The 56,716-nt window shown below is 70.9% G+C and carries 52 protein-coding genes and 1 pseudogene (2 of these 53 cut by a window edge); 23 read left to right on the top strand and 30 right to left on the bottom strand.

Going from position 1 to position 56,716, the window contains the following annotated elements; translation table 11 throughout:
- From OHA11_RS46225 to OHA11_RS46210, 4 genes are all read left to right on the top strand, one after another.
- Positions 1–1,096, top strand: partial view of a hypothetical protein gene (locus OHA11_RS46225; protein ID WP_266508437.1) — the 3' end only. It extends 4,052 nt beyond the left edge of the window; only the last 1,096 of its 5,148 coding nucleotides appear in the window; the start codon falls outside the window, past its left edge; its stop codon occupies positions 1,094–1,096.
- Between the two features lie 79 nt (positions 1,097–1,175).
- Entirely contained in the window at positions 1,176–2,345 is a 1,170-nt protein-coding gene (locus OHA11_RS46220) for an AAA family ATPase (RefSeq protein ID WP_266508435.1), read from the top strand.
- Between the two features lie 5 nt (positions 2,346–2,350).
- Positions 2,351–5,992, top strand: coding sequence for a DUF5682 family protein (locus tag OHA11_RS46215; protein WP_266508434.1), 3,642 nt, complete (start codon positions 2,351–2,353; stop codon positions 5,990–5,992).
- Entirely contained in the window at positions 5,989–7,773 is a 1,785-nt protein-coding gene (locus tag OHA11_RS46210) for a hypothetical protein (RefSeq protein ID WP_266508433.1), read from the top strand. The genes OHA11_RS46215 and OHA11_RS46210 overlap by 4 nt, the downstream gene beginning before the upstream one ends.
- A gap of 17 nt (positions 7,774–7,790) precedes the next feature.
- Here OHA11_RS46210 and OHA11_RS46205 read toward each other — a convergent pair whose 3' ends face one another.
- From OHA11_RS46205 to OHA11_RS46195, 3 genes are all read right to left on the bottom strand, one after another.
- The gene (locus tag OHA11_RS46205; RefSeq protein ID WP_266508432.1) at positions 7,791–9,005 is read right to left on the bottom strand and encodes a cysteine desulfurase-like protein; all 1,215 of its coding nucleotides are present in this window, start codon (positions 9,003–9,005) and stop codon (positions 7,791–7,793) included.
- 115 nt (positions 9,006–9,120) lie between these two features.
- On the bottom strand, positions 9,121–10,581 hold the full coding sequence (locus OHA11_RS46200) for a S9 family peptidase (protein ID WP_266508430.1): 1,461 nt from the start codon (positions 10,579–10,581) through the stop codon (positions 9,121–9,123).
- Between the two features lie 149 nt (positions 10,582–10,730).
- A complete protein-coding gene (locus OHA11_RS46195; protein WP_266508428.1) occupies positions 10,731–11,615 on the bottom strand; it encodes a hypothetical protein in 885 nt (294 codons plus the stop codon).
- Positions 11,616–11,830: 215 nt separating this feature from the next.
- Between OHA11_RS46195 and OHA11_RS46190 the strand changes: the two genes are divergently transcribed.
- The 6 genes and pseudogenes from OHA11_RS46190 (at position 11,831) to OHA11_RS46165 (ending at position 16,620) form a co-directional block, all read left to right on the top strand.
- Positions 11,831–12,328, top strand: coding sequence for a DUF2975 domain-containing protein (locus OHA11_RS46190; protein WP_266508427.1), 498 nt, complete (start codon positions 11,831–11,833; stop codon positions 12,326–12,328).
- Positions 12,328–12,552, top strand: a complete 225-nt coding sequence (locus tag OHA11_RS46185; protein ID WP_143641626.1) for a helix-turn-helix transcriptional regulator — start codon at positions 12,328–12,330, stop codon at positions 12,550–12,552. Before OHA11_RS46190 ends, OHA11_RS46185 begins: the two co-directional genes overlap by 1 nt.
- Before the next feature lie 40 nt (positions 12,553–12,592).
- Positions 12,593–13,197 (top strand): annotated as a pseudogene (locus tag OHA11_RS46180) (hypothetical protein); the annotation flags it as partial.
- Between the two features lie 156 nt (positions 13,198–13,353).
- Positions 13,354–14,622: a saccharopine dehydrogenase family protein gene (locus tag OHA11_RS46175; RefSeq protein WP_266508663.1), complete on the top strand. Its 1,269-nt coding sequence runs from the start codon at positions 13,354–13,356 to the stop codon at positions 14,620–14,622.
- Positions 14,623–14,708: 86 nt separating this feature from the next.
- Entirely contained in the window at positions 14,709–16,202 is a 1,494-nt protein-coding gene (locus tag OHA11_RS46170; RefSeq protein WP_266508424.1) for an APC family permease, read from the top strand.
- A gap of 1 nt (position 16,203) precedes the next feature.
- Positions 16,204–16,620 (top strand): universal stress protein, encoded by a 417-nt coding sequence (locus OHA11_RS46165; protein ID WP_266508423.1) that lies wholly within the window; start codon positions 16,204–16,206, stop codon positions 16,618–16,620.
- A gap of 131 nt (positions 16,621–16,751) precedes the next feature.
- Here OHA11_RS46165 and OHA11_RS46160 read toward each other — a convergent pair whose 3' ends face one another.
- From OHA11_RS46160 to OHA11_RS46150, 3 genes are all read right to left on the bottom strand, one after another.
- Positions 16,752–17,249: an SRPBCC domain-containing protein gene (locus OHA11_RS46160; protein ID WP_266508422.1), complete on the bottom strand. Its 498-nt coding sequence runs from the start codon at positions 17,247–17,249 to the stop codon at positions 16,752–16,754.
- Position 17,250: 1 nt separating this feature from the next.
- A complete protein-coding gene (locus OHA11_RS46155) occupies positions 17,251–17,643 on the bottom strand; it encodes a helix-turn-helix transcriptional regulator (protein ID WP_266508420.1) in 393 nt (130 codons plus the stop codon).
- 63 nt (positions 17,644–17,706) lie between these two features.
- Entirely contained in the window at positions 17,707–18,294 is a 588-nt protein-coding gene (locus OHA11_RS46150) for a dihydrofolate reductase family protein (protein WP_266508662.1), read from the bottom strand.
- A 142-nt stretch (positions 18,295–18,436) separates the two neighbouring features.
- Between OHA11_RS46150 and OHA11_RS46145 the strand changes: the two genes are divergently transcribed.
- Positions 18,437–18,736, top strand: a complete 300-nt coding sequence (locus OHA11_RS46145; RefSeq protein WP_266508419.1) for a DUF1778 domain-containing protein — start codon at positions 18,437–18,439, stop codon at positions 18,734–18,736.
- The gene (locus OHA11_RS46140; RefSeq protein ID WP_266508417.1) at positions 18,733–19,155 is read left to right on the top strand and encodes a fic family toxin-antitoxin system, toxin component; all 423 of its coding nucleotides are present in this window, start codon (positions 18,733–18,735) and stop codon (positions 19,153–19,155) included. The genes OHA11_RS46145 and OHA11_RS46140 overlap by 4 nt, the downstream gene beginning before the upstream one ends.
- Positions 19,156–19,189: 34 nt before the next feature.
- Here OHA11_RS46140 and OHA11_RS46135 read toward each other — a convergent pair whose 3' ends face one another.
- Together OHA11_RS46135 and OHA11_RS46130 are read right to left on the bottom strand one after the other, a co-directional pair.
- A complete protein-coding gene (locus OHA11_RS46135; protein ID WP_266508415.1) occupies positions 19,190–19,690 on the bottom strand; it encodes a cysteine dioxygenase family protein in 501 nt (166 codons plus the stop codon).
- A complete protein-coding gene (locus OHA11_RS46130; protein WP_266508413.1) occupies positions 19,687–20,622 on the bottom strand; it encodes an amidohydrolase in 936 nt (311 codons plus the stop codon). The genes OHA11_RS46135 and OHA11_RS46130 overlap by 4 nt, the downstream gene beginning before the upstream one ends.
- Positions 20,623–20,891: 269 nt before the next feature.
- Between OHA11_RS46130 and OHA11_RS46125 the strand changes: the two genes are divergently transcribed.
- Positions 20,892–21,896, top strand: coding sequence for a LacI family DNA-binding transcriptional regulator (locus tag OHA11_RS46125; RefSeq protein ID WP_266508411.1), 1,005 nt, complete (start codon positions 20,892–20,894; stop codon positions 21,894–21,896).
- Between the two features lie 96 nt (positions 21,897–21,992).
- Here the strand turns inward: OHA11_RS46125 and OHA11_RS46120 are convergent, their stop codons facing one another.
- Complete coding sequence (locus OHA11_RS46120; RefSeq protein ID WP_266508410.1) at positions 21,993–22,964, bottom strand: NAD(P)-dependent alcohol dehydrogenase; 972 nt, start codon at positions 22,962–22,964, stop codon at positions 21,993–21,995.
- Positions 22,965–23,065: 101 nt separating this feature from the next.
- Here OHA11_RS46120 and OHA11_RS46115 point away from each other — a divergent pair, with 101 nt between their 5' ends.
- On the top strand, positions 23,066–24,313 hold the full coding sequence (locus OHA11_RS46115) for a MalY/PatB family protein (RefSeq protein ID WP_266508408.1): 1,248 nt from the start codon (positions 23,066–23,068) through the stop codon (positions 24,311–24,313).
- A gap of 22 nt (positions 24,314–24,335) precedes the next feature.
- On the opposite strand, the gene OHA11_RS46110 is transcribed toward OHA11_RS46115, so the two are convergent.
- Both OHA11_RS46110 and OHA11_RS46105 read right to left on the bottom strand, forming a co-directional pair.
- A complete protein-coding gene (locus OHA11_RS46110; protein WP_266508406.1) occupies positions 24,336–25,733 on the bottom strand; it encodes a cytochrome P450 in 1,398 nt (465 codons plus the stop codon).
- A 203-nt stretch (positions 25,734–25,936) separates the two neighbouring features.
- Positions 25,937–27,043 (bottom strand): NAD(P)/FAD-dependent oxidoreductase, encoded by a 1,107-nt coding sequence (locus tag OHA11_RS46105; protein ID WP_266508404.1) that lies wholly within the window; start codon positions 27,041–27,043, stop codon positions 25,937–25,939.
- A 319-nt stretch (positions 27,044–27,362) separates the two neighbouring features.
- On the opposite strand from OHA11_RS46105, the gene OHA11_RS46100 reads away from it, so the two are divergent.
- Entirely contained in the window at positions 27,363–28,178 is an 816-nt protein-coding gene (locus OHA11_RS46100) for an SAM-dependent methyltransferase (RefSeq protein ID WP_266508403.1), read from the top strand.
- Between the two features lie 27 nt (positions 28,179–28,205).
- Here the strand turns inward: OHA11_RS46100 and OHA11_RS46095 are convergent, their stop codons facing one another.
- On the bottom strand, positions 28,206–29,111 hold the full coding sequence (locus tag OHA11_RS46095; protein WP_266508402.1) for a helix-turn-helix transcriptional regulator: 906 nt from the start codon (positions 29,109–29,111) through the stop codon (positions 28,206–28,208).
- 179 nt (positions 29,112–29,290) lie between these two features.
- Between OHA11_RS46095 and OHA11_RS46090 the strand changes: the two genes are divergently transcribed.
- Positions 29,291–30,691 carry a M1 family metallopeptidase gene (locus OHA11_RS46090; RefSeq protein ID WP_266508400.1) on the top strand — a complete coding sequence of 467 codons (1,401 nt, stop codon included), beginning with the start codon at positions 29,291–29,293 and terminating at the stop codon, positions 30,689–30,691.
- Between the two features lie 37 nt (positions 30,692–30,728).
- Here the strand turns inward: OHA11_RS46090 and OHA11_RS46085 are convergent, their stop codons facing one another.
- From OHA11_RS46085 to OHA11_RS46070, 4 genes are all read right to left on the bottom strand, one after another.
- Positions 30,729–32,477 carry a serine/threonine-protein kinase gene (locus tag OHA11_RS46085; RefSeq protein ID WP_266508398.1) on the bottom strand — a complete coding sequence of 583 codons (1,749 nt, stop codon included), beginning with the start codon at positions 32,475–32,477 and terminating at the stop codon, positions 30,729–30,731.
- A 198-nt stretch (positions 32,478–32,675) separates the two neighbouring features.
- Positions 32,676–33,491, bottom strand: a complete 816-nt coding sequence (locus OHA11_RS46080; RefSeq protein WP_266508397.1) for an N-formylglutamate amidohydrolase — start codon at positions 33,489–33,491, stop codon at positions 32,676–32,678.
- A gap of 105 nt (positions 33,492–33,596) precedes the next feature.
- Positions 33,597–34,193, bottom strand: a complete 597-nt coding sequence (locus OHA11_RS46075; RefSeq protein WP_266508661.1) for a hypothetical protein — start codon at positions 34,191–34,193, stop codon at positions 33,597–33,599.
- 368 nt (positions 34,194–34,561) lie between these two features.
- Positions 34,562–36,115, bottom strand: coding sequence for a GMC family oxidoreductase (locus OHA11_RS46070; RefSeq protein ID WP_266508395.1), 1,554 nt, complete (start codon positions 36,113–36,115; stop codon positions 34,562–34,564).
- A 207-nt stretch (positions 36,116–36,322) separates the two neighbouring features.
- Here OHA11_RS46070 and OHA11_RS46065 point away from each other — a divergent pair, with 207 nt between their 5' ends.
- From OHA11_RS46065 to OHA11_RS46040, 6 genes are all read left to right on the top strand, one after another.
- On the top strand, positions 36,323–37,549 hold the full coding sequence (locus tag OHA11_RS46065; protein ID WP_266508393.1) for a sedoheptulose 7-phosphate cyclase: 1,227 nt from the start codon (positions 36,323–36,325) through the stop codon (positions 37,547–37,549).
- Positions 37,542–37,991, top strand: a complete 450-nt coding sequence (locus OHA11_RS46060; RefSeq protein WP_266508392.1) for a cupin domain-containing protein — start codon at positions 37,542–37,544, stop codon at positions 37,989–37,991. The genes OHA11_RS46065 and OHA11_RS46060 overlap by 8 nt, the downstream gene beginning before the upstream one ends.
- Complete coding sequence (locus OHA11_RS46055; RefSeq protein WP_266508391.1) at positions 37,988–38,338, top strand: hypothetical protein; 351 nt, start codon at positions 37,988–37,990, stop codon at positions 38,336–38,338. The genes OHA11_RS46060 and OHA11_RS46055 overlap by 4 nt, the downstream gene beginning before the upstream one ends.
- Complete coding sequence (locus OHA11_RS46050; RefSeq protein WP_266508389.1) at positions 38,335–38,718, top strand: hypothetical protein; 384 nt, start codon at positions 38,335–38,337, stop codon at positions 38,716–38,718. Before OHA11_RS46055 ends, OHA11_RS46050 begins: the two co-directional genes overlap by 4 nt.
- 86 nt (positions 38,719–38,804) lie before the next feature.
- Complete coding sequence (locus OHA11_RS46045; RefSeq protein ID WP_266508388.1) at positions 38,805–39,377, top strand: VOC family protein; 573 nt, start codon at positions 38,805–38,807, stop codon at positions 39,375–39,377.
- The gene (locus tag OHA11_RS46040; RefSeq protein ID WP_266508386.1) at positions 39,370–40,029 is read left to right on the top strand and encodes an O-methyltransferase; all 660 of its coding nucleotides are present in this window, start codon (positions 39,370–39,372) and stop codon (positions 40,027–40,029) included. The genes OHA11_RS46045 and OHA11_RS46040 overlap by 8 nt, the downstream gene beginning before the upstream one ends.
- Before the next feature lie 69 nt (positions 40,030–40,098).
- Here the strand turns inward: OHA11_RS46040 and OHA11_RS46035 are convergent, their stop codons facing one another.
- The 14 genes from OHA11_RS46035 to OHA11_RS45970 all read right to left on the bottom strand — a co-directional run bounded on the left by OHA11_RS46035 (position 40,099) and on the right by OHA11_RS45970 (position 54,533).
- Positions 40,099–40,572, bottom strand: coding sequence for a carboxymuconolactone decarboxylase family protein (locus OHA11_RS46035; RefSeq protein ID WP_266508384.1), 474 nt, complete (start codon positions 40,570–40,572; stop codon positions 40,099–40,101).
- 92 nt (positions 40,573–40,664) lie between these two features.
- On the bottom strand, positions 40,665–40,796 hold the full coding sequence (locus OHA11_RS46030) for a hypothetical protein (protein ID WP_266508383.1): 132 nt from the start codon (positions 40,794–40,796) through the stop codon (positions 40,665–40,667).
- A gap of 86 nt (positions 40,797–40,882) precedes the next feature.
- On the bottom strand, positions 40,883–41,887 hold the full coding sequence (locus OHA11_RS46025; RefSeq protein ID WP_266508382.1) for a sugar kinase: 1,005 nt from the start codon (positions 41,885–41,887) through the stop codon (positions 40,883–40,885).
- Positions 41,884–42,867 carry an SMP-30/gluconolactonase/LRE family protein gene (locus OHA11_RS46020; RefSeq protein ID WP_266508381.1) on the bottom strand — a complete coding sequence of 328 codons (984 nt, stop codon included), beginning with the start codon at positions 42,865–42,867 and terminating at the stop codon, positions 41,884–41,886. The genes OHA11_RS46025 and OHA11_RS46020 overlap by 4 nt, the downstream gene beginning before the upstream one ends.
- Before the next feature lie 35 nt (positions 42,868–42,902).
- Positions 42,903–43,535 (bottom strand): bifunctional 4-hydroxy-2-oxoglutarate aldolase/2-dehydro-3-deoxy-phosphogluconate aldolase, encoded by a 633-nt coding sequence (locus OHA11_RS46015; protein WP_266508380.1) that lies wholly within the window; start codon positions 43,533–43,535, stop codon positions 42,903–42,905.
- A gap of 71 nt (positions 43,536–43,606) precedes the next feature.
- On the bottom strand, positions 43,607–44,413 hold the full coding sequence (locus OHA11_RS46010; protein ID WP_266508379.1) for a hypothetical protein: 807 nt from the start codon (positions 44,411–44,413) through the stop codon (positions 43,607–43,609).
- 8 nt (positions 44,414–44,421) lie between these two features.
- Positions 44,422–45,567, bottom strand: a complete 1,146-nt coding sequence (dgoD, locus tag OHA11_RS46005; protein WP_266508378.1) for a galactonate dehydratase — start codon at positions 45,565–45,567, stop codon at positions 44,422–44,424.
- Positions 45,564–46,337 carry a FadR/GntR family transcriptional regulator gene (locus OHA11_RS46000; protein ID WP_266508377.1) on the bottom strand — a complete coding sequence of 258 codons (774 nt, stop codon included), beginning with the start codon at positions 46,335–46,337 and terminating at the stop codon, positions 45,564–45,566. Before OHA11_RS46000 ends, dgoD begins: the two co-directional genes overlap by 4 nt.
- A gap of 34 nt (positions 46,338–46,371) precedes the next feature.
- Complete coding sequence (locus OHA11_RS45995) at positions 46,372–47,145, bottom strand: SDR family NAD(P)-dependent oxidoreductase (RefSeq protein WP_266508375.1); 774 nt, start codon at positions 47,143–47,145, stop codon at positions 46,372–46,374.
- Between the two features lie 72 nt (positions 47,146–47,217).
- Positions 47,218–49,296 (bottom strand): alpha-galactosidase, encoded by a 2,079-nt coding sequence (locus OHA11_RS45990; RefSeq protein WP_266508374.1) that lies wholly within the window; start codon positions 49,294–49,296, stop codon positions 47,218–47,220.
- Positions 49,293–50,141, bottom strand: coding sequence for a carbohydrate ABC transporter permease (locus tag OHA11_RS45985; RefSeq protein WP_266508372.1), 849 nt, complete (start codon positions 50,139–50,141; stop codon positions 49,293–49,295). Before OHA11_RS45985 ends, OHA11_RS45990 begins: the two co-directional genes overlap by 4 nt.
- Positions 50,141–51,076, bottom strand: coding sequence for a sugar ABC transporter permease (locus tag OHA11_RS45980; protein ID WP_323186800.1), 936 nt, complete (start codon positions 51,074–51,076; stop codon positions 50,141–50,143). Before OHA11_RS45980 ends, OHA11_RS45985 begins: the two co-directional genes overlap by 1 nt.
- A gap of 1 nt (position 51,077) precedes the next feature.
- Positions 51,078–52,367, bottom strand: coding sequence for an ABC transporter substrate-binding protein (locus OHA11_RS45975; RefSeq protein ID WP_266508368.1), 1,290 nt, complete (start codon positions 52,365–52,367; stop codon positions 51,078–51,080).
- Between the two features lie 114 nt (positions 52,368–52,481).
- Positions 52,482–54,533: a glycoside hydrolase family 27 protein gene (locus tag OHA11_RS45970; protein WP_266508659.1), complete on the bottom strand. Its 2,052-nt coding sequence runs from the start codon at positions 54,531–54,533 to the stop codon at positions 52,482–52,484.
- A 380-nt stretch (positions 54,534–54,913) separates the two neighbouring features.
- Between OHA11_RS45970 and OHA11_RS45965 the strand changes: the two genes are divergently transcribed.
- On the top strand, positions 54,914–56,716 hold the start of the coding sequence (locus OHA11_RS45965; RefSeq protein WP_266508366.1) for a discoidin domain-containing protein. 2,274 nt of this gene lie beyond the right edge of the window; the window shows 1,803 of its 4,077 coding nt (coding positions 1–1,803); the start codon lies at positions 54,914–54,916; its stop codon lies off the right edge, out of view.

The following is a 56,716-nucleotide window of genomic DNA, read 5'->3' as shown; positions in this document are numbered from 1 at the left end:
CGGCTCCGTCGTCCGCCTGCCCGAGGACCTCGCGGTCGATCTCGCAGGTCTGCCCGCCGACTCGGCCGAGGCCGTGCTCAACCCGGGGCGCACCCCGTGGATCAGCCGCACCACGGTGCAGCGGCCGGACAAGGACGGCAATCTCATCCCGGCGGACCCCGCGGCACTGCCCGGACGGCACGACCTGAGCAGTGCCGTCGCCGCCCTGGCCGCACTCGCCTACGCCCTGCCGTACGGGCACCCGCTGCGCGCGTCCCTGCCCGAGGGTCTCGCCGCTCTGCGGCGCCGCCTCACCGACCCCGGGCTGCTGCTCGACCTGGACGTGGAGTGGACGGACAAGGGCGGCTCGACGGCGGCCGAACTGCGCAAGACGTACGGGCTTCCCGCCACCGGAGGTGCCGACGCACACGGTCTGACGCCGGTCGGGGAGGCTCTCGTGCTGCGCCCCTGGTACGCCGAGCAGGAGGCGGTCCTGATCCGCCCCGCCGCTCTCACCGGTCCGGACGACGCGGTCCTCGGGCTCCTGGCGGGCCGGGTGGGCCCGGAACTCGACGGCGGCCTCCAGGCCCTGCGCACGATCCTCGACGACGAACTCGCCCATGCCCTCACCGTCGGCCTCGATGCCGAGGGACCCGTCGGGCACGCCCAGGATCCCACCGTCGTCGCGCCCGCACTGGTCGCCGAGGTGGCCGCGGCACACGATCTGGGCGAGGACGCCGCGGCGCTCTACCTCCAGTTGCTGGCCCTGCCCGATCCGACGGACCGCAACTGCGCCCGCTGGACCGGCTGGAAGCCCGCCCGGCTGAAGAAGGCCCGCACCGAACTGGCCGCGACGGACCTGGTCGTCGAGGCGAAGCGACCGCGTGCCGGTCGCACCCTCTTCCTGCCCTGCGGTTGGCGCGACCTCAAGTCCCCCGCCCTGCCGGTGGAGACCTGGAAGGAGGGCCTCTACCCGGTACGCGACCGCTCCCGTGCCCTGCCGCTCCTCCCGGTGGCCGACCTGTTCGCCCGCGCCTGGCGCCGTGTCCAGGACGGCGACGCGCCCGCCTACGAACAGCTCACCACCCGAGCCACCCGGAAGGGCCGCCGCCGATGACCGCCGCCGACGGCCCTCGCCCGAGCCCACCGGACGAACCCCCGATGACGACCTCCCGAACCGACCGGACGGACCGCCGATGACCACCACCCTGGCCCCCGACACGGCCCGCCAGATCACCCCGCCGGAGGACCGGCACGCCGCCGAGCTGGCCTTCCTCGCCGCCTACGACGACGGTCCGCGCCCACCGGCGTGGCGGCTCACGCCCCGGGCCGTCGTCACGTTCGTCATGGGCAGCGACGGCCGGGCCCTGCGGCTGCCCGACGACGCCCCGGCGTCCGGGGGTGTGCCGCGGCGCCTCGTCGTCGAGGGCAAGTTCGTCGGCGACCGTGCCCTGGTGGAGCGGTGTGTCGTCACCCTCGCCGGTGAGCGCGGACTGCTGCTCGTCGGCGAGCCCGGCACCGCCAAGTCCATGCTGTCCGAGCTGCTGTCCGCTGCTGTCTGCGGCACCAGCGGCCTGGTGGTCCAGGGCACCGCGGGCACGACGGAGGACCAGCTGAAGTACGGCTGGAACTACGCCCTGTTGCTGGCCCAGGGACCCAGTCGGCAGGCCCTCGTGCCCTCGCCCGTCCTGACCGCCATGACCCGGGGCGCCGTCGCACGGGTGGAGGAGGTCACCCGCTGTCTGCCCGAAGTGCAGGACGCGCTGGTGTCGTTGCTCTCCGAGCGGCGCATCGCCGTACCCGAACTGGCGGGCACCGAGGACTCCTTGGCCCACGCGGCGCCCGGCTTCAGTCTCATCGCGACCGCCAACCTGCGCGACAAGGGGGTCTCCGAGATGTCGGCCGCGCTCAAGCGCCGCTTCAACTTCGAGACCGTCGGCCCCATCGCGGACCTCGACGCCGAGACCGCGCTCATACGCAGTCAGGCACGTGCCTCGGTCGAGCGGGCCGGAGCGCCCTTCCGGGTCGACGATGCCGTGCTGGAGGCTCTCATCACGGCCTTCCGGGACCTGCGGGAGGGCCGGTCCGCGGAGGGCTGGGAGGTCGAGCGGCCCTCCACGGTGATGAGTACCGCGGAGGCCGTGTCCGTCGCGGGCGCGCTGGGGCTCGCCGCCGCCTACTTCCCGGGCGACCGTGACGTCCTCGGTCTGCTGCCGGGTCACCTCCTCGGCGTGGTTCGCAAGGACGACCCCGCCGACGCGGCACGGCTCCGCGGCTACTGGGACGGCCCCGTCAGGCGCCGCGCCGAACAGGGCTCCGCCACCTGGCGCACCCTGTGGGACCTGCGCACCGTCCTGGAGGACTGACCACCGTGTCCTTCTCCCCCGACGAAGCCGTCGCGGCCCTCACCGACCCGGCGGCGCCCTACCTCATCGGCGTACGGCATCACGCGCCCTCGCTGGCCGCGGCCGTGCCGGCGCTGCTGGACGAGGCCAAGCCGGACGTGCTGCTCGTCGAACTCCCCGACGAGATGCAGGAATGGCTGCCCTGGCTCGGCCATGAGGAGACGCGGGCCCCGGTCGCCCTCGCCGCCGCTCCCCGCGACGGGGGCGCCGGTCGGGGTCCGGCCTTCTATCCGTTCGCCGACTTCTCGCCCGAACTCGCCGCCGTGCGCTGGGCCGCGCGGCACGATGTGCCGGTCGTCGCGTGCGACCTGCCGCTCGCCGACCGGGCCTGGAGCACCGGACGGCGGCAGACGTCCGCAGGCCCGGACGACGGTACGAACCGGGCCCCGGCCCCGCAGCCGCCCAACCGTCTCGCCTCCGCCCTGCGGGCCCGGCTCACGGGCCGTACCGGCGACGACCTCTGGGACCGCCTCGTCGAGGCCACCGCCCCCGGCTCGCCGCCCGAAGCGCTGCGGCGCGCCGCCCTCCTGACGGGCTGGGCGCTGCGCGAGGACGCGGCCGGCTCGGGAGGCGTGCCCGAAGTGGACCTGCGACGTGAGGAGTGGATGCGCGCCCGGCTGGCCGCCGCCACCGCGAACGGCGAACGCGCCGCCGTGGTCGTCGGCGCCTTCCACGCCCCGGCGTTGACGTCACCGGCCGGTCGGACGGACGCCCAACTGCCTGTCCTCGACGGCACCGACACCGACGCCCCCGCATGGACGACGTCGCTCATCCCCTACACATACGCGCTACTCGACGAGCGGTCCGGCTACCCGGCGGGCATCCGGGACCCGGAATGGCAGCACCTAGTCCTGCACGCGGCGGGCGACCCGGCCGCGCTGGAGGAGGCCCTGACACGCGCCGCGGTCAAGATCTGCGCCGAACTGCGCGCTCTCGGCCACCCGTCGGGCCCCGCCGACGCCCAGGAGATCACCCGTCTGGCGGGAGACCTCGCCCGGCTGCGCGGGCTGCCCGCGGCCGGCCGGGGCGAGCTGATCGAAGCCGTGCAGACGGTACTCACGCAGGGCGAGCCGTACGGGCGCGGACGAGCCGTCGCACAGGCGATGGAACGGGTGCTCGTGGGAACACGCGGCGGCCGCCCGGCACCCGGAGCGCCCCGCAGCGGACTCGCTCCGGCGGTCGAGGCGGAGCTGGCAGCACTGGGGCTGCCCGGGCCGGACAGCCGCGGCACCGACACGCAGCGGGACCTGCGCCTGGACCCGCTGCGTTCCGACCTGGACCGCCGCCGTGAACTCCTGCTGCACCGCCTGGCCGTGTGCGGCGTGCCGTACGGAGAACCCAAGGAGGTCGTCGGCGCCGGCGGCACCGAGGCGCTGACCTCTCGCTGGGAGGTGCGCTGGACGCCCGCCACGGCGGCCATGCTGAGCGCGGCCGGTGTCCGAGGAGTCACCCCCGCGCAGGCCACCGAGGGGCTGCTGCGTGAGCACCGGCGCGCGGAGCGCGACGAGGGCGGGCCCACGGCCGCGCAGACCCTGCACGGCCTTCGGCAGGCGGCGGAGTGCGGCCTGCCCGCCCTCACGGACGAACGCCTCGCCGACCTCGGCGACGTGCTGCCGCGGTCCGCCACACTCCCGGAACTCCTCGCCGGTCTGGCCTTGTTGGACCGACTGCGCGCGGGTCACATCGCGGGCGTCGGCGCCGACGAGGAACGTACGGCCGCGATGGCCGCCCTGGCCGAGCCGCTGACCGCCGCGGCGGTGCGGCAGGTGGACGGACTCATGGGTTCCGAGGACCGGGACGACGCGCACGCGCTGCTCGAACTCGCCCATCGTGCGGACCACTTGGGCGGCATACGGCTCACCGACGCGCTCGCCCGGCTGGCGGCCGACGGCTCCCCGTTGATGCGCGGCGCCGCCGGAGCCGTACGCGTTCTCCTCGGTCACGAGGAGCCCGGTGTGCTGGGCGATCGCATCGCCTCGTGGGTCGACTCGGCCGGCACGCCCGAGGCCCGGTCGGCCCTGACCGACCGGCTCATCGGAGTACTGACCGCCGCGGGTCCACTCCTGGAGGCGGCGGCTCCGGCGCTGGAGCCGCTGTTCAACCGCGTGGCCGAGATGCCCGACCGGCAGTTCCTCGACCGGCTTCCCGCACTGCGGGGAGGCTTCGACACCCTCAGTCCGGCGGCACGCGACCGACTCCTCGACACCGTCGAGGAGCGCCTCGCCACGTCGCGTCTCACCGACACCGGCGACGTCGACCCCGTCGCACTCGCCACCTGGACCCGCGCGGACCTAGCAGCGCGCGCCGCCCTGCGCACGCTCGGGCTGCTGCCTCCGCCACCAGAGGGCGACCTCGCCCCGATGCCCGAAACCCCTGAAGCGCACGATGCCCGCAACACCCTCAGCGGCCTCGGAGCCGAAGCCACCGACGCCACCCAAACCACCCAAGCCACCCAAGCCACCGACGGAATTGCCGAGCAGGTGCCCGAAGATCACATCCTCGCGCCCGCCGACCGCTGGCGGCTCACGCTCGGCCGCCGTACGGATCAACTGCCGCGCTCGGCCTCGGCGTTGGCGACCGCAATCGACGAGCTGTACGGGAGCGGACGCGGCGAAGGCAGCAGGGGCGACTTGACCGGACCTGGCCGGGGCGGCGGGGGCGGCCGGGAGGCTCCGTACCCCGGAGTGCGCGAGTGGTCCGAGGCACTGGCCGCTCTCTTCGGACCGGGCATCCGCGAAGAGGTGCTGGCGGCGGCAGCCGCGTCGGGCCGCAAGGACGTTCTCGACGAGCTCAGTCCGGACAGCGTGCGGCCCTCCGTCGACCTGCTGCGTACCGTGCTCCAGCATGCGGGAGGACTGCCCGAGGCACGGTTGGCCGTGCTGCGCCCCCTCGTTCGCCGCCTGGTCGACGCGCTGACCCGGCAACTGGCCACGCGCCTGCGCCCCGCGTTGCACGGCACGACCCTGCCGCGCCCCAGCCGACGGCCGGGCGGCGGCCTCGATCTGCCGCGCACGCTGCGCGCCAACCTCGCCACCGCGCGCCGCGCCCCGGACGGCACCGTCCAGATCATCCCGGAGCACCCCGTCTTCCGTTCGCGCGCCAAACGCGCCGCCGACTGGCGGCTGATCCTGGTCACGGACGTGTCGGGGTCCATGGAGGCCTCCACGGTCTGGGCAGCCCTCACGGCTTCCGTCCTGGCCGGAGTGCCGACCCTGTCCACGCATTTCCTGGCCTTCTCCACCAAGGTCATCGATCTCACCGACCATGTCGACGACCCGTTGTCGTTGCTGCTGGAGGTCAGTGTGGGCGGTGGCACCCACATCGCCGCCGGGCTGCGCCACGCCCGCGAGCTCGTCACCGTGCCGTCCCGCACCCTCATCGTGGTCGTGAGCGACTTCGAGGAGGGTTACCCCCTCGGCGGTCTGCTCGCCGAGGTCCGCACCCTGGTCGGGGCGGGCTGCCACGTCCTCGGGTGCGCGAGCCTGGACGACTCCGGCCGCCCCCGGTACTCGACCGGCGTGGCCGGACAGCTCGTCGCCGCGGGCATGCCCGTCGCCGCCCTCAGTCCGCTCGAACTCGCCCGCTGGGTAGGGGAGAAAGTCTCATGAGCCTCGATCTCCCTCCGGTCGCCCCGTCCGTGACCGCCGAACTCGTCGAAGGGCTCACTCCCCGGCTCCGCAAGCGGCTCGACGCCGGCGTCACCAAGCTGGCGGGGCGCCCGTCCGTCCGTGACGGCGACACCGTACGGATCGCCGTCGACGACGACACCCACCTCGAACTGCACGCCCCTGGCGGCACGGTGACCAGCGCGGACGCGATCCGCTGCGGCTGCCTGCTCGCACCGGACTGCCTGCACCGTGCGGCAGCGGCCTCGGCCGCGCCGATCGCCGACCCCAGCTCCGAGGCCGCGTCCGGATCCGAGGCCGACCCCGGCTCCAACCCCGACCTCGCCCCCGGCTCCGGCTCCGGCTCCGGCTCCGAATCGGCACCGGACACCGTCCCCGCCGAGACCGCCGCCCCCGACCAGCGCGCCGCCGCGCAAGCCACGTACGACGCCGCAGCCGCCGTACTCGAAGCAGGCACGGACGGGGCCGGTGCCGTGCTGCAGGCGGAGTTGCTGCGCGCAGCGCACACCGCGCGGATCTGCGGGCTGCCCAGGATCGCCGCCTCAGCGGTCTCCGTGGTGACCCAACTGCGCGCTGCCCGCGGCGCCGATCCGGCGTACCGCCTCACCGATCTCACCGCCGCGCTCCTCGACGTCCTCGGGACCGCCCACCGCCTTCCGGGATCCACCGGCCCCGAACTCGCCGCCCTGCGTGGCACCGCGCGGCAGCCGTACACCCCGGACGGGTCCCTGCGGCTGTACGGGCTCTTCGCCGAGCCCGTTCTGACGGCGACCGGATACGCGGGAGCGGTCACCTGGACAGCCGACGCCGAGGGCCGCCTCCACACGGTCTCGGATGTCGCTCCGGGAGGTTCCGGCCGAGCGGTGGGCGCGGCCGACCGAGCAGTACACATCGGGGACACGGCTCTCACTCACCGTGAACTGTCGCGGGCCGGGCTCGCCGTGTCCGGTGCGACCGTCTCCCCCACCGGCCGACTGGGTGCGGGCGCGGGCGTACGGGCCGTACGCGCGTCCGGCGCCGCTTGGCGCGAGGACCCGCTCGACCGCCTGTGGGCGCCGCCCGCCGCCGAACAGGTGTCGCGCGCCCTGACCGGCGGGGACGGCCTGTTGTTCCTCGACGTGACGCTCACCGGCACGGTCCGCGAGGCCGCCGGCGACTGTCTGCTCGCCGACTGCGACGGCCTGACGCTCCGTCTGACGGCCGCCCACGACCACCCCGCGCTGCCCTACCGCGACAACCTCCGTCTCCTCGCGGCCGCCCCGGGCACCCGGCTCCGTGTCATCGCCCGCCTCGACCCGTCTCCCCTGCCCCGGGCGCTGCTCCTCGCCGCGGACCACCCCAGTGATGCCGGGGTCCATCTCGACCTGGGCCTCGACCGCCTCCAGCACGCGGACCTGCCCGCCCCCGCGTTGCCGGCCGCCGGGTCCCCGCCCGCCGCGGACGAGGCGCCACTGCATCTCCTGCGCCGCCGGGTCCACCAGGCGGCCTCGGCGGGCCGTCGCGTCCTCGCCTTCCCCGGCGACAGCGCCGCCGACAGCCGGCGTCTGGGCCGCTCCGGCCTCGCCTGCGCCGGTGACCTCCTCGACGAACTCCATTCGGCCGCCGCGGACCGGTCCCGTGACGTCTTCGGCCGGCTGGTCCCCGCCGACATCAACCGGTTCGCCCGCGCCTGGCTCGCGGCGGCCCACTACACCGAGGAGGTCGACCGCGCGCTGTGCGCCGCGGCGTGGGGCGGGGATCCGGCGTTGCCGCCTTCCCCCTGAACGAGTCGATGGTTCCCTCAGAGCATCAGGAACTCGGACAGGCCTTCCAGGAGCCGTTCCATGTCCTCCGTGTTGTTGTAGGGGGCCAGGCCGATCCGGAGGCCCCCGGTGTCGCCGAGGCCGAGTCGACGGGAGGCCTCGATCGCGTAGAAGGACCCTGACGGCGCGTGGACGCCACGCTCCGCGAGGAACCGGTAGGCCTCCACCGACACCGCCGACGGGCGACCCCCGAACGTGAGCAGCAGAGTGGGGGTGCGGTCGACCGCCCTGGAGTGGACCTGGACACCTCGGAGCGAGGACAGCCCCTTGTCGAGCTGTGTGCGCAGGGCCTGTTCGTGTGCTTCGAGTGCCGTGAATGCCGTGGCAAGGCGCTGTCGCCGCGTTCCTGTGGCACCCGTGTCGAGGCCGGCGAGAAAATCGACCGCCGCTTCCGTGCCCGCGAGGAACTCGTAGGGCAGTGTGCCCAGTTCGAAGCGCTCCGGGACGGCGTCGGTGGAGGGCAGGAGCTTGTCCGGCTGCAACGTTTCCAGCAACTCCGGCCGGGCGGCGAGGACTCCGTGGTGGGGGCCGAGGAACTTGTACGGGGAACAGACGAAGAAGTCCGCGCCGAGCCGCTCCAGGTCGACCAGCGTGTGGGCGGTGTAGTGGACGCCGTCGACGTAGGTGAGCGCTCCGGCATCGCGCGCCAGACCGGAGATCTCGGCGATCGGGGGCCGTGTTCCGATCAGGTTGGAGGCGGCGGTCACGGCGACCAGCCGGGTGCGCGGGGACAGAACGGCACGGACGTCGTCGGTGGTCAGTTCTCCGGTGGCGGGATCGAAGTCGGCCCAGCGCACGGTGGCACCGGCCTGGGCGGCGGCTTGAACCCATGGGCGGATGTTGGCGTCATGGTCGAGACGGGTGACGACCACCTCGTCCCCGGGCGACCATGTCTTGGCGAGAGCGCGGGAGAAATCGTAGGTGAGCTGGGTGGCGCTGCGGCCGAAGACGATCCCTGTCGGGTGTGCTCCCAACAGGTCGGCGAGGGCCTGACGGGCCTTGATGACGATGCTCGCGGCGTTCCGCTCCCCCGGTGTCCCTTGCCCCCGGTTCGACAGAGGCTGCGCCAACGCGTCGGCGATGGCCCGGATGACGGGCTGCGGGGTCTGGGTGCCACCGGGGCCGTCGAAATGCGCGGTTCCGGCGCTCAGCGCCGGGAACTGGGAGCGGAGGGCGGCGATGTCATACGTCACGAGAGCTCCTGTGGGTGCCGTGCCGGGGCAGTTCCTGGACGAGGGTACGCACCTCGTCCAGGGCTGCCCTCACAGAGATGAGGCCCTCCTGAGCTGATCAGCCGCTGTTCCGAAGTCACCGCGACGGGCGGAGCATCCTCGGCGGTGTGAAGTCGGTGTACGCAGGATCCAACGGCAGGTCCGCACCGGTGCCGAGGTCCAGCACCTTCTGGTACGCCGGGCCCATGGCGCTCACCGAGGCGTTCAGCCGTGTCGGTGTGGTGCTCGGCCACTGCCCGTCGTCGATCCGGTCGAGCAACGTCCGCAACATGACCAGCTCGTCGGCGGAGCTGAACGAACAGTGCCCACCGCGGTCCACCCAGAGCTGCCGCAGTGAGGTGGAGTTGCCGTGGCGACGGATCTGGTCGGCGTACCACCGCTCCTGGTCGGTCACCGCGCCGCCGTCGCCGGTCGAGTGCAGGGTGACGACGGGGGCCGGCGTCGTACCGCGAACGATGCCGTGGCGGTACTGGTACGCCACCGCCTTCGCGTCGGGCCGGATCCGCGGCGCCTTCGCGAGGCGCTTCAGGTCGGCGTCCAGGTCCCCTCCGGGTGCGGCGGCATACGCGTCGCGCACCAGGTCCTGCTGGCTCGACCGGGCAAGCAGCCGGCCGTAGTCGATGCCGGTGTTCCAGGACGGGTTGCCGCCCGCGCGGGCCTCCAACTCTGTCCGGCCGACCGGGCCGATTCCATAGGTGTACGCCCATTTCGTCCACAGCGACTGGGCGGCGACCAGTTCGTCGGTCGTGCTCGGCCGCGGCTCGTGCGCTGCGTACCACCCCGGGATGTTCGCCACGGCGCCGGCGAGGGCCAACCGCGCCCGCCCCTCGGGGGTTTCGAGGGCACGGTCGATCGCGGCGGCCAACGCGTCCCGGCCGGCCGCTGCGTCCTCGCCGGCCCGGACCAACTCGATGTCCTCACCGGGCGCGAGGAGGGTCTTGACCACGAACGTGATGTCGAGACCGGAGTTCCACGTCGCGTGTGTGTCGTACTCCGCGCACATCGTGGCCACCCCGTCGAAGCGCTTCGGGTGCCGCTCGGCGAGCAGCGCCGCGATCAGGCCGCCCTGCGACATGCCGCTGGACACGGTCCGCCGTGGCTCGCCCACGTGCTCCTCGAACCAGTCGAGCAGAGCGACCTGGTCGGTCACCCCGTCCTGGACCCCGTAGCCGATGCCGTCGTTCTTGAACTTCGACGCCGCCACCGCGTAACCGTGCTCGATCAGCCACTGCTCGGTCTCGACCCGGTTCGCCACCTGGACGCCCTCGGGCACCCATTCGGCCAGGAAGTACCCGTGGCTGTAGAGCACCAGCGTCCCGTTCCAGCGGGCCGGCAACTCGACGCGGTACTCCGCCCCGTCTATCTCACCGGTGAACGTCCTCCGCCCTCCGGCAGCGGCCGATGCCTCCGCCGACGCGCCGACGGGCGGCCCTCCGGCCACCGGACCGGCCACCAACCCCGCCAGAGCCGCACCCACCAGTCCCACTCGGGCCGTGCGCCGACGCCACCGGCCCGCCCTGCTCGTCAGTCTGCTCACTCTCGTCTCCCGTCGTCGTTCACAGGCGTACTCAAGGGCAGACTGCGCGACGGACACGTTCTCATCGGCACCGACGACCTGCCTTCGGCACCAGCACCCGCGCGCTCACTCATTCGCTCACCACGGGACGCGCCCGCGTCCGCCGAGAACTACTGAGCGGTAGGGAGGTACCGAGCGAATGCATGGACGACCCGGACAGCCAGTTCTCCACCCAACGGCAGCTGGAGGTCGGCTCCACCGACCCGGACTCGCAGGAGCTGACCGTCCGCGCGTATCTGCTCGATCCTCGCGCGGGGAATGCAATGGGTGTCCACGCCATGGCGGCCACTGGCCCCCTCGGCGTGTACGGGGTCCGCGAGAACGACGAGCTCACGGGACGTGAGCACCACGGCGGCGTACGCGGCTTCGGCCCACCGGGGCACGGGCAGAGCACCGGCAACCGCGGCAACCGGATCGCCATCGTCCAGGCCTGCCACACCTGAGGTGAGCAGTCGTCGCCATTTGTACGGCAACCCGACGTCCGGCCCGGGAGCGGCGGGCAGTTCCAGTTCGGTGCCGGCGACACGGCGACGCAGGGACAGCAGCAAAGGGCGCAGTTCGTGGTCGGCGACGGCGTTGTAATGGATGTTCAGCCGCGCGTCGGTGGCAAGGATCGTCAGCCGGGCGTACAGCAGGATGTGCGCGGTCTCGATCGCGGCCACCTGCTCCGGACGGAGGACCACGCGGACTCCGGGGAGGGCAGGGGCCCCGACCCACATCGCCACACCACCGGGTCCGAACCCAAGCACACTGGCAGGCGTCAGAATCTGCCGGCGGCCGCCTCCGAGGCGGCCGGGCCGGGCCTGGGCAGGAACGACGAACAGGTCCTCGACCCCCCTGATCCCAACGGCCCGCCGAAGTGCCGCGAGTGCATCGCCGGGCACGTCCTCGGCTCGGCGCGGACGATACGGGAACCCGCGGATCCCGGTGAGTACCTGGACGCGCGCGGCATGCTCGTCGACCTCCTCCTCCCACGGCTCGAGCAGATCGGGCATCGGACGTACGGCGGGACGCCGCCGCCGAAAGGAGCGCCGTGTCAAGGCGAGACCCGCCAGGCCCGCCATCCGCCACCCAGGTCCTCTCGACAGGGCGCACCTCCCGGGTGAGTTCCCGTCCGAATCCGATGCGAGAGATCGACTTCGACCTGCAACGTCGTCAGACCCGGACGAGACCGATTGCTTTTCGATCGACATCAATCGATAATCGATGCATGCATCGTCTCTTCATAGCCGCGCTCCGGGCCTGTATCGTCGCAGCGATCCTGGTCGGTCTCTTCGGCCAGATCGTAGTCATTCCGACGACGGCGGCGGACGAGGTCGACCGTTTTCCTCCCTACGCCCCGTTCGCCACGCCCTACGTGACGATGGCGATCGTCGGCGTCGCCTGTGTCCAGGTCGCCCTCGTCGCAGTGTGGATGCTGCTCGCCATGGTCCGACGCGGCGCGATCTTCTCACCGCTGGCTTTCCGGTGGGTCGACATCGTCATCGGATCCTCCGTCGTGGCGACGCTGCTGGCGATGGGGGTCGTCGGACATCTCTTCGTGGCCGACATTCCGTCCCCCGACGACGGCATGGAGGAACTGAGCGCCCTGGGCGCCGCGATCACGAGCGCCGGCGTGGGAGCGGCGTTCGCGATGCTCACCGTCATCATGCGAGGCCTCTTGCGCAAGGCGACGGATCTGCAGACCGAGATCGCCGCGGTCGTCTGATGGCGATCATCGTCGACCTCGACGTCCAGCTCGCCAGACACAACCTGTCGGTCGGCGAGTTCGCCGCCGCCGTCGGCATCACGCCCGCCAATATCGCCGTACTGAAGAACGGCCGCGCGAAGGCGGTGCGGTTCACGACCCTCGACGCGATCTGCCGCACACTCGACTGCCAGCCCGGTGACGTACTGCGCTGGGTTCCCGACGACGACACGAACGACGGCTGAGGAAGTCCCGGACCGGAGCCATCCGCACCGTCCCGAGCGCTTCCTCGCCTCCGGACCTGTCCGTGGCTTCGGCGTCACCCTGGGCGTCGGCGTTCTCGCCTCCATGCTCAGCGCTCCGGTCATCACGCGCGCCCTCGCCGACCACGCCGTGGCCCGTCGATCCGTACGACGCCGTCCCCTTCTCACCGGCATCGCGGACACCGGGAGAGTCCGCGACTGGCTGGTCAGCCGCAATCCCGACCTGATGCGCCGTCGGCGCACCTGGCCGGCCGCGCCCGGCGTCGCCCTCGTCCTGGCCACCTCGGGCATCGCACTCCGGGGGCTGAACTTCGGCGTCGAGTTCACCAGCGGACGGCTCATGGAGTACACCACCTTGCCTCGGCCCTGGCCGCCCAGTTGCTGTATCTCGCGGTGCGCTTCCGCTGGACCTTCGGCACCTCCGCGGTCGCCGCGATGGCCCACGACGCCCAGATCCTCGTCGGTGTCTTCGCCTGGCTCGGCAAGCCGATCGACGGAGTGTTCCTCTCGGCCCTCACCCTGCTGGGCGGAGACTCCCTGACCGGCTTCGCCCTCGCCCTGCTCACCGGCATCGTCGTGGGCACGTACTCCTCGATGTTCACCGCCGCACCCCTGGCCATCGAAGTCCAGGCCCGCAGCGCCCCGCCGCCCAGATCGCTGCCACGCCCCGTTCAACCCCGCGCGGCGCGGCAGCGATCCAGGGACACAGCCGCTGATATCGTCCTGGCCCACCGAACAGGCAGGGGCTCCCCCTGCGACAGCGGGACGAAGGAGTGCTGCGCCATGCGAGTCCTCTTGGTCGGAGCGGGAGGCGTCGGCACCGCCATCACCAGGATCGCGGCCCGTCGTTCGTTCTTCGAGCACATGGTCGTCGCCGACTACGACCTGGCGCGGGCCGAGTCCGCTGTCGCGGCGTTCGGCGAGGACGAGCGCCGGTTCACGGCGGCGCGGCTCGACGCCTCGGACACGGCCGGTGCACGGGCCGCCCTGGCCGAGCACCACTGCGATGTCCTGCTCAACGCGACCGACCCCCGTTTCGTGCTGCCGCTGTTCGACGCGGCACTCACCCATGGCGCCCACTACCTGGACATGGCGATGTCCCTGTCCCGGCCGCACCCGACCCGCCCCTACGAAGAGTGCGGCGTCAAACTGGGCGACGCGCAGTTCGCCCGGTCCGCCGAGTGGGAGGCGGCGGAGCGGCTCGCGCTGGTCGGCATGGGTGTGGAGCCGGGCCTGTCGGACGTCTTCGCCCGGTACGCCGCCGACGTCCTCTTCGACGAGATCGAGGAGATCGGCATCCGCGACGGCGCCAACCTGGTCGTGGACGGATACGACTTCGCCCCGTCCTTCAGCATCTGGACGACGATCGAGGAGTGCCTGAACCCGCCGGTCGTCTACGAGGCGGAACGAGGCTGGTTCACCACGCCTCCCTTCAGCGAACCGGAGGTCTTCGACTTCCCGGAGGACATCGGGCCGGTGGAGTGCGTCAACGTCGAACACGAGGAAGTGCTGCTCGTCCCACGGTGGTTGAAGGCCGGGCGGGTCACCTTCAAGTACGGTCTCGGCGACGAGTTCATCGGCGTCCTCCAGACCCTGCACAAACTGGGCCTGGACCGCACCGACCCGGTCACCGTGAATGGCAGCACCAGCGACGGTCCAAGTGCCAGTACCGGCAAGGTCGCTGTCTCCCCGCGGGACATGGTCGCCGCCTGTCTGCCCGACCCCGCCGGTCTCGGGGACCGTATGCACGGCAAGACGTGCGCGGGCACCTGGGTCAAGGGCACCAAGGACGGCCGACCTCGGGAGGTGTACCTCTACCACGTGGTCGACAACCAGTGGTCCATGCGGGAGTACGGCTCCCAGGCCGTGGTCTGGCAGACCGCGATCAACCCCGTGGCCGCTCTCGAACTCATCGCGTCAGGAGCCTGGCACGGCAGCGGAGTGCTCGGCCCCGAGGCACTGCCTCCCCGGCCGTTCCTCGACCTGCTGACGGAATACGGTTCGCCGTGGGGCATGCGCGAGGACACCGCCGTTGGAAGCCTGCCCAGGTGACATGCGTATCCGAGCGGCCCTTAATAGCGTAAAAAGTTCCATAACGCCCTGTTGTATGGATTCACTCACAACCGGAGCGAGGGAACATGGCCAACGACATTGCGGACGCACGCCCCCCTGACGGGTTGAAGGCCAATGCCATCGGGTTCGTCGACGCACTCGTCATCGGTCTCAACGCCACCTCCCCGGCGTACTCGCTGGCCGCGGTCATCGGTCCGATCGTGGCACTGGTGGGCATCTACGCCCCTGGGGTGATGGTCGCGTCGTTCGTGCCGATGCTGTTTATCGCCTCGGCGTTCTACTACCTCAACAAGGTCGACCAGGACTGCGGTACGACCTTCTCGTGGGTCACCCGGGCCATGGGACCGTGGACCGGCTGGCTCGGCGGCTGGGCCATCGCGATGACCGGAGTCCTGGTGGTCGGGTCGCTGGCGGACGTCGCCGTGAGTTTCGCCCTGCTCGCCTTCGGCCTCGACAGCTGGGTCGACAACGACTTCGTACGCCAGTTGCTCGCGGTACTGCTCATCCTCGTGATGACGGCGCTGTGCGTCATCGGCACAGAGGTGTCGGCCAAGGTGCAGAACGTCCTCATCCTCGCGCAGGTCGCCTGCCTGCTCGCCTTCGTCGTGGTGGCGCTCTACCGGGTGTACGCCGGCACGACCGACTTCGATTCCGTCAAACCGGCCCTCGACTGGCTGAACCCCTTCGGCGCCGGAGGCGCGACGCTGACAAGTGCCCTGCTGCTGGGCGTGTTCATCTACTGGGGCTGGGAGTCGGCGGTCAATCTCACCGAGGAGGTCGAGAACTCCGCCACCGCTCCGGGCAAGGCGGGCGTCTGGTCGACGGTCGTGCTGCTGGTGACCTATGTGTCGGTCGGTTACGCGGTCGTCGCCTACGCCGGAACGGCCTACCTGGCCGAGAACGCCGACGAGGAGGAGTTCATCTTCGCCCTGCTCGCCGGCGAGGTGATGGGCAGTTGGGACTGGGTCGTCCTGCTGGCGGTGTCGACGTCCGCGCTGGCATCGACGCAGACGACGATCATCCCGGCGTCGCGCACGGCGCTGTCCATGGCGCGCCGGCACGCGCTGCCCGCGCAGTTCGCTCGCATCCACCCGCGGTTCCGCACCCCCGACGTGAGTACGTGGTGGGTCGCCGGCATCGCCATCGTCTGGTATCTCGTTGTCAACCAGATCAGCACCAACGCCCTCTTCGACTCGCTCACCGCGCTGTCGTTGCTGATCGCGTTCTACTACGCGCTCACCGGCGTCGCCTGCGCGGTCTACTACCGCCGCCTTCTGACCGAGAGCGTCCGCTTCTTCGTACTCATCGGCCTGGGTCCCCTGGTCGGCGCCGGACTGCTGGCGTGGCTGCTGGTGGAATCGGTCTCGGACATGTCCGACCCCGCGAACTCCTACAGCGGTGTCTCGTGGTTCGGCCTCGGTCCCCCACTCGTCATCGGCATCGGCATCGCCCTCGCGGGTGTGGTGCTCATGGTCGTATGGCGGCTGATGTCGCCGGTGTTCTGGTCGGAACGCCCAGGTGTGGTCGACGCCGACCTCGTCCACGGCAAGGAGTCCTGAGATGTCGGTCGTCCTCGGATACGACGAGTCCCCGGGCGCGGCACGCGCACTGCGGGTCGCGATCGAGGTGTCCGCCGCGTTCGACGAGCCCCTCGTTCTGGTCTACGGCGCGGCGGCCCCGGGGGCCATGGGCGAGGAGTACGGGGCTCACCAGGAAGCCGTCCGCGAGGCCGGACGCGTCGCGCTCGATCACGCTGTCAGGGTGGCCGACGAGGCCGGCGTACGGACCACCGTCGAAATCATCGACCAGAAGCCGGCCCAGGCGCTGATCGATGCCGCGTCGAGTCATGAGGCGAGGTGCATCGTGGTGGGCAGCTGGGGTGAGAGCCCGATGCGCGGGGCGCTGCTGGGCTCGACTCCCCACAAGCTCCTGCACCTGTCGACCGTCCCGGTCCTCTGCGTGCCGACCGAACCGTGAACCACCCGCACGGAGAGCGGCCGCGGGGCACGGGCCGCAGCCGCTGACTGCCGCCGACGCCCGGCGCACCCCCGCGCACCCTCACGAACCGCTGTCCGCGGGGGTGCGCGAAGGCACGGCGGATCTCCCCGTCAGGCAGTGCTGTCGGCCAGCAGGGCGTCGATCTGGCCCATGGCCGCGGACATGCCCTCGTCCGCGCCCATGGACATCAGCTGTTCCATCGCCTCGGGTGTGGGGAAGGTGCTCTCGACCGTCATCAGGGTGGCCGTCTCGCCCTCCGCGGTGAGCCGCACACGGACGTTCATGGTGGGCATGTCCGGGTTGGGGCGCCCGGAGTCGTCGCCGAAGCCGTCCTCGAACTCCAGCCGGTGCGGGCTGTCGACGGACAGGATGCGCCACCAGCCGAAGTGCTTGTCGCCTTCCGGCCCGGTCATGAAGTACGTGACAGCGCCGCCCGGTACCAGGTCATGGTCGACAACGGTCGCGGGGTAGGTCGGCGGGCCCCACCACCGCTCCAGCTGGCGCGGGTCCTGCCAGACCTGCCACACCCGCGCCGGCGGCGCGTCGAACCGCGCGGTGAGCGTCAGCGCGAGGGCTTCAGGGTTCTTCTGAACGTCGATCACAGTCATGTCAGTGCTCCTTGCCTTGTCCGGAGTCAGGATCGGTGTCGGTGTCGGTGTCGGTGTCGGTGTCGGTGTCGGCGAGGATCGTGCCGATCCGGTCGATGCGTCCTCGCCACACCTCCGCCAGCTGGTCCAGCAGCCGATGGGCCTCGTTCAGCGAATCCGCGCTGCCTCGCACTCGCTGCTCCCGTCCTCGGCGCTCCTTGGTGACCAGCCCGGCGTGTTCCAGGACCGCCACATGCTTCTGCACGGCCGCGAAACTCATCGGGAACCGCCGGGCGAGGTCCGAGACCGAGTACTCACCGGCCAGGGTGAGGGACACGATCTCGCGCCGCGTCGCATCAGCCAAAGCATGGAAGAGGCGATCGGCTCGGTCGGCGGATTCATTACGTACAACCATTTGGTTACACGTTAGCCCGTGCCACCGAGCTGAGCAAGGCGTGATCGGTGGCCCGGCCCCCGTCTATGACCAAGCGCGGCGGACTCGATAGAGCAGGTGCAGCACCCGGTCGCCCTGAATCACCGTGTGCGGATCCTCCAGCAGATGGCGGCCGTCGGCCGACCCGAAGTACCGCTTGCCCGAGCCGAAGACCACAGGCACCACATCCATCGCCACCTCGTCCACCAGACCGAGCGCGAACGCCTGCCCGCCGACCTCGCCCGCCGCCACGGCGACGGTGCGCTCCCCCGCGAGTTCCTGGGCCTTCGCGATCGCCTGTGCCACATCGCCGACGAAGTGGTATGACGCCTCGGGGTGCCACCCGTCGGGCTTGGGCCGGTGCGACACCACAACCACGTGTTCGCCGGCCGGCGGCGCCCCCTCCCAGCCGTTGGTGATGTCGAAGAGGTGACGCCCGATCACCATCGACCCGATGCCCGCCCACATCGGCCGGACGTACTCGGCCGAGACCTTGGAGACCTTCATCGTGCCGCCGGCGACGAGCTCGGCCTCGCCGTTGAAGTACCAGTCGAACAGCGGGCCCACCTGATCGTCCGAGTCGGCGATGAAGCCGTCCACGGAAACGACGCTGTGCATCACCACGGTGCCCATCACTTCTCCCATGCGTCCGAGGGCATCAGACAGCCCTTGTACGCATAGACCGATCGCGCCGGCGAAACTCATCGCGAAGTGGGTGCGGTCCGCGAACGGCTCGATCCTGACGACCGGCGGTACTACTGGTACCGTCGGTACCATGTCGAATTCTCCGAAAGCCATGAACCTGCGCTTCCCGGACCCCTCGCAGAAGGCCGCCATCGAGGCCGCCGCCCGAAAGGAGGGGGTCAGCCTGCAGGAATACATCCTGTCCGCGGCCTACGCCCGCGCGACCGCCGTCGAGGAGGCCTTCCTCCATGCCTTCCGGAACTCGATGGCCTTCTCCGGGGCTGCTTTCGCGGCCGAGCCGAGCGCCGTCGACCCGTCCGCGGAGCACCGGAATGCCGAACGGCTCGCCCGCCGTGAGCTGGCGCCGGGCAAGCAGGGCCACGCCGCGTGAGCCACCCTGATCCCCCGCAGTCCGATTCCCCGCAGCCCCAGCCTCTCGACCTCCAGTTCCTGCTGCACGCGGCCGAGCTCCTCGACGGTGACCCCCAGGTCGACGACTACGGCCCGCTCTACGCGGCCGTCGCACGCGTCACCGCACACGCGATGGACCGCGACATCTACGGTTCGCCGTACCTGAAGGCCGCGGCACTGCTGCAAACCTTGGTGCGGCTTCCCTGCCTTGAGCACTCCAACGAGGCCTTCGCCTGGCACTCGTGCGAGGCCTATCTCGCCCTCAACGGGCATCGTCTGACCTACCAGCCCAAGGACGCCGTGGCCCTGGTCCGGGACGCCGGCGGTGCCGGCACAGGCACCGGCACCCTGGGCGTGGCTCAGATCGCCGGCCAACTGCGCACCTGGGCCGGCGGCTGAGCGCATCCCGCCGATGCCCTGACATGCCACCGCTTCAGGCGGCCGGAGTGTCCAGCGGGCGCAGCTCATCCGCGTACGAGACCGAGATCCGGCGCATCAGGCCGTCCGCGGTGATGTCGTACTGGCCCAGGCGCCACAGTGGCGGCGAGTAGGCGTGGATCGAGACGGCGTCGTCGGTGGCGCCGGTGAGCCGGTGGATGTGCTCGGGGCCGAAGCAGAACGACTCGCCGGTTCCGACGGTGACGGACACGTGGCTGCCGCCGATGCGTGGGTTGGACTCGTGGAGTGCGCCTTGGACGACGCCGACGGCGCCCGCGGAGATGTCGTGGTCGTGCCAGCCGGTGTCGTTCCGCCGGGTCCAGCACAGCAGCCAGACGTCGACGTATTCGTCCCGGTACAGGGACGCGTAGTGCCGCTGCTCGTCGGAGAAGGCGACCTGGGCGCGCCAGAGGTCGGGGCGGGTGGCGAGGTCGTCGACCAGCGCTTGGAGTTCGCGCTTGTCGAGGGTGCGGTCGGGCAGGGACTCGTACGTCATGAGTGGCTCCCTTCGGGGTGGGTCCGCCACGGGGGCACGGCTGGGTCTCGGCCGTACAGGAGGCGGGCGGGGTTGGCGGTGCGCAGCGCGTGGACGGCGGCCGCCGCGCCGAGGTCGGGGATGACGGGAGGCGCGTACGGGCGGTCGCTGCCGCCGACGACCACGTCGATGCCGACGGCGCGAACGACCGCGTCCACGGCGCGAGTTCCGTAGGAGGAGGTCTCGTAGAACGCGTCGAAGTCGACCTGGCCCCGCCCTCCGCCGCGCATCGCGAGCCGTTCGCCATGGAGTGGGGCTAGCCCCGCGAGGGCGGCGAAGCAGACGCGCAGGTGGGGGTGGCGGGCGCGGCCGAAGGTGCGGAAGGCGAACCAGGACGCGTGCATCTGGTGCACGTACGGGACCAGGGCGGGCCACCAAGGCGGGGCGTCGGGGGTGGCCTGGGCCGCGCCCGGGTGGATGAAGAGGGGTTTGCCGTGATGGGTGAGGACGTCGAGGAGGGGTCCGCACCGGGCCCAGCCGGCCGCGTCGAGGAGCGCGGTGGCGGGTAGTTGGAGGCCCACGCAGCCGCGACCGAGTTCGTGTTCGACGGCCTCGGGGTCCGGTGCCGACAGGCAGGGAGAGGCCCAGACGCCGAAGGGGGCCGGGAGCGCGAGGGCTCCGTCGTGGAACGCGGCCAGCAGCGGGGCGGCCTCGGCGGGCGGCAGGTACTCGATGCCGAGGGGGCTGGAGAGCGAGACGAGGGCGAGGCGGAGACCGTCGGTTGCGGCAAGACGCGTGCGGGCCGGGATGTCGTGGTCGGCCGGGTCGATCTCGTACGGCGGTTCGCCGTCGACATGCAGAAGCCGGCCGTCGAGGTACGGCGGTGTCGTGCGGGAGCGCAGCAACTCGATGAAGTCGGGTGGCCAGATGTGCTGGTGGACGTCGGTGGGCACGCGGCGGTCCTCGGGGCCGGCAAGGGGAACGAGAAGCGGTCAACCTTTGTTAAGCGTTTCACTGATACGGTTAACTTAAGCGATTAACAAGCGGCTGTGTCAAGCATGCGTCGACGGGCATGCGAGGCCCGCGCACGGAATGACGCCCGAGTACGGACGAGGCAGGGCCGGAGTACGGACGGGGCCGCGCCCGGAGTGTGGACGGGATCGCGGCGGCGTCGGCGGGCCGCGTGCCCACAATGCGGACGCGTCCCGGTAGGCTTCCCGGCATGGCCAGGCCCCATAAGCGCACCACCCTTCGGGAGGTGGCCGAGGCCACGGGCCTCTCCACCGCCGCCGTCTCCTACGCCCTGCGCGGCAAACACGTCTCGAAGGAGACCGAGGAGCGGGTGCGCCAGGCCGCGGCCGAACTCGGCTACGAGGCCGATCCCATCGCCCGCGCACTGGTCAGCGGCCGTACCAGCATGGTCGGCGTTCTCGCGGGCGACCTCCAGGACCTCTGGCAGCAGCAGCTGATGGCGGCCATCGGCCGGGAGCTGCTGGCCGGCGACCGCTACGCGCTGATCCTCGACGCGGGCGGCGACCCCGACCGTGAACTGGCCCTCGCCAAGCAACTGCGCGACCAGCGGGTCGACGCGCTGCTGGTGTCTCCGGTGAACCCTTCCGCGAAGGGCTGGGCCGCGATCGCCGACTCGCTGCCGGTGGTGGCCGTCGGCGACTCGTTGAGCCGGGCTCGCACGGCCGGCCAGGTCATCTTCGACAACCGGGCCGGCATCGACGCCGTACTGGAGTATCTGCACGGACTCGGCCACCGCCGGGTGACCGTGCTGACTCCGACCCGCCCGAGCACGCCGGACCGTCCCGCCGACGTGTATGTCCGCGAGGCGGCCGACCGCCTCGGTCTCCTGGCCGAACTGGTGCCCTGCCCCCAGGAGTTGGGCGAGGCGACGGCGGTGGCCCGCCGCGTCCTGGACGGGGCCCGCCCGGCGACGGCCGTGTTCTGTTTCTCGGACTCGCTGGCGTACGGGGTGTACGCGGCGGCGGCGGATGCCTCGCTGGAGGTGGGCCGGGACGTCTCCGTGGTCGGTTTCGACAATCATCCGGTGTCACGGGTGCTCACACCACCGCTGACCACGGTGGACTGGGGGCTGACCCAGATCGCGGCGGAGGCGGCACGGCTGACCGTCGCGGCGATCGAGGGGAAGCGCGTGCGCAAGAAGCGGGTGCTGTGCGCGCCGCAGATGAGCGAACGCGGGTCTGCCGTGCGGGTGTGAGCCCGCTCGGCGGCACACCCGTGGAAGTCCGGTGCAGCCCCGCGATGTCCGGTGCGGTCCGGTGATGTCCGGCCGCCAACGGGCGTTCGGCTGTGGTCAGTTCGGTGGTACGACGGTGATGACGACGTTGCCGGTCTTCTGCCCGGTCTCGACATACCGGTAGGCGTCGACGATCCGCTCCAACGGGTACCGTCGGTCGATGACCGGACTGAATTCGCCCGACTCCATCAGGCCCCGGAAGTACCGCACCATCTCCTGGTCCTGCTTCGGAAAGGGGAACCGCACCTTCCTGCCGCGGAACAGGGGCGTGACGAGCGGGAGGAGCAGGTTCTGGCACCAGGGGCCCAGTTCCGAGGACAGATACACCCCGCCGGGTTTCAACAACCGCCTGCAGCGGCCGAACGTGCTCTTGCCGACCGTGTCGAACACCGCGTCGTAGCGCTGCTCGTCCCTGGTGAAGTCCTGAGCCTTGTAGTCGACGACCCGGTCCGCGCCCAGCCCCTTCACCAGGTCCAAGTTCTCCGTGCCGCACACCGCGGTCACCGTGGCCCCGTGATGCTTCAGGAGTTGCACGGCCGCCGAGCCGATGGCGCCGGTCGCGCCGTGAACGAGGACGTCCTGCCCGGCCTGGACATCCGCCTTCCTGACGAACGCGAGCGCGTAGTGCGAGCCCTCGGTACCGGGAGCGGCCTGATCGAACGTCACGCCGTTCGGCATGGTCGCGATGGCGCCGTCGTGCGGAACCGACAGGTACTCGGCATGGGTTCCGAACGCGCCCTCGTTGTAGCCGAACACCCGGTCGCCGACGCTGAAGGACGTGACGCCGCTTCCGACCGCGTCCACCACTCCCGCGTACTCGGTCCCGAGCACCGCACGCCGCGGCCGGGCGAGGCCGGTGAGTGCGCGCATGAAGAAGGGCTTGGCCGCCCGGTAGGCGCAGTCCGTCCGGTTGACCGTCGTCGCGTGCACCCGAACGAGTACGTCGTGGTCCCCGATCGAGGGTTTTTCCACCTCGTCGATCCGGATCACGGTGGGTGGCCCGTACCGGCTGTGCACCGCTGCTTTCATGGGCGAACCTTAACGCTCAGGCAGTCCCGTCATGTCGTTTGAGCCCGGCATGCTGCCGCCATCCTCTACAGGCCCGTATCACCCGGACTTTGGAGCACCGCGTGACCGAGACCACGAAGAAGGCGGCAGCCGAGACGGCCGACGCCGACCGGACCGATCCGCTCGTGCAGGTGCCGCTGCACCAGTTGCGAAGCCGTACGAGCATGAAGTGGCGCACCCATCCGGAGGACGTGCTGCCCCTGTGGGTGGCGGAGATGGACGTTCCGCTGGCTCCCTGCGTCACCGACGCGCTGCACAGGGCCATCGGGATCGGCGACACCGGATACGCCTACGGAACCGCCTACGCCGAGGCCCTGGCCGGATTCGCCGCCGACCGCTGGCAGTGGGGCGGCCTGCGCGTCGAGAACACGGCCGTGGTGCCCGACGTCATGCTGGGCATCGTCGAGGTTCTCCGCCTCATCACCGACCCCGGCGACGCCGTCGTCGTGTGCTCACCCGTCTACCCGCCGTTCTACGCCTTCGTCGGCCACGACGCCCGCGAGGTGATCGAGGCTCCCCTCGGGCCCGACCTCCGTACCGACCTCGGTGCTCTGGAAGACGCCTTCGTACGGGCCCGGCGGCACGGGCGACGCGCGGCGTTTCTGATGTGCAACCCACACAACCCGACCGGTGCCGTGCACACCCGCCAGGAACTCGAAGCGATCGCGGCGCTCGCCCGCCGACACGGCGTCCGCGTGGTCTCCGACGAGATCCACGCCCCGCTCGTACTGCCCGGCGCCACGTTCACACCCTTCCTCAGCGTGCCCGGCTCCGAGAACGGCTTCGCCCTGACGTCCGCCTCCAAGGCATGGAACCTGGCCGGGCTCAAGGCCGCCCTGGCCATCGCGGGCGAGGAGGCCGCCGCCGATCTTCGCCGGATGCCCGAGGAAGTCGGTCACGGCCCCAGCCACCTGGGGGTCCTCGCCCACACGGCGGCGTTCCAGGAGGGCGGCGACTGGCTCGACGAGCTCCTGGGCGGGCTCGACGCGAACCGGACCCTGCTGGGACAGCTCATCGAGGAGCACCTCCCCGGCATCCGGTACGTCCAGCCCGAGGGCACCTATCTGGCCTGGCTGGACTGCACCCGGCTGGACCTGCACGACGGTCACCAGGACAACGGCCCCGGCGTCGTGGCCGACCTCGCCGGACCGGCGAAGCTGTTCCTCGACGAAGCCCGCGTCGCCCTCAGTTCCGGTCACGTCTTCGGCACCGGCGGCGCGGGCTGCGTACGCCTCAACTTCGCCACGTCGCCGGCCATTCTGCGCCTCGCGCTGGAGAGGATGGGGCGCGCGGTTCGCGACCTGAGTTGAGGCCGTCGCTCGCGGCCCGGTGTCAGCGGCCGATCAGGCTTGTCAGATAGCTCCACAGCGAAGAGCGCTGCCGGGCGGACGGGTCCGGCAGCTCCGGAGCGGCGGGCTCTGACGCCAGGGCCGCCCGCTTCGGCGGCTGCTCGGGCACCGTGGCGAGTTCGTACCGTACCGGCAGTGAGCGCAGGCCCCGCATGAAGGGCGAGGAACGCCACGGGAGTTGGTCGATGGGCAGGGCGAGTTCCAGATGGGCGAACCGCTCGAACAGGCGGCTCACGCCGACCGCCGCGACCGTCGAGGCGAGTTCGCGCGCCGGGCACTGGCGGCGGCCCGCGCCCCAGGACAGGTGCGCCCGGGTGCTGACCGTGGTGCTCCGCGCCACGCTGTCGGCGAAGAGCGGGTCGGCGTGGGCCGCTGCGGAGGAGACCCAGACCGGATCGCCCGCCCGGATCGTGTAGTTCCCCAGCGGGGTGTCCTTGGCCGCGAAGCGCGGCACGAAGTTCACCAGCGGGGGCTTGCGCATGACCACCCGGTTCATGGTCTCCCTGACCATCCCGGCGGACAGACTGGCACGTGCGCCGCCGTCACCCGAGAGGACCTCGACCACCGTGTTGGAGACCAGAATGCCGACATGGTCGGACGTCATGCCCAGCAGCATGAACAGCTCACGGGCCAGTTCGTCGAGCGAGAGGTCCGGGTGCGCGGCCAGCAGGTACGAGGGAAAGTCGTCCCCCGGCGTCCGCAGCTTCAGCGCCGCCAGCTCCGCCAGCGTCGCCAACAAACGCTCCAGGGCGGGCTCCGCGTCAGGACCCGCGTCCAGGACCCGCCACATGTCCATCAGCGCGTCGTCGCCCTGGGAACCGGGGAAGCCGAGCAGATGGCTGGCCACCATCAGCGGCAGCGGCCGGGAGAACTGGGCGGACACATCCGCCAGGCCCGTTCCGCCGGCCTCCCCCACCAAAGTGATCAGTTCGTCGGCGTAGGCGGTGACGGCCGTCTTGAGTTTCTTCGCCTGGGGATGGCGCGGGTCCTGGAACGGCTTGAGGGCCGCGTCCCACGCCATCCGCAACGCCGGGTATCCGGGACCGCCCTGGATCAGTACGTGGTTGACCTCGAGAGACGGTCCGAGCGGCCAGTCGGCCGGCACGCGGCCCTCCGAGCGGGCCCGCCAGTTCTCCAGACCCTTCGGCCAACCGTCGTCGTCCTGGAGCACGTCAAGTGCCTCCCGGTAGCCGAGGACCAGCCAGGCAGGTACGCCCAGCAGGTCGACCGGCGCGACCGGGCCGTGACGTTGCCTTAACCGCTCGTACACGAGCGAGGGGCGTGTCTCGTAGTCCCGGGTCAGCAGCGGTTCAGGAGTCATCGCCTCCAACCGGGTGTCGTCCAGATCCACGGATCCGCCATCGCCCAACCGGGATTCCATCGTCTCGCCGCCCTCCGACACTCCCCGTACCGGATCACCATCAGCCGGTAGTTGGAAACGGTGGGGACCTTACCTCACCTCAGGGCACACCTGTGAGCGAACGACGGGTGGCACCAATGCGTCGTCGTTCGCGTGTCGGGGCCGGGCGCCGTTCGTGTGCCGGGGCCGGGCGCCGTTCGTGTGCCGGGGCCGGGCGTCGCGTGTCAGGCCGCTGTGTACCCGAGTTGCCGCCTCATGTAAGGGGTCATAAGGGTCTTGGCCTTGGCCAACATGGTGGTACGGCCGCCGAGTACCGCGGTCTCGCCGCCGGGCACGGGCAGCATGGTCACGCCGCCCGCCTCGCCGAACGGCACGATGAGCGGGGTGCGATGGATCGCCCGGTATGAGCGGGACTGTGTGCGGTGCCTGCCGGAACTGCGCAGGTAGACACGGATGTTGTGGGCGGCGAGGTCCGCCTGTGCGAGCGCGGCGGGGGTGATCTTGAGATCGCAGGCGTCGTTCACGTCGCCGACGGCGAACACGTCCGGCCGCCCCTCGGCCCGGAGCATCCGGTCGACCTTCACATGCCCGTCCGCGTTCAGCCAGTCGCCGTGCCCGGCCAGGCGCAGCCAGAGCGTGTTGGGGGTGGTGCCCGTCGCCCAGAAAGCGAGGTCGGCCTCGATGACGCTCCCGCGGGCGTCGCGATAGGTACCGAAGTCGTGGCCCAGGGACATGTAGGAGTCGAGCAGCACCTCCACGTCGTGGGACTCCAGCCAGACATGGGCCTTGCGCCCGGCCCGCTCGCTGCCCGTGCAGTGGAGCAGCGCAGGACCGGAGTGGGCGAGCGTGACCCGGGCGTCCGGGCGGGCCAGGCGGATCTCGGCGCTGAGTTCGACGCCGGAGGGCCCGCCGCCGACGACGAGGACATGATCGGCGGCGGCGACGTTCTGCTGGTGTCCGGCGAACGACTTGGCCGCCTCCTCGGTGGTGGTGCCGACGAAACGGGCCGGTTCCGGATAGTCGGCTCCGGTCGCGATCACCACCACGTCGTACGGAAGACGCTCCCCCGTGGCCAGCACCACCTGCCGTTCGGCGGTGTCGACGCGGACCGCCTTGCCCACGGCCACACGGCCGTTGCGCAGCAGCCGGTCGTACGGGATGAACGGAGCGACCGTCCATTCCGGACGCACACCGGCGCGCAGGGAGGCTATGCGGTGGAAGAAGACGTCCTTACGATCCACGAGCGTGACCCGTGCCGTGCCGTCCAGTCGCTTCGCCAGCCGGACGCCCGCATAGCCGCCGCCGATCACCACTACGTCGCCGTCGTGCACGCCAGTCTCCTGTGACTCTGGGGGGCGAGTGCCGCGGCAGGTGGGGCACCGTCGACGACTCGACTGCCGGGGAGCGTAACGCTTGAACCCTAAATGATTGATGAACTTCTGTGCACGTTCTGTGAAGTGACGGCCCGAATACCGAAATTCGGCTCCTCCGAGCAACACAAACAAGTCATTGGCCAGCGAAGCACGGACAGGTTGGGCCTGCGGATGGACAAGATCCGAGACTCGGGGAATAGCGTGGGCGTCCACGGCTGATACTCGCCGGTTTCGCGGTTCTCACACACGTACACGCACGTACACAACAGGAGTGTCCATGACCGATGAACGAGAGAACGCCGGCCAGGAGGCACTCTCCAGGATCGATACCACCGTGCCGCAGTCGGCCCGGATCTGGAACTACTGGCTGGGCGGGAAGGACAACTACGAAGTCGACCGCATAGCCGGTGACGCGTTCCGCGAGGTCTTCCCGGGGATCGAGACCGGGGCCCGTGCCGCCCGGTACTTCCTGGCCCGTGCCGTGCGTCATCTGGCGGCCGAAGAGGGGATCCGGCAGTTCCTGGACATAGGCACGGGGCTGCCCAATGTGGACAACACCCACGAGATCGCCCAACGGGTGGCCCCTGACTGCCGGATCGTCTACGTCGACAACGACCCCTTGGTACTGGCACACGCCCGTGCGCTGCTCGTCAGCACCTCCGACGGTGTCACCAACTACGTCGACGCCGATCTGCGCGATCCGAGCACGATCCTGCGCGAGGCCGCGAAGACGCTCGACTTCGGCCGGCCTGTCGCTCTGATGCTGATGGGCATTCTCGGCCACATCGAGGACCATGACGAGGCACGCTCGATCGTGCGGCAGTTGGTGGATGGCCTGCCTTCCGGCAGCTACCTCGTGCAGTACGACAGCAGCAACACCAGTGACGCCTACCTCAACGCCATACAGCAGTACAACGAGGGGGGCTCGATCCCGTACATCCTCCGCAGTCCCGAGCAGATCGCGCGCTACTTCGACGGCCTGGAACTGCTTGAGCCGGGCGTGACTTCGTGCTCGCGCTGGCGTCCTGACACCGAGGCCTGGGGGCTCCCGGCGGAGGTGCATCAGTACGGAGGCGTCGCCCTCAAACGCTGACGGGGCGGGCCGGGCCCCGGCGCAGCGTCAGGTTTCCTGGAGGATGCGATGGAGGATGGCGCACGTCGCGTCGGGCGATTCGGCCTTCACGACCAGGCGGTTCATGACGTCCCAGTAGTACTCGGTCTCGGCCGGCTTGTCGGGATAGACGGCGCCCGCGAGCTGTTCGAGGTAGACCATGTCGGGCAGTTGACCGCCGGGCAGGCGCACGATGGTGACCGGCCCGCCGGCCGCAGGGTGACCACCGGCGAGGAACGGCACGATCTGGACGGTGACCCGCGGGAGTTGGCAGACCTCGATGAGATGCCGGAGCTGGGCGCGCATCGCGCTGGTGCCGCCCACCGGGCGACGGAGCGCCGCCTCGTCGATCACGGCCCAGAGCTGAGTGGCCCGCTGCCTGTGCAGGATCTCCTGGCGTTTCATCCGCAAGGTGACCCGCCGGTCGAGTTCCTCCGCGGAGATGTGCGGGCGGGTGAGCCGGATGGCGGCGCGGGCGTAGTCGGGGATCTGCAGAAGGTCCGGTACCACCTGGGCCTCGAAGCAGCGGACGAGACTCGCCGCCTGTTCGGCCCCGAGGTAGGCCTGCATCCAGGCGGGCACCACGTCGTTGAACGGCTGCCACCAGCCAGGGGTGTTGGCCTGTTCGGCCAAGGCCAGCAACGTGGCGCGTTCGGCCTCGTCCGTGACTCCGTAGAGAGTGAGGAGATCGGACACGTCACGCATCTTGAACCCGTGCCGGCCCCACTCCATTCTGCTGATCTTGGACTGGGAGGCGCGGATGGCCTCGCCCGCGTCCTCACGGGTGATCTGCCGCTCCTCCCGCAGTCGGCGCAGCCGCGCGCCCAGCACCAGACGTGGCACCGTCGGCCCCGCGGTCCGGGAATCTAAGACAGGGTTGGCGTCAGGTGTACGAACGGCCTCTTCGGCGCCCATGGATGTTCTCCCTGGCGTTGAACGCAACTCTCCACGCATGCAAGCGCTTCGACTCGTCATCCTAGATGACTCGGTCCAGGCGCCGACGGGCCCTGCGGCGGTTCCCCGGAGATCGACTGGATATGCACCGCCTCCGCTGAGCAGGCGAATGTCGGACCGGTGTGGCAGGATCGGCTGCCATGTCGTCGTTACCTGTCTGGTCGTCAAGAACCGGTCGTCGTCTGCTCGTTGGCCTGATCGCGCTGCTCGTGGCGACGGGCTCCACCGCGGCCGATGCCGTCACGGCACCCAAGGCCGAGGCCGAGACAGGGACCTCCAAAGCCGCGACGCCCGATCGCCGTCGCTACGACGTGACCCTGCGCGGCGACGCCGACGGCTCCCACTGGACGGGCCGACAGCGGGTGTCGTTCCGCAACGCCTCCGATCGGCCCCTGCACGAGGTGTACGTACGGCTGTGGGGCAACGGAGACGACAAGTGCGGCACGCCCGGCAAGCCGTCCCCTGTCAAGGTGTCCAAGGTGCGTGGCGGCACCGCCGCCGGGCTCACCGTGAACTGCACGGCGCTGCGCATCGCCCTGCCGAAGCCGCTCGCGCGCGGTGAGCGGGCGGCCGTCGCCTTCGACGTGTCGATCACCGTGCCCACGCGCAACAGCCGCTTCGGTCGTGAGGGCGCGTTCCGCTTCCTGGGCAACGCGCTGCCGGTGCTCGCCGTGCACGACGCGAAGGGCTGGCACCTCGATCCGTACGTGTCGACCGGGGAGAGCTTCTACGCACTGGCGGGCGACTTCCGGGTGCGCCTCGACCACCCCTCGGCCCTCAAGGTCCCGGCGACCGGCCGCACCTGGACCAGCCCCGGCAAGCCCGGGCGCACGGTCACACACAGCGTCGCGCACCGGGTACGGGACTTCGCGTGGGCGGCTGGCCCGTTCCGGACGGCGACCGAGACCTCGCCCGGGGGTGTACGCGTGAAGTCGTACTGGGCACCGAACACGCCCGCCGCGGGTGTGCGCCTCAACCGCAAGGACGGCGTCGCCGCCGTCGACCGGTTCGGCAAGGAGTTCGGCCGCTATCCGTACGGCGAGATCGACCTGGTGATGACCAAGGAGTTCGGCGGCGGCATGGAGTACCCCGGCCTGGTCCTCCTCGGGACCAGCGAGGAGGGCAGCGCCGTCGTCCACGAGGTGGCCCACCAGTGGTGGTACGGCATCGTGGGCAACGACGAATACGGCTCGCCCTGGCTGGACGAGAGCTTCGCCCAGTACGCCAACGCGCGCTTCTACGGCTGGGACACCAGCGACTGCTGGTCGGACGACTGGCCGAGCGGGAGCACCGCGCTCACCAACTCGATGGCCTACTGGTCCCAGCACCGCGACGAGTACCACCTCGTCTACACGGCGGGCCCCTGCGCCCTGGCCCGCCTCGAACAGTCCCTCGGGGCCGACACCATGGCACGCCTCCTCAAGCGGTACGCCCTCGACCACTGGTACGGCCTCTCCACCACCGCCGACTTCAAGAAGGCCGCACAGTCCGTGACGGACAAGGATCTGGGTCCCTTCTGGAAGAGGCATCGCATCCGCTGAGGTCGGGCGGCGCATGCGGCCGGATGATGGCCCGGGATCATCCGTCGGCGGCCATCACTTTGGTCACCTTGCCGTGGATGTCGGCCTCCAGATAGCCGCCCTCGTTGTACTCGTTGCTGAGGTACACGGCCATATTGGCGGGGGTGTCGAACACATTGTTCGACCCTTCGACCAGCAAGTAGCGGCTCGTGGGGCTGTCGACGTTCAGTTTCTTCCTGGCCTCGGCGAGCAGCGTGGGGACCGTGTCCCAGTCGAATTCGTCCGGGCTGAACACCTGGGCTCCCCCGGACAGCGAGCCCTTGATGATTCCCTTCTCCAAACCCCGGTCGACACGGTAGGTGTACATGTCGTACTGGGTCCGGCTTCCCTTGACCATCACGTAAGCGGAGATGTGCTCGGGGTACACCTTGAAATCGCCGAACAGGTCGCTGCCCGTCTCCTTCTTGAACGCCTTGATCGCGGTGCGGATGCCGTCGGGCGTCAGCAGATCAGCGCCTTCTCCCTTGTCCGTCTTCTGGGGCGTGGGCGTCGAAGCATCCGCGGACGGCCTGGACGTCGGCGTACTGACGGTCGACGGCGTCGCCCTCGCCCCGCTCCCGGTGGCCCCGGAGGACGAGGATTCGGACTTCTCGCCGTCCGGCACCAGTGTCCATACCAGAACACCGACGAGCGCTGTGGCGGCGGCGGACAGGACGACCTTGGTCCACCGCCTTCGCCGGAACGGGTGGGCGGGGGTCGGCGCACCGGCGGGCGCCCCCGGGTACGGCACGGAAGCGGAGGGCAGCGAGGGAACGGCGTCCTGCGGTGTCGCGTACCCGGACGGTGGACCGAATTCGTCCGGGCCGGTCGGGGCTGCCGGGGCAGCCGACGGAGGCGTCAGCCGGTAGGAGGTGGTGTCCCTTCCGGCCTCGGCCACGACCGCTCCACCGTCGACCACGGCCGCCTCGGTGTCCGCCACGGCCGCCAGCATCCGGTCCAGGGTCTCGGCACCCGGACGCGCTGCAGGATCGCGTACCAGTACGCGCATCAGGACATCTGCCAGGCGCCCGGCGTTCACCGGTGGCGGGACCTCCTCGTAGAGGACGGCCGCGAGTGTGGCCAGTGTCGTGCCCCGGCGTAGCGGATGCCTGCCCTCGACGGCTGCGTACAGCATCATCGCCAGCGACCACAGGTCCGAGGCCGCGCCGCCGTCGTTGCCCGATACTCGCTCCGGCGCCATGTAGTCGGCCGTGCCGATGATGGACCCGGTGGCGGTGAGAGCCGTCGATTCGCGGATCGCCGCGATCCCGAAGTCCGTCAGTACGGGGCGGCCGTCGGGGCGAAGGAGCACGTTGGCGGGCTTGACGTCCCGGTGCTGGATGCCCGCGTCGTGCGCGGCTCGCAGCGCGGCCAGGACCTCGCGTCCGAGCCGGGCCGTCTCGGCACTGTCCATCCGTCCCCGGCTCAGGCGGTCGGCCAGCGATCCGCCGCTGACCAGTTCCATGACGATCCATGGATAGGTGCCCTCGCCACCGTCGACGATGTGATGGATCGTCACGACATTGGGGTGGTCGATCCTGGCCAGCGCCCTGGCCTCGCGCAGCACCCGCTCCCGCAGCATCCGCGCGCCGTCAGGGTCGTACTCGGCCAGCCCCGCATCCGGCGGCCGCACCTCTTTGACGGCCACACTCCGGTGCAGGACAAGGTCCGTGGCCCGCCAGACCGTCCCCATACCGCCGCCACCGAGGCGCGACTCCAGCCGGAACCGCCCGTCGATGACCCGTCTGTCCATGTCCCCCTCGCTCATGCGCGGGAGCTTAGAGGACACATCCGACAGCGGCTTCTCCGGGCGGGGTCTCCCGGCCTGGCGGTCACCACGCTTCGACCAAGACCGTGGCCCCGCCGACCGCCATGCCGAACATCGGCAGGACCATCGGCACTCCCGTTGCCGGGACCACCCGTTTCCCGTTCACCGCGAAGACTCTTGGCCCGTTCCCGGTGGGCGCTAGCCGCGTCCCGTGTCTACCCCGCTCGCCATGTCGACCAGGTCGGCGAGCGCGTGCGCGACCGTATCGAGGCCGGGGCCGGCCGGGCCGCCCGGCTCGGACATGTAGACGTCCCGTCGGATCTCGATCATCAGGGCGCTGACCCGTTCGTCGTTCCCGTAGTACTTCAGTGGGACGTACGTACCGCTGAAGGGGCTGTTGACTCCCGTGCCGCCGAAGCCCGCGAACGCCTTCTCGGCGTGGGCCAGGAGGCCGGCCGGGGTGTGGAAGGCGTCCCGGCCCAGGCAGATGGGCGGCCGGGGTCCGTCTCCGTGCAGCTCGTAGGGCAGGCGCTCGGTCGGGTAGGAGTGGACGTCGATGATCACGGCCCGTCCGACGGTGTCCAGCCGCTGGGTCACGGCGTCGGTGACGGCGGCGGCGTACGGGTGGAAGTACCGGTCGATGAGCGGCTGCCCGTCGTGGTCGGCCGGGCGGAGGTCCGCCCTGTGCGTGGTCCGCGTGTAGACCGCGCCCATGCCCACCGCCAGCATCTCCTCCCGGTCGTCCGGGAATCGTTCGGGGTCGACGACCAGCCGCGACAACAGGTTGACGAACTGCCAGGGCTCGGTGGCGCAGCGCTCGGCGGCCGTCGCCGCGATCCGGGCGGTGTGCGCGTCGGTGATGTGGTCCAACTCCCGTTCCAGCGCCGCGTCTTCGAGCACGATGCCGCCGCGCACGTCCGCCGGGATGACCCGCGAGGAATGCGGGACGTGCAGGATCACCGGGGAGTCGGGCGCGCCGGCCACGAGACGGTGGGAAGCCGACACGTCGTTCATTCAGGAGTCCTTGGTGTGTGCGGGTGCGGGGTGCGGGTCGCGCCTCGGAGGCAGGGGTGCCCTTCCTCCACAGCATGAGACGGAGACCCGCACGATGCTGCCGAACTACAGGCCGTCGCGCACCATGGCGGCGACGATCTGGACGTGGCGATCGGCCGCCGTGTTCGAGAACTCGTTGTCGTAGTTCAGGCCGTAGGGCCAGAAGTGCCCGCCGCCGGTGGACAGCGTGGCGCCCGAGCCGTCGTACTGCTTGACGAGCGCCGTGGCCTGCGCGCCGCGCCAGGTACCGCTGCCGCCGAGGGAGGACCAGCCCGAACTCGTACCCACGCCGATGGTGTGGGCGATCTCGTGCAGCGCGGTCCTCTCGGTCATGTAGCCCCGGTTGCCGAAGCGAATGGTTCCGTTGATGTTGCCATCAGCGGTGGGTACGCCCGGGTCGTAGCGGACGGTGATGGTCTTGCCCAGGTCGCTCAGGTTGTTGTACCGGGCCACCGCGGCGTTCATGGCTGCCGTGATGAGGGTGTAGGCCGTCTGCTGGTCCTGGGTGGGGTTGCTCGCCCGTTCGAGGGTCCAGGTGATGGTGGCCGCCGCCACCTGTTCCCGGGGTACGGGGGCAGCCTGCGGTGCGGCCTGCGCGACGCCGGGCCCGGCCAGTAAGGCTCCTGCCAGCGCGGCTATGGCCACCTTCCTTCGCCACGGCATGGCCGTTCGCTCAGTGGGCTCCGGGGTCTGTCGTGGGCTCATGGGAACTCCTCCTGCGTATGGGGGTTGGGGATGCCGTGTCCGACATTTCAAGCATTGTTCGAGATGCCGATCAGGCAACCGATCCCCGCAAGTAACCAGTCGGGGCCTGTGCCGTCAAGTGACCCAGCCCATCCGCCACTTCACCGGTTTGCTTGCTACGCTCCCGTCGCTACCTGTACGCGGAAGCCCGAGCTGACAACGTGGCCGCGTACACCATCGTCTGGGAGATCCGGCTGCCGCGTGTCGTGCTCGGCGCCGTCGCCGGTCCGGTCCCGTCGCGTCGGAGGTGGGCGGACGCGGGAACGTCAGATCGCGGGGTCCTCGGTTCAGGCCGCGGGGTCCTCGGTGAAGTGGTCGGCGATGCGTTCGGCGATCATGATCACGGTGAGGTTGGTGGCCACCGAGGGAACGTCGGGCAGGATCGAGGCGTCGACCACTCTGAGGCCGGACACTCCTCGCACCCGTCCGCGGAAGTCGACGACGGCGTGAGCGTCGGGGTCGGGCCCCATGGGCGCGGTGGCGCACAGGTGCGGGTACGGCTTGACGTGGGCGCGCAGGTATGCGGCCACATCGGCGTCCGATGTGCGGGCGGGGCCGGGGGCGATCTCGTCGAGGCCCAGTGACCGCAGCGGGGCGGCGTCGGCGAGCTCCCGGGCGAGAGCGGTCGCTTCGATCATCTTGCGCAGGTCCTTGGGGTGGTCAAGCAGACCGAGGTCGAGCCGGGGCGCAACGGCCGGGTCGGTGCTCACCAGTTGGAGCGTGCCGTGGGCGTCGGGTTCCGGGCGGGTGACGGAGAGCAGGATTCCGAGTCCGCTGCCGTGCGGGTACGCGTCGGATCGTACGAGGTGGCTGGGAGCGATCTGGAGGTCGAGTTCCCCGGCCGCGGCGAGGGAACTCCGGGTCGTCAGCAGGACGGACACCGGGGGCGTGGTCGCACCGAGTCGCTCGGCAGGCGCGCTGAACAGCAGGTAGGCGCAGGGGTGTTCGCGGAGGCCGCGGCCGACCGGCAGGTCGGCGACGACCTCGACGCCCAGTCGCTTGAGCTCGTCGGCGGGTCCGATGCCGGAGCGCAGCAGGACGGCCGCACTGCCTGCCGCGCCCGCGGACAGGACGGTTTGCCTGGCCCGCAGGAGGTCGCCGTCGGCGGTGCGGACGCCGATCGCGTTTCCGCCTCGGTCGAAGGCGACGGTGTCGATCGTGGTCGCGCCCATGATGTGCAGGTTGGGCCGGTCGCGTGCCGCCCGGTGCAGGTACACCAGGCCTGTGCTCTGGCGGATGCCGTCGGCGAGGCTGAGCGGAAAGGGGCCGATGCCGCCGTCGTGCGGGGCGTTGAGGTCGTCGACGGAATCGAAGCCGAGAGCGGCGCAGGCGTGGCTGAAGGCCTGATGGGCCGGTGAGAGGTCCTTCGGGGAGACGCGGCTGATGCGTACGGGTCCGTGCTGCCCGTGCAGGGCCGGGTCGTTGGCAGTGCCGCTGTCCCGGTCCGCCTCCAGTTTCCGGTAGTAGGGCAGGACGTCGTCGTAGCCCCAGGCGGTGAGTCCGTTCCGCGCCCAGCGACGGAAGTCGGTGGGGTGGGCGCGCATGGCCACTCCGGCGTTGATGGCCGACCCGCCGCCGAGGACCTTCGCCCGCACGACCGACGCCGCATGACCGGTGCGTTGGGGGTCTGGCGCGGGCGCCTCCCACAGAAGCGAGGGGTCACCTTCGTAGACCGCGCCGCTGAGGATGTGGCGGGGCAGTTCGTGGGGCGCGTAGGCAGGGCCTGCCTCGGTCAGGAGCACGCTGCGGCCGGGGTGTTCGCTCAGCCGGGCGGCCAGGACGGCTCCGGCGGAGCCACCGCCGACGATCACGACGTCGTACTCAAACGGGCTGGTACCCAAGGAAGTTACTGCCGTCGCCATGCTCTCCTCGATCTTGCCATGGGCTCCCCGGGAGGGTGCCTAGCACGTATCCCATTCGTCGGGTGACGGATTGTTGCACAGAGATCACCACATGTAATCTTCGTCGCGTCGGGGGCCGCAACGGGGTTCAAGAGCTTCGGCCGGCCCCGATGTCCCCACATCAGAAGTGAAGAGGGTCTTGTCGTCATGCCCAAAACACATCAGAGCCCGCAGGATCTGGGGCTGCGGCCCGCGAGTGCCGTCCCCCGGGCGCTCGCGCCGTCGCGGACGGCTTGGGCGGTGCGCGCCGAGCAGGCCGTCGAGTACGACGTCGTCCTCACCCGCGGCCTGCTGGATCCCGCCGACGACTCCCTTGCCCGCGCGGGCGTCGACCCGGCTGCCGCACCACCGGCGCGGCGCTGCGTCATCACCGAGCGAACCGTCCAACAGCTGTACGGGGAGCGCCTGTCGGCGTACTTCCGGGCCCAGGGGATCGACGTGCGCTGGCTGGTCCTGGACCTGGGTGAGGAGAACAAGAGCATCGAGTCGGTCCTGCGGGTCGTGGACACCTTCGACTCCCACGGGATCCTGCGGCGAAGGGAGCCGGTCATCGCCGTGGGCGGCGGTGTCCTGACCGACGTCGTGGGATTCGCCTGCAGCTCCTACCGGCGCGGACTGCCCCATGTCAGGGTGCCGACCACACTGATCGGCCTGGTCGACGCGGGCATCGGCGCCAAGACCGGTGTCAACCACGGCGGGAGCAAGAACCGGCTGGGCAGCTACTTCCCCGCCCGGTGCACCCTGCTCGATCCCACCTTCCTGGCGACCTTGCCGAACCGTCACCTCTCCAACGGGCTGGCGGAGATCCTCAAGATCGCACTGGTCCTGGACCGGCGGCTGTTCGACCTGTTGGAGAGGCACGGCTCGGTGCTGCGCGCCGAACGCTTCCAGGGGCTCTCCGACCCCGGCGCGCAGGCCGCGGACGAGACGCTGCGCCGCGCGATCGGCGGCATGCTCGCCGAACTCGAACCCAACCTGTGGGAGGACCGGCTCGAACGGGCCGTCGACTACGGCCACTCCTTCAGCCCGGCCCTGGAGATGCACGCGCTGCCCGGCCTGCTGCACGGCGAGGCCGTGGCCATCGACATGGCACTGACCACGGTCATCTCCTGCGGCCGGGGACTGCTCACGACCGGCCAACGCGACCGCGTACTGGCCGTGACGACGGCTCTCGGGCTTCCCCTCACCCACCCGGTGTGCCGGCCGGACCTGCTGGAGCAGGCCCTCGCCGACACCGTCCGGCACCGCGACGGCCGCCAACGGCTGCCGCTGCCCGCCGGCATCGGATCGGCCCTGTTCGTGAACGACCTGACCGGGGACGAAGTCCGGTCCGCCGCCGCTTTCCTACACGAAAGAGGAACCAAGAATGCCTGACGAACTACTCGTCGCCGACGTGCGCGGCGCGTCCGCCGTGCACGCCATGCACGGTGGCGCGGACATCGCCCGCTGGAAATGCCTGGCCCGCCGGATGGGGCTGGCCGGGACCTGGGAAGCCATCGAGTGGGCGTCCCTGCCGCCCGGCGCGGTCTGCGGGGAGCACCGTCACACCCGTACCGAGGAGCTCTACTTCGTCCTCCAGGGCGAGGGCGAGATCCTCCTCAACGACGTGCCGCACCGCATCCGTCCCGGACACCTGGTCGTCAACGGGCTCGGCACGCGTCACCAGTTCCGCAACCTCGGTGACCAGGACCTCAACTGGCTCGTCATCGAGGTCTTCGGGCCCGCCACCACCCGGGCGCTGATCGGCTCAGGCGCCGACCTCGTCGGCGCCGCTTCCGTCTCCGAGCCCACGCCCGCCCTTGAGAGGACATCATGAGCACCGCCACCATCATCGATCTCGCCGCCTGTGGAGAGGTCGACCTGTCCACCCTGCTGACGGGGCCGCTGCGCCAGGCCCGCGTCGTCACCCTCGACGCCACGCAGGCCGAAACCCTGTCGGCCGTCGACCGCGAGCACACGCTCTTCGTGCTGGAGGGCACCGGTTCCGCGCAGGCCGGCACCACGACGGTCGACCTCACGGCAGGCACTGCCGTCACCCTGCCGCTCGGCGGAACGATGACCATCAGCGCCGCCCGCGAACCGCTGCGCTACTTCCACGCGAGCCTGATGACCCCCTCTGCCGGGTCGCTCTCGCCGACTGTCGAGGAAGCGGACGCACAGTGATCGTCACCACCGTGGAGGAGTCCACCCGAACGTTCAAGAACGGTGCCGCGCACACCGCGAGCCGTTCGCTGGCCCGGCGCGGCTTCTTCTTCTCCGAGACCGAGGCCGTCGACCATCTCCACCTGGCGCCGGGTGCCGAGATCGGGGTGCGCGGGCGCGAGGGGACCGAAGAGATCTGGTTCGTCGCCGACGGCGACGGCCACCTCCTGCACGCCGACGGATCGACCAGTGTGCTGCGCCGCGGCGCCCTCGCCGTCTGCGCGTTGAACAGCGGGGCGCGCCTGCGCGCGGGTGACCGCGGCACGCAGCTCGTCCTGGTCGCTGTGGCACCCCGGCACCTCACCGCCGTCATGCCGCCCCGACTGCCCGTAGCCTCGTGACGTCCACGGCTGGGACGACCACCTCGTCCCCCGGCCCACGACATCCACGTGGACCACGCACTCCAGGCATCCCTGGCGCCACCAACATGGACCACGTCGCCTATACGGTGCCCGACCTCGACCAGGCCGTGGCCTTCTTCACCGAGGTCGTCGGCGCCGAGCTGATCTACCGCGAAGGCCCCGTCCAGGACCCGCACGGCGACATGATGCGCCGCCAGCTCGGCGTTCACCCCACAGCCGTCGCGCGCATCGCCATGCTCCGCCTCGGCCCGGTGACCAACCTCGAGTTGTTCGCGTACGACGCTCCGGACCAAAGCCGTGTCCTGCCGGCCAACAGCGACTGGGGGGGCCACCACCTGGCCATCCACGTCACCGACATCGACGCGGCCGTGCACTACCTGCGCGAGCAGCCGGGGGTCGAGTTGCTCGGCACCGCCCAGACCATCCCGAGCGGACCGATCGCGGGCAATCGGTGGATCTATTTCCGTACCCCCTGGGGCATGCAGATGGAACTCGTCCAGGCGTCCCCGGGCCGCCCCTACGAGAGCACGACCCAAGCACGCCGATACGGCCCGGCACCCGCGTGGGACACGGACCACTCCTGCCCTCCCGGCACCCCGCCCCCGGACCATCAACCCGCAAGGAACCCCTGTGCGTGATCAGATCGACATGACCCCTGCCCTGCTGGACTACGTCCGTGACGTCTCCCTGCGCGAGGACACGGTGCTGCGCGAGCTGCGCGACGACACCGCCGCGCTGCCCGACGCGATCATGCAGATCCTTCCCGAGGAAGCCCAGTTCCTGGCGCTGCTGATCCGGCTGACCGGCACGCGCGATGTCCTGGAGATCGGCACCTTCACCGGGTACAGCACGCTGGCGATGGCCCGCGCGCTGCCGCCCGGTGGGCAGGTCGTCACCTGTGATGTCAGCGAGGAATGGACCTCGATGGCCCGTCGTACCTGGCAGCGGGCAGGCATCGACGACCGTGTCGACCTCCGTCTCGGCGACGCGACGGCGACCCTGGAAACGCTGCGGACCGAGCGTGGGCCCGCTTCGTTCGATCTCGTCTTCATCGACGCGGACAAGGCCCACTACCCGCACTACTACGAGGAGTCCCTCGCCCTCACCCGTCCTGGTGGCCTCATCGTCCTGGACAACACCCTGTGGTCGGGCCGAGTTGTCGACCCCACCGCGCAGGACGCCGACACCCAAGGCGTACGCGAGGTCAACGGCACCCTCCTGAAGGACGAGCGAGTCGACGTGTCCATGCTCCCCATGGCCGACGGCGTCACCCTCGCCCGCAAGCGGTAGCCCCTGAGACGGCGGCCGGCCCGGGCGGACGACGAGAGACCGGCGTTGGCCCGGGCCGGTTGCCCCTCGTTATCCGAACTGGCCGGGCTGGTAGTCGCCGGCGGGCTGCTGGACCATGACGTTCAGACGGTTGAAGGCGTTGATGAAGGCGATGATCGACACCAGCGAGGCGAGCTGCTCCTCGTCGTAGTGCTTGGCGGCGTTCGCCCAGGCCTCGTCCGTGACCCCACCGGCCGCGTCGGCGATACGAGTGCCCTGCTCCGTCAGTTCCAGGGCCGCGCGCTCGGCGTCGGTGAACACCGTGGCCTCGCGCCAGGCCGCGACCAGGTTGAGGCGAACCGAGGTCTCCCCCGCCTCCGCGGCGTCCTTGGTGTGCATGTCGGTGCAGAAACCGCAGCCGTTGATCTGGCTGGCGCGGAGCCTCACCAGCTCCTGGGTCGCGGCCGGCAGCGTCGATTCCCCCATCACCTTGCCCGCTGACACGAGGTGCTTCAGGGACTTCATCGCGAGCGGGACGGCGAAAAGGTTCAAACGGGCTTCCATGGTGCACTCCTTGCCGTGGTTGGCGGATACACCTCTATGACGGGACAGCCCGGCGAGATGTGACATCGCCGAATGTGACGCGCGCCTCCCTTTCAGCGAGGCGGCCTCACCTCGCGGCGCCGGACGGCCGCGGTTCCTCCGAGGTCGTCGAGCAGGTCGGCGAGCAACGTGCGGGCAGCGTCGAGGGCTGTGGTGCCGAAGCGCTGCCGAAGGCGTTCCGGCACGCCGGCCGTGTCCCTCGGTGACCTGACCGCGGGGCAGGAGTTGCGCGCCCACATCGCGGCGTTCCTCGAATTCCAGGACGGAAAGATCACCGCTCAGCGGAACTACGACTGCTACGAGCCTCGACAGCCCACTCATGGGTCGGGAGGTCGAGGAGCCGTTTTATTCGGGCACGGTCCGGCAAAGGGCCGTGATCCCCCATCACTTTGAGGGCCGACGCGGCGGTGATGTGTCCGAGCCGCAGTGCGCGTTCCACGTCCCCGTCGCGCAGCAGGCCGGTCAGGAATCCGGCGGCGAAGGCGTCACCCGCGCCGACGGGCTCCACCACGTCCGTGCGCGGCGCGGGCACGGTCCACACTCCCTCGTCGCCGAAGGCAGTGGCCGCATGGCCACCGTCCTTGACGACGAGGAGCCGCGGGTGCGGCAACAGCCTCCGTACGTCGGCCGGTTCGAGGTCGGCGTCCCAGAGTTCCTGCGCCTCGTCGAGGCCGACGAAGGTGATGTCGGCGCGGTCGGCCAGGTCGCGCAGCACGGGGGCCGCCGTTCCGGGCGGCCACAGCGCGGGGCGGTGGTTGACGTCGAAACTGATGGCGTACGGGCGCTCGCCGGGCGGGGTGGCAAGCGCCTGCACGACCAGGGTCCGGCAGGACGGGGACAAGGCCGGGGTCACGCCGGTGAGATGGACGACGGAGGCCGACCTCAGTTTGTCGTCGTCCAGTACGTCGGGGCCCAGGGCCGAGGCCGCCGAGTTGCCGCGGTAGTAGTGGACGCGGGTGCGGGTACCGGTCGGCTCCTTCACCAGCAGGCCCGTGGGCCGTTCCGGGTCGCGGCGCACGCCGCTGACGTCGACGCCCGCCGCGCCGACCGCGGCGCACACGCGCCGTCCGAGCGCGTCGTCGCCCACCGCCGACAGCCAGGAGACGGGGATGCCCAGATCCGCCAGGTACATCGCCACGTTCGACTCGGCCCCGGCCACCGACACGTGCAGGTCCTCGGCGGTCTCCAGTGATGCGGAGGGGGCGGGAGCGAGGGCGGCCATGGTCTCCCCGATGCAGACCACCGCTCCTTCGGCGGGCCGCCAGGCGTTCTTCATGAAGCCTCCCCCGGGAACGAGGCAAGCGAAGGGGATGACGGGTGGTGGCGATAGGCCGCTGCCGGCCGGCCCGGTACGTCGACCCGGGCGGTGAACACCGCGCCGTCGTACGGGCCGGGTTCGGCGAGTCCCACGCGGGCGGTCGTGATGTGGAGGAGGTTCTCTTGGAGGCACACGCCGGCTGGTTGACGTGCGGGCAGACTCAGTGTGCGGTCCAGGCGGCCGTCCGGCAGATACCGGCGTACGGTTCCCGTGCCCCACACCGCGACCCATACGGCGCCTTCGGCGTCCACCGCCATGCCGTCGGGGCTGCCGTCGTCGACGGTGACGTACACCTCCGGGGTCCCGAGGTCGGCGGTGGCCGGGTCGACGGGGTAGCGCCGGATGACGCCCCGGGCGCTGTCGGCCAGGTACATGGTGGCGCCGTCGGCGGTGAACGCCGGCCCGTTGGGCACCGTGATGCCGTCGAGGACGCGGGCCACCGTGCCGTCGTGGTCCACCCGGTAGAGGGAGCCGGCTCCCTCGTCGGCGTCGTAGGCCATGCTGCCCGCCCAGAAGCGGCCGAACGGGTCGGCGGTCCCGTCGTTCATCCGCGTGGGGCGTGCGGCGTCCGCCTCTGGCTGTGCCAGCCACCGCGTCGTACCGTCGGGAGAGAGCAGGCAGATCCCGGTGCCCGCGGCGGCGATCCAGCTGTCGGGAGTCCCGGCCACCGGGGCCACCGCGCCCAGGGGAACGGGTAGTTGGGCGAGTTGCCGCAGGGGGTCGGTGGGGTGGCCGACGGCGGTGAGCAGACGGCCGGCGAGGATGTCCACGAGGACAATGCCGCGGTCCGTCCAGCGGATGCCCTCGCCGAGTTCCAAGCGGTCCGGGCGCAGGGCCTCGACCTCAACTCCGGCCCCGGCCTCGACCCCGGCCTCGACCCCGGCCTCGACCCCGGCCTCGACCCCGGCCTCGGCCTCGGCCTCGGGTGAATCTGCCATGTCCCCTACGCCTTCGGTGTGCGCTGCGGCTTCGGTCACGACGCGTCTTTCTGTACGACCTTCAGGAAGGCGCGGGCGCGTTCACGCAGGGCGGGCAGGCTGCCGCCGTCGGCGGCGTCACCGACCAGCGGCGAGCCGACGCCGACCGCGGTCGCTCCCGCGTCCAGATACGCCCGGGCGGCCGCCTCGTCGACACCGCCCACCGGTACGAACAGCTCGTGCGGGAACGGGCCGCGCAGGGCCTTGAGGTAGGCGGGGCCACCGGCCTCGGCGGCCGGGAAGATCTTCAGCGCGGCGGCGCCGAGGGGCCGTGCGGCCAGGATCTCGGTGGGGGTCAGCACTCCGGCGAGGACCGGCAGGCCGAGTTCGCGTGCCGCGCCGACGCCGTCGCCGAGTGCGGGGGTGACGGCGAAGTTCGCACCGGCCCGGCGGGCGGCGCGGGCGTCGTCGGCGGTCAGGACCGTACCGGCGCCGAGGGGCCGGTCGGGGCCGAGCGCCTCGCGTGCCCGCTCGATGACGGACAGGGCGTCCGCTCCGCTCAGGGACACCTCGATCAGCTCGACACCCTCGTCGGCCAGGGCCAGTACGGTGTGTACCGCGGCTTGGGGGTCGGTACCGCGGATGATCGCGACCAGGCGGTGGGCGGCCAGGGCGGCTCGCAGATCCATGGACGAACTCCACTCCTCTTCACGCAGGTTCGCATACGTCGGTTCAGACGGGTCGGTTCACACAGGTCGGTTCAGCTACAGCTGCAGTTCGCGGTCAGGGTCAGCCGCCACCGCACCTCACCCGAGGCGGGTACCACGGCGGCGTCGCCGAGGCCCGCCTCGGCGAGGTCGAAGACGCGGCCGAGCATCGGTTCGACGCCCGTGCTGCGGTAGGGGTGCTCGTCGGGGTAGCCGCCCAGGTTGCGCCACAGGGCGATGGACAAGGGCTGTCCGTCGGCTTCGAGAGCCAGGGACAGACGGTCCGCCTGGTCGTGGACGCAGCAGTGGGAGGCGTCCACGACGGCTCCGACGGCGGTGCCGTCGTCGGGACCGAGGTGGTCCAGGCGCAGTCCGCAGGGTGCGGGCCAGTTCCCTTCCACCCATGGGGCGCCCGTAGGCCACGCCCGGTCCAGCAGTGGTGCCGCCTCGGGGAAGAGACGGGTGTCGGCTCCGTCGCGGATGTGCGGCCTCGCGTGGTCGGAGAGGTCGAGCAGGGCGTGGGCGGCCCACACGAAACGGAAGCCCTCGTCGGCCTTCAGTTCGTAGTCGGCCTCGGCTCCGTCGGGGGTGCCGCGGATCGTGCGGGTGAGGGTGAAGCGGTCGCAGTGGACGGCGTCGCTCTCCCCGTCTCGCGTCCAGGGCCGCGACCAGGCGTCACCGTGGTCAGGAGTCCCGCGGACCGTGGGGATGCACTCCTCCAGTCCGCCCGCGTCGACGAAGACGTCGCCGGGTGACACGTTGTCCCGCTCGGGTGCCTCGCGCCGCCACAGCCATTCGCGTCCGGCGGTGCGCAGGGAGGTCCAACGGCCGCCGTGGGCAAGGTCGGTGACGATGTCCATGGGCGAGCTCACCATTCCGCGAAGGAGCCGTCGGAGTGCCGCCACACGGGGTTGCGCCAGGCGTGGCCGGTGCGGTCGGCGGCCCGTACGGCGTCCTCGTCGACGGTGATGCCGAGGCCGGGGACATCGCGGCGGGAGGCGTGGCCGTCGACGAACCGGAACGGCTCGGGGTCGACGAGGTAGGAGAGCAGGTCCGCTTCCTTGTTGTAGTGGATGCCGCGGCTCTGCTCCTGGATCAGGAAGTTCGGGGTGGCGAAGGCGATCTGGAGACTGGCCGCGAGGGCGATGGGGCCGAGGGGGCAGTGCGGGGCGAGTTGAGCGCCGTAGGTCTCGGCGAGCGAGGCGATGCGGTGCACCTCCGAGATGCCGCCGGCGTGGGACAGGTCGGGCTGGGCGACCGCGACGCCCGCGGCCAGTACGGGCAGGAACTCGGCGCGTCCGTAGAGACGTTCACCGGTGGCGAGCGGTACGGGACTCGCGGCGACCAGCCCTGCCAGCAGATGGCCGTGCTCGGGTACGACCGGTTCTTCGACGAACAGCGGGTGCAGCGGGGCGAGTTCGGCGAGGACGCGGCGGGCGCCGGCGGCGGTGAAGCGGCCGTGGAAGTCGACGGCGACGTCGCGGTCCGGGCCGAGTGCCTCGCGGGCGGCGGCCACGCGGGCGACGATCGCGGCGGTCTCGGCGGCGGTGGGGACCGGCGAGGTGGCTCCGGCGGCGTTCATCTTCACCGCGGTGAAACCCGCCTCGACCTGGGCGGCTATCTGATCGCTCAGCTCGGCGGGTTCGTCGCCGCCCACCCAGGCGTAGACCCGGACGCGGTCGCGTACCGGGCCGCCGAGGAGGGCGTGCACGGGAGCGCCGTACGTCTTCCCTGCGATGTCCCACAGGGCCTGGTCCAGGCCGGCGACGGCGCTGGAGAGGACCGGGCCGCCCCGGTAGAAGCCGCCCTTGGCCAGCACCTGCCAGTGGTCCTGGATGCGCAACGGGTCCTGGCCGACGAGGTGTTCGGCCAGGACGTCGACGGCGGACCGGACGACCTCGGCGCGCCCTTCGACGACCGGTTCGCCCCAGCCGACCACGCCCTCGTCGGTCTCGACGCGGCAGAACAGCCAGCGGGGCGGGACCAGGAAGGTCTCGATGCGGGTGATCTTCACTGGGAGCGGGAGCCTTCCACGGAATCGGAGCCGGAATCGACATCGGCATCGGAGTCGGCATCGGAGTCGCCGACGCGGTCCAGATCGCGGCCTGCCTGGTCGAGCAGGGCACGCATCGCGGCCTCGGCGGCCCCAGGGTCCCGGTCGCGTACGGCGTCCAGGACGGCCCGGTGGGCCGGGACCGGGTCCTCGCTGTGCGGGGAGCTGTGCACGATGCGGTCGCGGTGGGCGAGGCCGGACTCGATCACCATCTCCATGCGTTCGAGGAGTTCGTTGTGGGTGGCGGCGAGCAGGGCACGGTGGAAGGCGAGGTCGGACTCGACGGCGTGGGCGGCGTCGCCGTCCCGCTCCCCCATCGCCTCGATGGCGGCGTCCAGAGCGGCCAGGTCCTCGTCGGTGCGGCGCTCGGCGGCCAGGCGCACGGCGGCGGGTTCGATGATGGCGCGTACTTCGGCGAGGTTGTGCAGCAGCGCCCGGTCGGACTCGGTGGTGCGGCCGCCCTCGAACTGCCAGCGCAGCACGTCGGCGTCGAGCAGGTTCCACTCGGCGCGGGTACGCACGAAGGTGCCGCGGCGCTGGCGGGCGTCGACCATCCCCTTGGCGGCGAGCACCTTGAGCGACTCGCGCAGCGCGGTCAGGCTCACGTCCAGCTCGCTCTGCAGCGCGACCAGGTCCAGCGTGGCCCCCTCGGGGATCTCACCGCCCAGGATGCGACGGGCGAGGAGTTCCACGGTCTGGCCGTGCACGCCGCGACGGGCATAGGGCGTCATGTCGTACAGCCTTTCTGCTGGTGAGGGGGCGTGGTCATGCGGAGGCCTTGACGACGCTCCAGCCGCCGTCCACGACGAGACTCGTCCCGGTGATGTAGGAGGCTTCGTCGGCGCTGAGGAACGCGATGGCCGCTGCCACCTCCTCGGGGGAGCCGAAGCGGCGCACCGCCGTCTCGGCGATGCTGCGTTCCCGGTCCTCGGGCGGGACCCTGTCCCAGGCGGCGGTCAGGATCGGGCCCGGCACGACGGCGTTGACGCGCACTTCGGGCCCGTACTCGACGGCGAGTTGGCCGCACAGCGACAGCAGGGCGCCCTTGGACGCGGCGTAGGCGGGATGGCCGGGGATGCCCTTGTGGGCGTGGACCGACGAGGTCAGCACCACGGCTCCCCGGCGCTCCCGCAGGTCCGGCAGCACGGTCCGGAAGCCGAGGAAGCCGCCGGTGAGGTTGACGGCGAGCTGCCGCTGCCACGAGGCGAGGGACATCGTGTGGGCCGGCGCCACCTCGACGGTGTAGGCGTTGCTGACGAGGACGTCCACGGGCCCGAAGTCGTGGGCGGCGGCCACGATCCGCGTCCAGTCGTCCTCCTCGGCCACGTCGGCTCTCACGAACCGGGCGAGGCCACCGGCCTTGGTGATCCGCGCGGCGACGGCCTCGCCCTGGTCCTCGGCGAGGTCGGCGATCACGACGGCGGCTCCCTCCTCGGCGAGGCGTGCGGCCGTGGCGGCTCCGATGCCGGAGGCCGCTCCGGTGACCACGGCCGTGCGGCCGGTGAAGCGGGCGCCGTGCCGTCGTGCGGACTGCTCCATCGTGGGGTTCGACTCCTTCGCGGGCGTGGGACGGTTGATCGGCCGCCTTTAAGAACATATGCCGGACCGGGCTCACTGCCGTATCAGCACCACCAGTTCGGCGTCATGGCAGGCGCTCCAGGCGAAGGGCAGTCCGTAGTGGAGCAGGTGAGCTCCGCTGTATTCGCTGCCCGATTCGGCGTCGCGGTAGCGCGCCTGCGGCGAGAGCCCTCGTAGTCGCAGCCGGGCGGGGCCGCCGGGCACCAGCGGAGCCCCGTCCAGGCGCCCCGTGCTGAGGGCCGCGACGACCGTGCGCCCCGTCTCCGGGTCGTCGTACTGCACACCGAAGGTGGGGGCCTCGGGGGTGCCGAGGATGCGGACGTCCCCCCGGTGGACGGTCTCCCGGACCTCCTTGTAGCGGGCGATCCACCGGGTGGCCTCGGTGCGCTGGTCGGACGTCCAGGCGCGCAGGTCCGCGCCGATGCCGAGGACGCCGCACATGGCGTTCACGAACCGGAAGGCGAGACTACGGTGCCGTGGGTCGAAGACTCCGGGGGCGTCGGTGACCCAGGAGCTCATGACGTGCGGGGCGTGGGCGTGCAGGAAGCCGTGCTGGATGGACAACCTGTCCAGGGGGGCGGTGTTGTCGCTGGGCCAGACGACGTCGGTGCGTGCGAGGGTCGCGTGCTCGATACGACCGCCGCCGCCCGCGCAGCCCTCGATGGTGACGTCGGGGTGGGTGGCACGCAGGTGGTCCAGGACGCGCAGGTATCCGGCGACGTGCTGGGCGTCCAAGTCGAGGTGGTCCGCGCGTTCGGTGCCGGGGCGGCCTCGTTCGGTGGGAGGCCGGTTCATGTCCCACTTCAGGTAGCCGACGGCGTGCTCGGTGAGCAGCCGGTCGAGCATGCCGATCACGAAGTCCTGGACGTCCGTGCGGCCCAGGTCGAGCAACAGCTGGTTGCGGACCAGGCGGGCGGGGCGGCCCTCGATCCGGTAGACCCACTCAGGGTGTTCGGCGTACAGGCGGCTGGCCGGGCTGACGGCCTCGGGCTCGACCCACAGGCCGAAGTCCAGCCCGAGCGCCCGGATGCCCTCGACGAACGGGCCGAAGCCCTGCGGGAACGCCGCCGGGTCCGGGTACCAGTCGCCCAGTCCCCCGGTGTCGTCGCCGCGGCCGGTGAACCATCCGTCGTCGACGACGAAGAGTTCGGCACCGATGTCGGCGGCCAGCTTGGCCAGCTCCAGTTGGCCGGCCGCGTCGACGTCGAAGCCGGTGGCCTCCCAGGAGTTGTAGAGCACCTTGCGGGGGCGGTGCAGCCGCTCGCCGGCGAGGTGGCGTTCGTAGCGGTGCCAGACGCGGGAGAGGCCGTCGAGACCGTCGGGGCTGAAGGCGCAGGCGAGGCGGGGGGTGGTGAGGGTGTCGCCGGGGGCCAGGTGGACGACGCCCTCGTGCGGGACCCGCCCGGCACGGACGCGCACAGTGCCGCCCGCCTCCGCCTCCGCGGTGATGTGCCAGTTGCCGGGCCATTCGAGGGCGATGCCATAAGCCGCCTCCGCCTCCCCGTCCTGTACGGCGAGCCAGGGAGCGTACGCGTGTCCGGGCGCGCCCTGGAGACTGCCCATGGTGAACGTGCCCCTGGCCAGGTCGAGTTGGGTGCGCTGGAACTCCTGGGACCACTGGCCGGTGAGGTACGTCAGCCGGGCGACACCGGTGACGGGGATGTTCACGGCGGCCGAGTCGAGCCGCTCCAGGCGGAGTTCTTCCGTGGAGGTCAGTTCGGTCCAGCGGAGGATCACATCCGTGCCCGGAACCGTCTCGTAGCAGAGGACCGTACGCAGTCCCAGGACGTCGTCGGTGAAGGTGAGCCGCAGGCTCCCCTCGCCCTCCTCCGCGCCGTCGAAGTCCCACCAGACGCCCCGGTCCTGACCCGGGCGTGCCGCCATCAGCTCGGATCCCGTGAACGGCCGTAGCCCGTAGGGCAGATACTCGGCGGGCGCCACGTCCGCGGGCGTGACGAAGTGGGTCCGCCGCCACCAGTCGAGGGCGGATGGGCCGTCTTCGACGCCGAGCGGTCCCCAGGCGTCCAGTTCGGCCCAGGGGCCGTCCGGGGACAGGCGGACGGTGTAGCTGGTGCGCTCGGTGCGCAGCGTCCAGCGCGGGTACGACGTCACTTCACCGCTCCCAGGTTGAGGCCCGCCACGAAGTGCCGCTGGAACCGCAGGAATACGGCCACGGTGGGCGCGGCGGCGATGACTGAGCCCGCGGCGATCACGTTCCACATCGATACGTACTGTCCTTGAAGTCCGATGAGGGCCGCGGTGATCGGCATCTTGGTGTCGCTGCGCAGCACGGTGATCGCCCAGAGCAGGTCGTTGAAGATCCAGGTGAAGGACAGGGCGCTGAGGGCCGCGAGGGCGGGGCGGGTCAGCGGCAGGATGATCCGCCAGAAGATCTGCCACGGTCCGGCGCCGTCGACGACCGCCGCCTGCTGGATCTCCGCGGGTATCCCTCGCATGAAGCCGTGCAGGACGAAGACGTAGAAGCCGACGCCGAAGCCGATCTGCACCCCGATCAGCGCGGGCAGGGTGTCGAAGACCCCGATCAGCTCGCTGAGCTTGGAGACGGGGATGAGCAGGATCTGCGGGGGTAGCAGGTTGCCGCCGAGCATCAGCAGCAACAGGGAGCGGCGAAAGGGCAGTTCGTAGCGGCTGAGCGCGAACGCGGCCATGGCGGCCAGCGCGAGCGTCACCAGGACGCACGGCACGGTGACCAGCAGGCTGTTGATCAGGGCGCGCTGCTGGCCGCCGTCGTTCCAGGCCTGGCCGAAGTTGCCGAGGGTGAAGGACTGCGGCCAGCTGCCCAGGCCGTGCGCGGCGATGTCGTCGAAGGTACGCAGGCTGGTCACCAGGACCAGGGCGATGGGCAGCAGCCACAGGAGGGCCAACGCCCCTGCGCCCAGGTGGAATCCGGCGGTCGCGGCCCGCTTGCGGCGCAGTGCCGTGGACGTGGCGGACATCAGTCGGCCTCCCGGAACGCGCGGACGAGATAGGAGCAGATGACGCCGAAGGCCAGGACGAAGATGACGACGGCCAGTGCGGAGCCGTAGCCAAGTCGCAGGGATTGGAAGGCAGTTGAGTACATGTAGGTGCTCAGCAGCTCGGACGAGTGGTAGGGGCCGCCGCGGGTCAGCGACCACACGACGTCGAAGGAGCGCAGCGAGTCGATGACGATGACGGACAGAACGACCGCGTTGACGCTGCGGAGTTGAGGCAGGGTGACGTGCCTCAGGCGTTGCCAGGCGCTCGCGCCGTCGACCTTGGCGGCCTCGTACAGGGCCGGGTCGATGCCCTTGAGGCCGGCCAGGTAGAGGACCATGACGTAGCCGATCTGGCGCCACAGCGCGGGCACGATGACCGCGTACAGGGCGGTGTCCTGGTCGGCGAGCCAGGCGTGGCGCAGGCTGCCGAGGCCGACGGATTCCAGGAGTTGGTTGAGGACGCCGTCGGGCTGGTAGATCGCCTGCCAGACGAGGGCGGTGGCGACCAGGGAGAAGACGACGGGCAGGAACAGGGCCGCGCGGTAGAAGCCGACGCCGCGCCGCTCCTGCTGGAGCAGCAGCGCGGCGGCGAGGCCGAGCAGGGCGGACAGGCCGCCGAAGAGCACGAGCCAGAGCACGGTGTGTCCGGCCGCGCCGCGGAAGACCTCGTCGTGGGCCATCTCCCGGAAGTTGTCCAGGCCGATGAACTGCGGCGCGGAGACACCGTCCCAGCGGGTGAGGGCGAGGTAGAAGCCCTGCGCGGCGGGCCAGAACACCCATACCGCTTCGGCAAGGAGCGGGACGAGGACGAACGCGAGCACCAACGGGGGTGTACGGCGCGGGCCCCCGGTCCGCCGGCCGCGAGGCTTCGGCGGGGCCGGGGACTTCCGGTCGGGCGCGGTCAGGACTGCCACGTCAGGCGTTCCAGATCTTCTCGGCGTCGCGCTGCCAGTCGGTCAGGATGCTGCCGACGGACTTCGGTTTGGCGAGGAACCTGGTGAGTGCGGTGTCGGCGGTGGGCTGGAGGGCGTCGCTGGAGTCCCGGTTGAAGAACTGGGTGATCTCGGCCGCTTCCTCGACGTGGGCGCGGCCCTTCTTCACCAGGGCGGTGCCGGCGTCCTTCGCCTTCGGATTGCACGGCAGGACGGTGCCCGACGAGCCCTTGATGTAGATCTCCTGGGACTCGGCGGTGGCGAGGTAGCTCATCAGGTCGACGACCTGGTCGCGGCGGCCGGTGCGGGCGCTGGCGAAGTAGCCGTCGACCGGGGCCTCTTCGGCGAGCGGGATCTTCGGGTCGATGACGGGGAAGCGGAAGAAGTCGATGTCGTCGAGCGCGTCCTTGGGGGCGGCATCGGCGAAGAAGGTACCGATGAGCATCATGCCGCTGCGGCCGTTGAGCAGGGCGGTCGTGGCGTCCTGGAAGGGGACGGCGGCGCCGTTCGGGTCGAAGTACGGCAGCACTTCCTGCCAGCGGTCGAAGACCTTGCGCACCTCGGGGTCGTCGAACCGGTGCTTTCCGGCCAGGAGTTCGCGGTGGTACACGGCGCCGTTGATACGGATGTCGAGGTAGTCGAACCAGGCCGAGACGATCCAGGGGGTGTTGCCTCCCGCGCCCACCCCGATCGGGGCGACGCCCTTGCTCTTGAGTTTGTCGCACAGGTCGAGGAAGTCGTCCCAGCTCTTGGGTTCGCTCACGCCCCACTTCGCGAAGTTGGACTTCCGGTAGAACATGCCCCACCAGTAGTAGGTGGCGGGGACGAAGACCTTCTTGCCGGAGGCCGCGGTGCACAGCGAGTGCAGCGCCTTGGGGTAGTCCTTGAGGTCGGGCGAGGAGTTCCAGACGTCACCGAGGTCGAGCAGCAGGTTCTTCTTGGCGTAGGTGTTCGCCACCGAGCCGGGGTACCAGGTGTACACGTCCGGCGGGTTGGCGGAGGTGAGGTAGGTCGGCAGCTGGGTGCGGAAGGTCTCCGCGGCGACCGTGTTGAGGCTGGCTCGCCCGGACCCCTTCTTGGCGTACGCGGCGACGAGCTTCTCCATCGCGGCCTTGGCCTGCGGTGCGGAGACGTTGGACTGAAGGGTCACCGCGCCCTTCGAGGAGCTCTTGCCGGAGGAGGTGGAGGTGACACAGCCGCCGAGCAGCGCCGTCGTCCCGGCGGCCCCGAGCCCGGCGAGGAACCGGCGTCGGCCGGTCAGATGATTCGTCATGGATGGCTCCCTGTCGATCCGCACGCGCGGGGCGGGCCGTCCCGACGGCCGGGCCCCGCTCGCGCCGATCCAGATTCGCGTGGCACTCACGCCACGTCAAGAATAATTACTAATTTATTTGAACTGGGTCAGGTGAACGCGGCCGTCGACTCCGCGGAACACCGCGTCGACCGTCCCGCCCGGCCCGGCCACCGCTCCGAGCGCGCCGTCGAAGGCGGCGCTGGGGAACTCCTGTCGCTTCGTCCAGCCCTGCCAGGTGCCGTTCTCGTACCGCTGTTGCCAGAGCGTGTAGTCGGAGGCCCGCGCGTACAGGACCACGGCGTCTCCCACGGTGACGAGTGTCGGGCTGCCGCTGACGGTCCCGCCGAGCGACGTCCACTGCGACCACTCCCCCGACACCGCCCGGGACCGTGTCCATACGTCGTCCGCCGCACTGCGTACGGCCACGTGAACCCGCCCCTGGGCGTCGACGGTGGCGGACGGGCGCCCGTACACCTGCCGCCCACTGGGAGCGCCGAGCGAGGACCAGCCGGTCGACGGGCCGCGCTGCACGACCTGCCCGTCGGAGCCGGTGGCGAACAGCGTCCAGTGTCCGGGGTCGGTGAACGCCACCGACGGCGCGTCGGCCACCCGGCCGCCCAGGCTCTGCCACGCGCCCCAGCTGCCGTCGGCGAAGACCCGCCGGTACACCCGGGAGTCGGCGCCGCGCACGAAGACGTCGATACGGCCGCTGGCCGAGGCGTACGCTGCGGGCTGGCCGAGGATCCGGCCCTTCGTGGGACCGCCGAGATCCCGTGACCGCTTCCTGCCGTCGGCGGCGGCCGTGTGCTGGACGAGGGAGCCCTGCGGTCCGCGCAGGAACGTCGTGAGGGTGTCGCCGTCGCGTACCACCGCCGGGCTCGCCGTGGCCCGTTGGCCCAGGCTGGTGCCGGGCAGGGCGTCGGAGCCGGTCAGCTTCAGGAAGGCGGTGCCGTGCGCGGGGACCTGGACCGTGTACGAGTCGGTGTGGACACCCCGGTCCGCCCTGGCCCGCAGGTCACGCACCTGCACCCCGCCGCCGAGCCCGACGTCGGAGAACCGGACCGTGCGCTCGACGGCGTTGTCGGAGCGGTTGAGCAGCACGACCGCGCGGCGGCCGTCACCCGCGAGGACCTTGCTGTAGACGTCGCCGACGGAGTCACTGGCCACCCGTACGCCCTGGATGGCGAGGGGATCCTGGTCGACGGCGATGATCTCCGGGTTGCGCAGTGTCTCGATCATCGAGTCCGTCAGGGTGCGCGGGTCGGATCCCAGGACGAGGGGCGAGCCCATCTCCGCCCACATCACGAACTGCGTGGTGGACTCCTCCTGCGACAGCTCCAGGGAGCCGTCGCCCATGCGCCGCATGGGGATGAGGTAGTCCGGGTCGTTGTAGTGGCCGGGCCCCTGCGCCTCGGGGTGCCAGGCGTTCGCGTCCATGTTGCGCAGCACGTTGGGCCACTGTCCGGGGCTCGGGGTGCCCCAGGCGATGTCCGTGCCGGTGCGCCAGGAGTCGGCGATCGTCGGGGCGTAGACATACGTGTTGTGCGCGTCCTGCTCGGGGGTGTGCGGCAGCCCCCAGTCGTCGGTCAGGGGGTTGCAGAGGTTCAGCAGCATCTTGCGGCCGGACTTGGCGACCGCGTCGCTGAACTCCTTGAACGCCGGGCCCGGATCGAGTTTGGCGCCGATCCCGCACAGGAAGTCGACCTTGATCGCGTCGACCTTCCAGTCGGCGAACCGCCGGGCGTCCTCCTCGTAGTAGCCCCTGCTGCCGAGACCGCAGGTCTTGCCGCCGTCGTAGGCGCCGGCGTCGGTGTAGATGCCTGCCTTCAAGCCGCGTTTGTGCAGGTAGGAGACCAGGGCCGGGATACCGGAGGGGAAGCGGTCCGGATGGGCGGTCAACCGCCCTTGCGCGTCACGCGGGTTGTCGGCCTGCCAGCCGCCGTCGAGCCACACGATGTCGTAACCGCTGTCGCGCAGACCGCTGCTGACCAGCTTGTCCGCGACGCCGCGCACCTGCTGTTCGGTGGGTGCGCCCAGCCCGTAGTACGTGTTCCAGCCCATGTAGGGCGTCGGCGCGAGACCACTGTCGTAGTAGTCGGGCGCGCCCTGGTCGACGGCGCCCCGATCGTCGGCGGTTCCCGCCATGGCCGTCGGGGCCGCGGTCACCGCCAGGACCGTGGCGATCGCGACCGCGGTGGCACGGCGCGTCAGTCTTGTCGCCGCGGGTGTGCGGACCTGCGGGTGTGAAGTCACTTGCCTCTCCCGAGGGTTGGGAAGCACGAGGACGTGACGCGGGCCGCGCTGCGACAGGGGGGCCGTCGACGTCACGGCGAAGACTGTGGCGCGTGGCCGAAACGCTGTCAATATTAATTCCTAATTTACGAGAAAGTACGGCGGACTCTGCCCCAGGGGTTGACAGAGGCCCGCTCTCGTCACAGCCTTTGGCAACGTTGTCAGGCCGTTGGCATCACGTGGACCGTGTCGAATCCGGCCGCGCCGCTGTCTTTTGATGGGACATCACGCTCATGACAGATAAGCCGAGCTCGCCACGCGTGTCGCGACGCTCCCTCGTCACCACGGGCTCCACCCTGCTGGCGGGGTTCGGACTTGGTTCCCTGCTGCCCGTGTCGACCGCCGCCGCTGCCGGCGCCGTCGCCCCGGCCGCGCCCTCCTCACCTCGTGAGCTGGCGCTCCACCGCCCCGTCGCGGTCTCTTCGACGGCGTACGCGCCCACCCCGGGTTCGTTCGTGGTCGACCGGCTCGCCTCGCCTGGAGTGCGGGGCAGTGGCTGGCGAGCCGCCGCGGGCGACCCGCAGTGGATCTCGATCGACCTGCAGGCCGTTTGCGACGTCACACGGATCCGCCTCACCTTCGAAGGCGACGCGAGCGACCCGGTGTTCACTCCCCCGGCCACGGGCAATCCGGCCAACGGCACCACGGGCAAGGAGATCCAGTCGAGCTACGCGGTCGAGTACGTGGTCGAGACGTCGACCGATCACACGTCCTGGACCAGCGTGCACCGCACGACGGCGGGCACCGGCGGCGTGGTGGACATCCAGCTTCCACGCCCGGTCACCGCGCGCTGGGTACGGATGACCTCGCGCAGGCGCTCCAACCCCAATCCACTGGGTCTGAACGGCTTCGAGGTCTACGGCAGCCCCAAGGGACACCGGCCGTCGGCCACCGGCTGGACGGACTGGGGCACGCAGTCCGGACCCGCGCCCAAGCTCGCGGTGGCCGACGACGGCACCGTGCCGGTGGAGTCCGGCTGGCGGCTCACGCTGGACGACTGGGCCGGCGCCGACGGCGAGGACCTGTCGAAGACGACGGTCGACACGAGCGGTTGGCTGCCGGCCACCGTTCCCGGCACGGTCCTGGCGTCGCTCGTGGACCAGGGCAAGCTGCCCGATCCCGTCGTCGGACTCAACAACCTCCATGTCCCCGAGGCCCTGTCGCGGCACGCCTGGTGGTACAAGCGGGACTTCGAGCTGCCGCGCGGTCTGCGCGCCGGAGCCGGGCGCCGGATCTGGCTGGAGTTCGACGGCGTCAACCACCAGGCCGACATCTGGCTCAACGGCGGGCAGGTGGGCGGTCTGACGTATCCCTTCGCCCGCTCGGCCCACGACGTGACCAAGCTGCTCTCCGCAGACGGCGGCGCGAACGCGCTCGCGGTGAAGATCACGCCGATGCCGGTTCCCGGCAGCCCCGGCGACAAGGGCCCCGCGGGCGAGGCCTGGGTGGACGCGGGCGCCAACCAGATGAACCTCAACTCGCCCACCTACCTGGCTTCTTCGGGCTGGGACTGGATGCCCGCGGTACGCGACCGGGCCGCCGGTATCTGGAACCATGTGCGGCTGAGATCGACCGGCCAGGTCGTGATCGGCGATCCGCGCGTCGACACCCTCCTGCCGAACCTGCCCGACGTGTCGGTCGCCGAGCTGACCATCGTCGTACCGGTCCGCAACGCCGACACCACCGACCACAGGGCGACGGTCACCGCGGCCTTCGACGACGTACGGGTCAGCAAGGTCGTCACCGTGCCGGCGGGCCGAAGCGTCGACGTCACGTTCACCCCCGACGCCTTCGGCCGCCTGCGGGTGCGCGACCCGAAGCTGTGGTGGCCCAACGGGCTCGGTGACCCCGCCCTGCACGATCTCACCCTGGTCGCGTCGGCCGACGGCGCCGAGAGCGACCGCCGCACCACCCGGTTCGGCATCCGCCAGTTCGGCTACGAGTACAAGGTGCCGCTGCCGTTCACCGCGTCCGGCGACGCGTACACCCAGTCCGTGTCGTTCGACCGGCAGCGAGCCCGGTACGTACGTATCAAG

This window comes from Streptomyces sp. NBC_00878, assembly GCF_026341515.1.
Classification (GTDB): domain Bacteria; phylum Actinomycetota; class Actinomycetes; order Streptomycetales; family Streptomycetaceae; genus Streptomyces.
Note: the sequence above shows the minus strand (reverse complement) of the source record. Positions and strands in the feature narration are given on the sequence as shown.

Excerpts from the sequence above, each read along its gene's own strand:
- OHA11_RS46220 (WP_266508435.1), top strand. The coding sequence starts at position 1,176 with ATGACCACCACCCTGGCCCCCGACACGGCCCGCCAGATCACCCCGCCG.
- OHA11_RS46210 (WP_266508433.1), top strand. The coding sequence starts at position 5,989 with ATGAGCCTCGATCTCCCTCCGGTCGCCCCGTCCGTGACCGCCGAACTC.
- OHA11_RS46195 (WP_266508428.1), bottom strand. The coding sequence starts at position 11,615 with ATGCCCGATCTGCTCGAGCCGTGGGAGGAGGAGGTCGACGAGCATGCC.
- OHA11_RS46190 (WP_266508427.1), top strand. The coding sequence starts at position 11,831 with ATGCATCGTCTCTTCATAGCCGCGCTCCGGGCCTGTATCGTCGCAGCG.
- OHA11_RS46185 (WP_143641626.1), top strand. The coding sequence starts at position 12,328 with ATGGCGATCATCGTCGACCTCGACGTCCAGCTCGCCAGACACAACCTG.
- OHA11_RS46175 (WP_266508663.1), top strand. The coding sequence starts at position 13,354 with ATGCGAGTCCTCTTGGTCGGAGCGGGAGGCGTCGGCACCGCCATCACC.
- OHA11_RS46170 (WP_266508424.1), top strand. The coding sequence starts at position 14,709 with ATGGCCAACGACATTGCGGACGCACGCCCCCCTGACGGGTTGAAGGCC.
- OHA11_RS46165 (WP_266508423.1), top strand. The coding sequence starts at position 16,204 with ATGTCGGTCGTCCTCGGATACGACGAGTCCCCGGGCGCGGCACGCGCA.
- OHA11_RS46160 (WP_266508422.1), bottom strand. The coding sequence starts at position 17,249 with ATGACTGTGATCGACGTTCAGAAGAACCCTGAAGCCCTCGCGCTGACG.
- OHA11_RS46155 (WP_266508420.1), bottom strand. The coding sequence starts at position 17,643 with ATGGTTGTACGTAATGAATCCGCCGACCGAGCCGATCGCCTCTTCCAT.
- OHA11_RS46150 (WP_266508662.1), bottom strand. The coding sequence starts at position 18,294 with ATGGGCACCGTGGTGATGCACAGCGTCGTTTCCGTGGACGGCTTCATC.
- OHA11_RS46145 (WP_266508419.1), top strand. The coding sequence starts at position 18,437 with ATGTCGAATTCTCCGAAAGCCATGAACCTGCGCTTCCCGGACCCCTCG.
- OHA11_RS46135 (WP_266508415.1), bottom strand. The coding sequence starts at position 19,690 with ATGACGTACGAGTCCCTGCCCGACCGCACCCTCGACAAGCGCGAACTC.
- OHA11_RS46125 (WP_266508411.1), top strand. The coding sequence starts at position 20,892 with ATGGCCAGGCCCCATAAGCGCACCACCCTTCGGGAGGTGGCCGAGGCC.
- OHA11_RS46120 (WP_266508410.1), bottom strand. The coding sequence starts at position 22,964 with ATGAAAGCAGCGGTGCACAGCCGGTACGGGCCACCCACCGTGATCCGG.
- OHA11_RS46110 (WP_266508406.1), bottom strand. The coding sequence starts at position 25,733 with ATGGAATCCCGGTTGGGCGATGGCGGATCCGTGGATCTGGACGACACC.
- OHA11_RS46100 (WP_266508403.1), top strand. The coding sequence starts at position 27,363 with ATGACCGATGAACGAGAGAACGCCGGCCAGGAGGCACTCTCCAGGATC.
- OHA11_RS46095 (WP_266508402.1), bottom strand. The coding sequence starts at position 29,111 with ATGGGCGCCGAAGAGGCCGTTCGTACACCTGACGCCAACCCTGTCTTA.
- OHA11_RS46090 (WP_266508400.1), top strand. The coding sequence starts at position 29,291 with ATGTCGTCGTTACCTGTCTGGTCGTCAAGAACCGGTCGTCGTCTGCTC.
- OHA11_RS46085 (WP_266508398.1), bottom strand. The coding sequence starts at position 32,477 with ATGAGCGAGGGGGACATGGACAGACGGGTCATCGACGGGCGGTTCCGG.
- OHA11_RS46080 (WP_266508397.1), bottom strand. The coding sequence starts at position 33,491 with ATGAACGACGTGTCGGCTTCCCACCGTCTCGTGGCCGGCGCGCCCGAC.
- OHA11_RS46075 (WP_266508661.1), bottom strand. The coding sequence starts at position 34,193 with ATGCCGTGGCGAAGGAAGGTGGCCATAGCCGCGCTGGCAGGAGCCTTA.
- OHA11_RS46065 (WP_266508393.1), top strand. The coding sequence starts at position 36,323 with ATGCCCAAAACACATCAGAGCCCGCAGGATCTGGGGCTGCGGCCCGCG.
- OHA11_RS46060 (WP_266508392.1), top strand. The coding sequence starts at position 37,542 with ATGCCTGACGAACTACTCGTCGCCGACGTGCGCGGCGCGTCCGCCGTG.
- OHA11_RS46055 (WP_266508391.1), top strand. The coding sequence starts at position 37,988 with ATGAGCACCGCCACCATCATCGATCTCGCCGCCTGTGGAGAGGTCGAC.
- OHA11_RS46045 (WP_266508388.1), top strand. The coding sequence starts at position 38,805 with ATGGACCACGTCGCCTATACGGTGCCCGACCTCGACCAGGCCGTGGCC.
- OHA11_RS46035 (WP_266508384.1), bottom strand. The coding sequence starts at position 40,572 with ATGGAAGCCCGTTTGAACCTTTTCGCCGTCCCGCTCGCGATGAAGTCC.
- OHA11_RS46025 (WP_266508382.1), bottom strand. The coding sequence starts at position 41,887 with ATGAAGAACGCCTGGCGGCCCGCCGAAGGAGCGGTGGTCTGCATCGGG.
- OHA11_RS46020 (WP_266508381.1), bottom strand. The coding sequence starts at position 42,867 with ATGGCAGATTCACCCGAGGCCGAGGCCGAGGCCGGGGTCGAGGCCGGG.
- OHA11_RS46015 (WP_266508380.1), bottom strand. The coding sequence starts at position 43,535 with ATGGATCTGCGAGCCGCCCTGGCCGCCCACCGCCTGGTCGCGATCATC.
- OHA11_RS46010 (WP_266508379.1), bottom strand. The coding sequence starts at position 44,413 with ATGGACATCGTCACCGACCTTGCCCACGGCGGCCGTTGGACCTCCCTG.
- OHA11_RS46000 (WP_266508377.1), bottom strand. The coding sequence starts at position 46,337 with ATGACGCCCTATGCCCGTCGCGGCGTGCACGGCCAGACCGTGGAACTC.
- OHA11_RS45995 (WP_266508375.1), bottom strand. The coding sequence starts at position 47,145 with ATGGAGCAGTCCGCACGACGGCACGGCGCCCGCTTCACCGGCCGCACG.
- OHA11_RS45985 (WP_266508372.1), bottom strand. The coding sequence starts at position 50,141 with ATGTCCGCCACGTCCACGGCACTGCGCCGCAAGCGGGCCGCGACCGCC.
- OHA11_RS45975 (WP_266508368.1), bottom strand. The coding sequence starts at position 52,367 with ATGACGAATCATCTGACCGGCCGACGCCGGTTCCTCGCCGGGCTCGGG.
- OHA11_RS45970 (WP_266508659.1), bottom strand. The coding sequence starts at position 54,533 with ATGGCGGGAACCGCCGACGATCGGGGCGCCGTCGACCAGGGCGCGCCC.